35 protein-coding genes (2 of these 35 cut by a window edge) are annotated in these 57,671 nt (G+C 37.9%); 4 read left to right on the top strand and 31 right to left on the bottom strand.

What is annotated here, in order from left to right; genetic code table 11:
• The 5 genes from RYO55_RS00415 to RYO55_RS00395 all read right to left on the bottom strand — a co-directional run.
• Positions 1-4,040, bottom strand: partial view of an ESPR-type extended signal peptide-containing protein gene (locus RYO55_RS00415; RefSeq protein WP_314983645.1) — the 5' portion only. It extends 1,414 nt beyond the left edge of the window; the window shows 4,040 of its 5,454 coding nt (coding positions 1-4,040); its start codon is at positions 4,038-4,040; the stop codon falls past the left edge of the window.
• A gap of 508 nt (positions 4,041-4,548) precedes the next feature.
• Positions 4,549-5,193 carry a hypothetical protein gene (locus RYO55_RS00410; RefSeq protein WP_314983643.1) on the bottom strand — a complete coding sequence of 215 codons (645 nt, stop codon included), beginning with the start codon at positions 5,191-5,193 and terminating at the stop codon, positions 4,549-4,551.
• 87 nt (positions 5,194-5,280) lie between these two features.
• Positions 5,281-13,590 carry a YadA-like family protein gene (locus RYO55_RS00405; RefSeq protein WP_314983641.1) on the bottom strand — a complete coding sequence of 2,770 codons (8,310 nt, stop codon included), beginning with the start codon at positions 13,588-13,590 and terminating at the stop codon, positions 5,281-5,283.
• A 511-nt stretch (positions 13,591-14,101) separates the two neighbouring features.
• On the bottom strand, positions 14,102-16,510 hold the full coding sequence (locus RYO55_RS00400) for an S-layer homology domain-containing protein (protein WP_314983640.1): 2,409 nt from the start codon (positions 16,508-16,510) through the stop codon (positions 14,102-14,104).
• A gap of 265 nt (positions 16,511-16,775) precedes the next feature.
• Positions 16,776-17,819 carry an inverse autotransporter beta domain-containing protein gene (locus RYO55_RS00395; RefSeq protein WP_314983638.1) on the bottom strand — a complete coding sequence of 348 codons (1,044 nt, stop codon included), beginning with the start codon at positions 17,817-17,819 and terminating at the stop codon, positions 16,776-16,778.
• A gap of 431 nt (positions 17,820-18,250) precedes the next feature.
• Between RYO55_RS00395 and RYO55_RS00390 the strand changes: the two genes are divergently transcribed.
• Positions 18,251-19,660, top strand: coding sequence for a YadA-like family protein (locus RYO55_RS00390; RefSeq protein ID WP_314983636.1), 1,410 nt, complete (start codon positions 18,251-18,253; stop codon positions 19,658-19,660).
• Positions 19,661-20,150: 490 nt separating this feature from the next.
• Here RYO55_RS00390 and RYO55_RS00385 read toward each other — a convergent pair whose 3' ends face one another.
• The 23 genes from RYO55_RS00385 to RYO55_RS00275 all read right to left on the bottom strand — a co-directional run bounded on the left by RYO55_RS00385 (position 20,151) and on the right by RYO55_RS00275 (position 47,780).
• On the bottom strand, positions 20,151-20,477 hold the full coding sequence (locus RYO55_RS00385; protein WP_295817711.1) for a Tat pathway signal protein: 327 nt from the start codon (positions 20,475-20,477) through the stop codon (positions 20,151-20,153).
• A gap of 66 nt (positions 20,478-20,543) precedes the next feature.
• Positions 20,544-21,620, bottom strand: a complete 1,077-nt coding sequence (locus tag RYO55_RS00380) for an acyltransferase family protein (RefSeq protein ID WP_314983633.1) — start codon at positions 21,618-21,620, stop codon at positions 20,544-20,546.
• Between the two features lie 209 nt (positions 21,621-21,829).
• Entirely contained in the window at positions 21,830-22,480 is a 651-nt protein-coding gene (locus RYO55_RS00375; protein ID WP_314983631.1) for a hypothetical protein, read from the bottom strand.
• Positions 22,480-24,639 (bottom strand): P-loop NTPase fold protein, encoded by a 2,160-nt coding sequence (locus RYO55_RS00370; protein WP_314983630.1) that lies wholly within the window; start codon positions 24,637-24,639, stop codon positions 22,480-22,482. Before RYO55_RS00370 ends, RYO55_RS00375 begins: the two co-directional genes overlap by 1 nt.
• Positions 24,640-24,898: 259 nt before the next feature.
• Entirely contained in the window at positions 24,899-25,528 is a 630-nt protein-coding gene (locus tag RYO55_RS00365; RefSeq protein ID WP_314983629.1) for a hypothetical protein, read from the bottom strand.
• A gap of 1 nt (position 25,529) precedes the next feature.
• Positions 25,530-26,675 carry an ATP/GTP-binding protein gene (locus tag RYO55_RS00360; protein WP_303929636.1) on the bottom strand — a complete coding sequence of 382 codons (1,146 nt, stop codon included), beginning with the start codon at positions 26,673-26,675 and terminating at the stop codon, positions 25,530-25,532.
• A gap of 198 nt (positions 26,676-26,873) precedes the next feature.
• Entirely contained in the window at positions 26,874-28,355 is a 1,482-nt protein-coding gene (rfaE2, locus tag RYO55_RS00355; protein ID WP_314983627.1) for a D-glycero-beta-D-manno-heptose 1-phosphate adenylyltransferase, read from the bottom strand.
• Positions 28,348-28,908, bottom strand: a complete 561-nt coding sequence (gene gmhA / locus RYO55_RS00350; protein WP_123138272.1) for a D-sedoheptulose 7-phosphate isomerase — start codon at positions 28,906-28,908, stop codon at positions 28,348-28,350. The genes rfaE2 and gmhA overlap by 8 nt, the downstream gene beginning before the upstream one ends.
• 74 nt (positions 28,909-28,982) lie before the next feature.
• On the bottom strand, positions 28,983-30,047 hold the full coding sequence (locus RYO55_RS00345; protein ID WP_314983626.1) for an acyltransferase: 1,065 nt from the start codon (positions 30,045-30,047) through the stop codon (positions 28,983-28,985).
• 55 nt (positions 30,048-30,102) lie between these two features.
• On the bottom strand, positions 30,103-31,173 hold the full coding sequence (locus tag RYO55_RS00340) for a glycosyltransferase family 9 protein (RefSeq protein WP_314983625.1): 1,071 nt from the start codon (positions 31,171-31,173) through the stop codon (positions 30,103-30,105).
• Positions 31,154-32,290 carry a glycosyltransferase family 1 protein gene (locus RYO55_RS00335; protein ID WP_314983624.1) on the bottom strand — a complete coding sequence of 379 codons (1,137 nt, stop codon included), beginning with the start codon at positions 32,288-32,290 and terminating at the stop codon, positions 31,154-31,156. The genes RYO55_RS00340 and RYO55_RS00335 overlap by 20 nt, the downstream gene beginning before the upstream one ends.
• A gap of 3 nt (positions 32,291-32,293) precedes the next feature.
• Positions 32,294-33,694 carry an O-unit flippase-like protein gene (gene wzx, locus RYO55_RS00330; RefSeq protein WP_314983623.1) on the bottom strand — a complete coding sequence of 467 codons (1,401 nt, stop codon included), beginning with the start codon at positions 33,692-33,694 and terminating at the stop codon, positions 32,294-32,296.
• A 3-nt stretch (positions 33,695-33,697) separates the two neighbouring features.
• Positions 33,698-35,026: an O-antigen polymerase gene (locus RYO55_RS00325; protein WP_314983621.1), complete on the bottom strand. Its 1,329-nt coding sequence runs from the start codon at positions 35,024-35,026 to the stop codon at positions 33,698-33,700.
• Between the two features lie 25 nt (positions 35,027-35,051).
• Complete coding sequence (locus RYO55_RS00320) at positions 35,052-36,101, bottom strand: glycosyltransferase family 9 protein (RefSeq protein ID WP_314983620.1); 1,050 nt, start codon at positions 36,099-36,101, stop codon at positions 35,052-35,054.
• Between the two features lie 40 nt (positions 36,102-36,141).
• Positions 36,142-37,581, bottom strand: a complete 1,440-nt coding sequence (wbaP, locus tag RYO55_RS00315) for an undecaprenyl-phosphate galactose phosphotransferase WbaP (RefSeq protein WP_314983619.1) — start codon at positions 37,579-37,581, stop codon at positions 36,142-36,144.
• Between the two features lie 247 nt (positions 37,582-37,828).
• The gene (locus RYO55_RS00310; RefSeq protein WP_314983618.1) at positions 37,829-39,007 is read right to left on the bottom strand and encodes an O-antigen ligase family protein; all 1,179 of its coding nucleotides are present in this window, start codon (positions 39,005-39,007) and stop codon (positions 37,829-37,831) included.
• A 46-nt stretch (positions 39,008-39,053) separates the two neighbouring features.
• Positions 39,054-40,274 carry a glycosyltransferase gene (locus RYO55_RS00305; RefSeq protein WP_314983617.1) on the bottom strand — a complete coding sequence of 407 codons (1,221 nt, stop codon included), beginning with the start codon at positions 40,272-40,274 and terminating at the stop codon, positions 39,054-39,056.
• A gap of 9 nt (positions 40,275-40,283) precedes the next feature.
• Complete coding sequence (locus RYO55_RS00300; protein ID WP_314983616.1) at positions 40,284-41,222, bottom strand: DUF535 family protein; 939 nt, start codon at positions 41,220-41,222, stop codon at positions 40,284-40,286.
• 13 nt (positions 41,223-41,235) lie between these two features.
• Positions 41,236-41,994, bottom strand: coding sequence for a glycosyltransferase family 2 protein (locus RYO55_RS00295; RefSeq protein ID WP_302498587.1), 759 nt, complete (start codon positions 41,992-41,994; stop codon positions 41,236-41,238).
• A gap of 15 nt (positions 41,995-42,009) precedes the next feature.
• Positions 42,010-42,978 carry a glycosyltransferase gene (locus tag RYO55_RS00290; protein WP_308521135.1) on the bottom strand — a complete coding sequence of 323 codons (969 nt, stop codon included), beginning with the start codon at positions 42,976-42,978 and terminating at the stop codon, positions 42,010-42,012.
• Positions 42,979-43,117: 139 nt separating this feature from the next.
• A complete protein-coding gene (locus RYO55_RS00285) occupies positions 43,118-45,148 on the bottom strand; it encodes an LTA synthase family protein (protein WP_314983613.1) in 2,031 nt (676 codons plus the stop codon).
• 430 nt (positions 45,149-45,578) lie between these two features.
• Positions 45,579-46,757, bottom strand: a complete 1,179-nt coding sequence (locus tag RYO55_RS00280) for a transcriptional regulator (protein WP_314983611.1) — start codon at positions 46,755-46,757, stop codon at positions 45,579-45,581.
• A gap of 423 nt (positions 46,758-47,180) precedes the next feature.
• Positions 47,181-47,780, bottom strand: a complete 600-nt coding sequence (locus RYO55_RS00275) for a class I SAM-dependent methyltransferase (RefSeq protein ID WP_295816947.1) — start codon at positions 47,778-47,780, stop codon at positions 47,181-47,183.
• A 306-nt stretch (positions 47,781-48,086) separates the two neighbouring features.
• Between RYO55_RS00275 and RYO55_RS00270 the strand changes: the two genes are divergently transcribed.
• The 3 genes from RYO55_RS00270 (at position 48,087) to RYO55_RS00260 (ending at position 54,004) form a co-directional block, all read left to right on the top strand.
• Complete coding sequence (locus RYO55_RS00270) at positions 48,087-49,442, top strand: hemolysin family protein (protein ID WP_314983608.1); 1,356 nt, start codon at positions 48,087-48,089, stop codon at positions 49,440-49,442.
• Between the two features lie 438 nt (positions 49,443-49,880).
• Entirely contained in the window at positions 49,881-50,945 is a 1,065-nt protein-coding gene (locus tag RYO55_RS00265; protein WP_314983607.1) for an efflux RND transporter periplasmic adaptor subunit, read from the top strand.
• Entirely contained in the window at positions 50,942-54,004 is a 3,063-nt protein-coding gene (locus tag RYO55_RS00260) for an efflux RND transporter permease subunit (protein WP_314983606.1), read from the top strand. Before RYO55_RS00265 ends, RYO55_RS00260 begins: the two co-directional genes overlap by 4 nt.
• A gap of 227 nt (positions 54,005-54,231) precedes the next feature.
• On the opposite strand, the gene RYO55_RS00255 is transcribed toward RYO55_RS00260, so the two are convergent.
• From RYO55_RS00255 to gyrB, 3 genes are all read right to left on the bottom strand, one after another.
• Positions 54,232-54,549 carry a YbjQ family protein gene (locus tag RYO55_RS00255; protein WP_295816959.1) on the bottom strand — a complete coding sequence of 106 codons (318 nt, stop codon included), beginning with the start codon at positions 54,547-54,549 and terminating at the stop codon, positions 54,232-54,234.
• A gap of 183 nt (positions 54,550-54,732) precedes the next feature.
• Positions 54,733-56,214: an amino acid permease gene (locus tag RYO55_RS00250; RefSeq protein WP_314983604.1), complete on the bottom strand. Its 1,482-nt coding sequence runs from the start codon at positions 56,212-56,214 to the stop codon at positions 54,733-54,735.
• A gap of 10 nt (positions 56,215-56,224) precedes the next feature.
• Positions 56,225-57,671: the 3' portion of a DNA topoisomerase (ATP-hydrolyzing) subunit B gene (gyrB, locus tag RYO55_RS00245; RefSeq protein ID WP_012863619.1), read on the bottom strand. The gene runs 455 nt beyond the window's last position; 1,447 of the gene's 1,902 nt are visible here — the last part of the coding sequence; the start codon falls outside the window, past its right edge; it ends in the stop codon at positions 56,225-56,227.

The following is a 57,671-nucleotide window of genomic DNA, read 5'->3' as shown; positions in this document are numbered from 1 at the left end:
TTAGTAATCTTATTATCCAAGGATTTGTGAGATTTTTGCAATTGATCTTCTGTAGCAGCACGACCGCTTGTGATGTTGTTAGGATCCCAATCTTTGTTTTCCAAACCTGTCACATAACCGTCTTTACCATCAACAGATACCTTACCTGCTGCAATCTTACCATCTTTACCGTCAATAGTTACCTTGTCGCCAGCTTTAATGGTACCGTTTTCACCGTCAATTGTTACGTTGCCAGCTTTAATAGTACCTTTGTTGCCGTCGATTGTCACTTTATCACCGGCTTTGATTGTGCCTGTAGTACCGTCCATCGCGATTTGTTTTGTAGCATCAGAGCCCAATGTCACTTGGTCTTTGAGACTTACTTCATAGTTCTTGGAACCATTCGCATTGGTGCTAGGTGTCACAGTAATATTATTACCTGCCGATACCGTTGTAGATGCGGCTGCTGTAGCTTTATCCAATTGAGATTTATTAACCGCATCGTTAGGGTCCGTGCCGTCAGCTACATTCGTAATCTTGTTACCGCCGTTATTTAAGCCGTCTTTTGTAAGACTCACTGCATTACCGCCAGCAGGTGTGATTGTCATACCATCACCATTGATAACAGTATTATTGCCGCCGTTTGTGAAAGTAGCAGACGTCAAGCCTTTCAATTCTTTCGCCAAGCGCAATTTCAATGTATCGGAACCGTCGGAAACAACACCGATGTTGTCTTCAGTCGCTAATTTGCTTTCATCGGAGATACCGCCCTTAACATTCACTTGATTGTTAAGTTTCTTTTTAATCACATTACCTGTATCGCCACCGTACATCATACCATCATTTAGGTTCGCCACTTCTTCGTTCGTGCCGTCCGGTTTTTGATACACAATGCGCGTAGTGGTCGTGCCGGCGGCACCGTCGACGCCCGGCTTGCCGTCACGGGTTACGGAAATATTCGTCGTAACACCGTCTTTACCGTTGATGCCGATCTTGCCGTCCTTGCCATCTTTACCGGTAGCGGTAATCGTTTCGGTCTTAAGGTCTTTGCCGAGTTTCACATCAATGGTGCTGTCACCGTTCGCATCTTGGGAGATACTTGTAATGATGTTGGAATTATCCCCTTTCACGGATACCTTGGACCCCAATTTATTCGTTTTTTCGCCACCTGTATTGGCATCGAATTTCAAGCCGTCATTGATAACTTTATCTAATTTAGATTTAGAGGCAACATCCTTAATCTTAACTGTTTCTTTACTACCTGCATGGTTTTTATCTTCTACAGTTAAGTCAACATCACCGTTAGAATCAACTGTATAAGCCTCATCTGCAGCAGCTGCATTTTTCACCAAACGGTAATCTGTAGCAGCAGCACCTTGGCTCTTAATTACATCGCTGATTTTTCTCAATTGATCTTCTGTAGCAGCGCGACCGCTTACAGGATTAGACGTATTAACATCCCAGTCTTTATTATCAAGACCAGTTACATAGTTGTTAGAATCAGCGTGTTTACCCATTGTTACGCCGCCAGCTTTCACGGTATCTGTAGCCGTCAATGTTTGAACATTAAGATTTTTGTTCAATTTAACGCCGATTGTAGTGTCATCACCAGTCTGCGTAATTTCAGTAGTGATATTGTTATCACCATTGACTGTTACTTTAGAACCAAGTTTATTCGTTTTTTCAGCGTTATTATCAGCATCGAAACGAAGGCCTTTGTTGATAAGATCAGTTTTAGCATTACTGATATTAGTATTTAATTCGTTTTTAGCATCGTGTAATTGACCGCCGTTTACAGCGTCTTTGCTACCTGCACCTACAGTACCATCAGAAACATTGGTAATTTTTTGATCATTCGCATTGAGACCTGTTGGAGATACATAGTTCTTACCACCTACAGTCAAACCGCTGTTGTTGATAGTAGTACCACCAGCTGTCACGCTATCTAAACCGCTTAACGTTTTCGCCAATTTCACATTCAATGTGCCATTGCCGTCGGATTCAACACCGATATTACCGTCGGACAATGCGCCTGTAGCACCGCCTTTAACAGTTACGGTATCGCCTAATTTTCTGTTGCTCACAGCACCGGTATCACCGGCAAAGTTCAAGCCTTTATCAAGAGTTGTATTGATTGTAGTAATACTTGATGTATTATTATCTTGTTGCGCCTTCGATGCAATATCTGTCAATGTAACTTGTTTTTTGTCGCCTTTATCATTTGCTACAGTCAATACCATATTTCCATTGCTATCAGCCTTATATTTACCCTGGCTACCCGCTTCAGGATTTTCTACCAAACGGTAATCTCCCTTTGCTACCTCAGTAAATATATTACTCAAATCAACATTAACTTTGCCCGTATCGTTACGTTCTAGTGTCAACACTTTGCCGTCATTAGAAATACTGCCACTCGTAACATAGTTATTTTTCAATCCACTTACGTTGGCAGTCAATCCGTTTGTGCCGGTTAGATTTGCGGCACCCTCACCATTTGCTTGATAAGTCACTGAACCGCCAGTCACATGCTTATCCTTCGCCGTAATGATACGGTTAATATCGCCAATATTGGCACCATTCGTCGTTACGTCTCCGCCGCTAGCCACATTGACGATTTGTTTATTTCCTGCATCAATGCCAGTTTTTACAATTTTAGGGCCTCCAGTGATCGTCACACCATCCGTGTTCATCACTGTATCACCAGCAGTCACACTAGTTAGGTCTTTCAGTTCTTTAGCCAATTTCACGTTCAATGTATCTGTGCCATTAGATACCACTCCAATATTGTTATCACTCAATTTGGATGTATCGGCTACGCCACCAACGATATTAGTTTGTGCCCCCAGTCTTTGGGTAAACTTATTATCTGTAGCCCCCGTACCTTTTACATCTCCTGCATAAACTGTGCCCTTATTCACTTCCGTAGTCACTGCATACAGTTGACTGCCGTTAATAGCATCTGTAGATGTAGCGGAAATACGGCCGGCCGCTACATTGGTAACCGTCCGTTCCATACCTGTCTTACCTACGCTAACTGTGGAACCAGGAGTTATACCTGCAAAGTTATGTACTACTCCATTAACTGACTCAGAGGCTGTTGCTACCGCTGCAGCAGTTTCAGAACCGGTGCCGAGAGCCACCGCATTTTCATTGGTTGCTTTCGCCCCAGTACCGATAGCGACGCTATTTTTCGCACTGACCGAAGCATTTTTACCTATAGCTGTACCGTTTTCAGCAGTAGAATTAGATCCAGATCCTATAGCAGTTGCATCTACTGCGCTAGCATTCGTCTGTCTGCCAAGTGCCGTTGCCCCTAATTGTTTCGCGTTAGCTAGATAACCTACAGCCACGGACTGTCCAGTAGTAGCTTTTGACCAGGTACCAATAGACACGCTGGCATCATCTTCGGCCACTGCATTTGTCCCCATGGCGATACTCCATCTGCCTTTAGCCTCCGCGCTCCCACCGATTGCATAAGCATAAGTATTAGTAGCTTTTGAATTATTTCCCATCGCTAACGAGGATACCTCAGTAGCATGAGAGAGGCTGCCGATGGCTATAGCATAGGTATTATCCGCTTTTGCACCTGCACCGATAGTGGTAGCATACTCTCCATTAGCTTCGGCTTTTGCCCCAATAGCGGTAGCATTTTTCCCTTGTGCCTTGGCTACACCACCAATAGCTGTCGCGTTTTCCGCAGTAGATTGTGTTCCTCCACCGATAGCGGTTGAATATGAAGCAGAAGAATTACTATGCGCACCTAATGCCAAGGAAACCGGTCCAAGGGCCTGCGCATAACCGCCAATGGCTACATTATTTTGATCTGTGCCACTATTCGTGCCATTTCCCCATGATACCCCTGCGCCAGTCCCCGCAGGATTTACTGCATTAGCAGTATTCAGTGGAGATAATATACCGCCTACCAGTGCCAAAACACATAAAAGTGTACCAACGCATGTTGTGCTTCTTCCATTAATTTTCCCGCGATTATTAGCAATTTCGGACACAACTACATAACAGTTTTTCACCCGATTCCAAATGACTTTATAAATTCGATTCATAATGTTCCTTTCGTACTACATTTTCATTGCGTAATAACTATCTAACCTTATATAAAACTATAATAAAAATAAGAAGTAATAGATATAAAAATCATCTATACTTCTAATACAAACCAACAATATTCAGCATAACAAGTCAAATATTACACTTATTACAGATTGTTATCATATACTCATCTACTCGTATACCATATCAAAAAAAATCTATATTGTAAACAAATTTTTCATGTTTCATTCATTTTTATGGTTTATTTAACAAAATTAATAATTAGGAAATAAAATCTTCATCTTTTCGATACATTTACGCCATTAAATTTACATATTTGCATGTAACAATTTCAATTTATACATAACAAAAGCCGAGGCAATCTATGCCCCGGCTTTTATAAACACCATACATTCTAAATATTATTTAGTTATCAGTGTATTATCACAGAATCTAATGAAACTGTCCCTAATTCAATTACAATATTTAATTAAATTATCGGTTTATTACTTACACCATATCTTACTGAATTGTTGGTGCATAAATCGCTTTGCGAAGATCCACTGTATGAAGTTCGTCCATTGCAGGAGCTGCTTTTTCATCCACAGGTTTCACGCGATTATTGCCGTCTTTCATAGCTTCATTCAAACTGAAGATGACCATTTCGTTCATGTAGAAACGCAATTCATCATCATGTACATTGGCTGTATTACGATCCAAGATGTCGATGATTTGTTGCGCATAGTCCAATTTAGCGTCTTCAGATACAATCGCATGTTCTGTAAAGAACTGTTTGTAATCGTTGTACAAACGATCTAACGCCATGCGCGCATAGCTGTCATTTTTATAACGATGGCTCACGATGTACCAGCTGCGACGAACGTTCATGTAGTACAACACATTGTTACGATACCGCTCTTGACCGGTCATAACACGGGAATCGTCCATAATACGTTTGCCCTTTTGGTCCAATTGGAATTGTGTGAAAGCATTGACTACATCGCGAACTTCTTCGCTAGGTACCTCTAAAGCACCTTCTACTTCAAGAATATTCAACGGTTCAGCTGGTTGTTCCGGCATCATCAATCGATCTTGAGCCGCATCCGCTTGACCTACCGCGCATACACACGCAAGTGCCAATACAGGCATAAATGTTTTGAATTTCATACTTCCTCCTTATGATGAGCCGCCCCGGAAAGGGCGGCTTTCACAATCCTTACATGAGTGGTTAAGAACTCGAATATTCAGATTCGATTATTTTGTAAGACCTGCTTGTTGCATCAACAATGCGATTTGAGCTTTCATTTCTTCATTATCGCGTTGTACTTGATCATATTTAGCAGTTAACTCTAAGTCATGTTGTTTCATGCGTTCATTTTCAGCTTTTAAAGCAGTCACTTCATCCTGCAATACATACGCAGAGCTGATAGGGCCGGCTTTGTAACGTGCAGGAACCGCTTTCTTGGCGTCGGATGTACCAAATTTGTAGGATACGCCCGCATTAATCATGTTGTCATGACCGCCAAGAGATACGCCCATATGGAACATTGTAGATTCATTAGTATAGTGCGCCACGCCTACAGCTGCAGCGGTGCTGCCTTTATAATGGCCTACAGCAGCCAATACTTGAGTTGGTTCCAATGGATCATATTGTAATGGTTTGAGGCCGGAAATAGCCGCACTAGTAGCACCTACATCAGCGATTTTACCATCCACGCTACGCATAGCACTGCTCAATTGATTTACGTTAACCGCATCAGTACCATCTACACCAGGGCCTACATTAGTAATTCTATTACCACCATTATTGAGGCCGTCTTTAGTAAGACTTACAGCATTACCTTGAGCAGGTGTAATTGTCATACCGCCACCGTTCATAACAGTTGTATTACCAGCAGCATCCGTAGTCGTTACGGACTCAAGACCTTTCAAGTCTTTAGCCAACTTAATGTTATAACCATCACCAGCAGCATTTTTCACAACACCGATATTATTATCTGCCAAACGGTTCACATCAGCCCCACCAGTAAGGTTCATAGTATCTCCCAATCCACGAACCACTTTACCGCTATCGCCAGGTTGGTCACCTTGGAATACACGGCCTGTTCTAGCCTTGTTGTTGAAGTCATCATTAACAGCTTTCAATTGATCTTCTGTTGCGGCACGACCAGGAACAGCTACAGGGTTTTCAGGATCCCAAGTTTTGTTATCCAACCCTGTTACGAAGTTGCCTTCTTTACCGTCAGAAGTTTGCTTACCTACAACTACGTCGCCGGCTTTCACAGTATTTGCCGTTACGGAACCGTTGTTGCCGTCAATCTTAACTTGATTATCACCTTTACCAGCTGTAATTGTACCTGCAGCGCCATCCAACTTAACTTCTTTGTCGCCATTGCCGGCTGTAACAGTACCTTCGGAACCGTCAATCTTAACTTGTTTTGCTGGGTCTTGGCCAAGAGTGATCTTATCGTTCAAGGCCATCTTGATAGCGCCGTTATCTACGGAAGTTTTGATATTGCCGTCACCTTTTAGGTCGATTGTCTCGCCAAGAGGTTTCTTCACGGAGTTACCGTCTTCCGCTTTAAGACCGAAGCCTGTGGATTTGATGTCTTCAATAGCTGTATGCAATTGTCCACCGTTTACAGCATCTTTGCTATCTTTTGCAACATTACCGTCTTGAACGTTAGTAACCTTCTTGCCCGCTGCATCGATGCCGTCCTTCGTCATGGATGGGCCATCGGTAATCTTCACGCCGTCTTTTGTAACAGCTGTCAACGGATTGCCTGCTGCATCTTTAATAGTCATGCCTTCGCCGTTCACAACGGTTTTACCGTTTGCACCGTTAGCTCCGTTGTTGAAAGTAATGGAGTTCAAGTCTTTAAGGTCTTTTGCCAAACGAACATTGAGGATATTATTTTTGCTGATAACGCCAATATTGTTTTCAGTCAAATCAGCTTCGTTTGTTACGCCACCCTTAATGTCCAATTGTTCATTAAGTTTTTTCTTGATAACGTCGCCGGAATCACCGCCGTAAGCCATACCGTCATCTTTGGTTGCCACTTGATGTGTCTTACCCTTTTCATCAGTGTATTTAATACGAGTGATTTCGTTACCGTTGAGGTCCGGATCACCTTTTTCAACAGAAATGTCAGCGCTACGGCCGTCTTTACCGTTAAGACCGATGTGACCTACGCCGTCTTTACCGGACATAGATACAGCTTCTTTACCGTCCTTACCGGTAACAGCTACCTTGCCGTCTGTACCGTTCGCAGTGTCAGGACCTGTAATGGACACGCCGTTCTTACCGTCTTTGCCAACTTTCACGGATTCAGCTTTAAGGTTTTTATTCATCTTCACGTCAATAGTAGTATCACCGGTTTGTGCATCTTGCTTGATGAAAGTCTTGATGTTTTCGCCGCTGTAATCTCCGTCAGCTGCAGTACCTTCACCTTTAATAGTCACTTTAGAGCCAAGCTTGTTAGTTTTTTCGCCGCCTTGGTTAGCATCGAATTTCAAACCTTTATTAGTCAATGCGTCCGCACTATCCTTGATTTTGTCATTCAAGTAGTCCACATTAACCGCTTCGCTACCATCGTTGCCTGTAGCATATGCCACATTCGTTACGTGAGTACCGCCTTGTTTGTTGTTATATGCAGGACCTTCGTAAGTTACCTTGGATTTATCAGGATTACCAGTAGGGTCCAAATCATACTTAACAGCACGGTCATTCAATTTATCAAGTTTGGATTTAGAAGCAACGTCTTTGATGGTAATGGTTTCTGTTTTATCTGGATGATTCTTATCTTGTACAGTCAACGCTACATCGCCGTTCGCATCCACAGTGTAGTCTCCATTGGAGCCTGCCGCTTGATTTCTAATCAAACGATAATCAGTGGAGTTAGCACTTTGAGCATCCAACGCTTTTTTCAACTGATCTTCTGTTGCGGCACGACCGGATACAATCTTATCTGCATCCCAATCTTTATTATCAAGACCTGTTACATAGTTGCCTGTTTCGCTGTCACCAGCTGCGTTATTAACAGTTTGACCACCCATAGTAGCACCGCCTGCTTTCACAGTCTTAGCCGCCGTTACGGAATCAAGATTTTTAAGGTCTTTCGCCAATTGAAGTTCCAATTTGTTAGTGCCATCAGCTTTTACGTTGATATTGCCGGCTGCGCTCTTGAACGCTGCAGATTCAGATTCAGTTACGCCTTCACCTTGTACTTTCACCAAGGAGTTCAATTTTTGTTTATTCACGGTACCAGAATTGTTACCAGTGAATTGTAAACCATCCTCCATAGTCGCAACTTGGTGTTCGCCGTTGCCGTCTTTGTAAACGATACGTGTAAGACCGTTTGTACCGTCTACACCTTTTTCGCCTTTAACGCCGGTAGCAGGATCATCGTAACCAGGTTTTACGGACAAGTCGATACCATTAGTACCGTTCACGCCGTTAGTGCCGGCAGGGCCTGTCAAGCCGATGTGGCCTACGCCGTCCTTACCGGACATGGATACAGCATCCTTACCGTCAGCACCTGTGATGCCTACTTTACCATTATTGCCATACTGACCGGCTACGCCTGTAGGACCTGTAATTGTTACGCCGTCCTTACCGTCTTTACCGTTTTTATTAACCTTAATGGTATCAGCGATAAGATTTTTATTCATCTTCACGTCAATAGTCGTGTTGCCTGTTGCCGCATCCTGTTTGATGAAAGTTTTGATATTTTCACCACTGTAGTCAGCGTCAGCTGCAGTGCCTTCACCTTGAATTGTAACAGTAGATCCTAATTTGTTAGTTTGTACGCCGCCTACATTGGCATCGAATTTGAGACCTGTATTAATCAAGTCATTCTTGGTATTCGTAATTTGATCGCCAAGGTCTTGTTTAACTTGATGTAATTGACCGCCGTTTACAGCATCTTTGGAGCCAGCCGCTACGTTACCATCTTTCAAGTTAGTAATTTTTGTACCGTTAGCACCTTCTAATGTTACTGTGTCATGACCTGTATTACCGTCGTATTTTACGGAGCGATCTTTTACTTTATCAAGTTCAGTTTTGGACGCAATATCCTTAATCGTTACCGTTTTAACATCACTGGATTTTTCGTCTTTTACCTTCAAGTCAACTTGATTGTTATCAACTTTATAAGAACCGTCTGCCGCGTTATTCGGATTAGCAATTAAGCGGTAATCTGTAGCACTTGCATTAGACGCTTTCAAAGCATCGCTAACCTTCTTAAGTTGGTCTTCTGTCGCTGCGCGTCCTTCTACATACGTAGGATCTGAAATATCCCAAGTTCTATTATCTAAGCCTGTTACAAAATTACCAGTTTGGTTAGCACCTTTGTTATCTGCTACCGTATGATTACCTACAGTTGCAGTACCTGCTTTCACAGTGTCGGATGCCGTTACAGATTGCAAACCAGTCAAGTTTTTCGCTAATTGCAATTGTAACTTTGCATTGCCATCAGCGCCAACAGCCGCAGAAGTAACGCCGATATTATTACCTGTAGCAAGATCGGAAGCACTTGTTACACCACCTGTGATGTCCACTTGTTTGTTAAGTTTAACATTGGATGTAGCACCCATGTCGCCTTTGAATTTAAGGCCGTCGTTCAAGGTTGCCACTTCTTCGTTAGAACCATCAGGTTTTTGGTACACGATACGAGTTGTAGTTGTACCTGCTGCACCATCAACACCAGGTTGACCGTCACGAGTAACGGAAATATTAGTTGTTACACCGTCTTTACCGTTGATACCGATTTTACCGTCTTTACCGTTTGCACCGGTAGCAGTAATCGTTTCAACTTTGAGATCTTTGCCAAGTTTCACATCAATTGTGCTATCGCCGTTACCGTCTTGAGAGATTTCCGTAATGATATTGGAGTTATCACCTTTAACTGCTACTTTGGAGCCCAATTTATTTGTTTTTTCACCGCCGTTATTAGCGTCGAATTTAAGACCCTTATCAATAAGATCTTGTTTAGTTGTATCAATCTTATTGTTTAAATCATTTTTAGTATTTGTGATTTGGTCACCAAGATCCTGCTTAACTTGATGTAATTGACCGCCGTTTACAGCATCTTTGGAGCCTGCTGCTACATTACCATCTTTCAAGTTGGTAATTTTTGTACCGTTAGGACCTTCCAAAGTTACTGTATCTTTGTCAGTTTCACCGTCGTATTTCACGGAACGATCTTTTACCTTATCAAGTTCTGTTTTAGACGCAATATCCTTGATTGTTACAGTGTTAACTGTACCGGATTTATCGTCCTTCACTTGCAAATCAACTTTATTGTTATCAACTTTATAAGAGCCATCTGCCGCATTGTTCGGATTAGCGATTAAACGGTAGTCCGTAGCACTTGAGTTAGCCGCTTTCACAGCATCGCTAACAATTTTAAGTTGATCTTCTGTTGCCGCACGACCAGATACAAAGGCAGGATCAGTTAATGTCCAAGATTTATTATCCAAACCGGATACAAAATTACCATTTTGAGTAGCTGCCTTGTTGTCTGTTACAGCTTGGTTGCCCATAGTAGCAGTACCAGCTTTTACAGTTTTTGTAGCAGTTACTGTATTAACATTGATGTCTTTACCTAATGCAACCTTAATTGTTGTATCGTCACCAGTTTGTGTAATAGTAGTGTCAATGTTAGTACCATCACCAGCTACAGTTACCTTGGAGCCTAATTTATTTGTTTTTTCGCCGCCATTATCAGCATCGAATTTCAAACCTTTATTGATAAGCTCCGTTTTTGTATCATCAAGTTCTGTTTTGGATGCAATATCCTTGATAGTTACAGTTTTCTTATTCGCAGGATTTTTAGCATCTTGTACAGTCAAGTCAACTTTATTGCCAGATACAGTGTAAGCTTTATCAGCAGCACTGCTGTTTTCAACTAATTGATAGTCAGGAGCGTCTACGTCAACTTTATATGTTTTATATGTACCGTCAGTACCTTCTGTAATCGTTGTGTTTTTACCGGCAACAACTTTAACTGCTTTTTGCGCTTCATCTCGAATAACAGATTTACCACCGTCAGTAATATTGTTCAAGTCAGTTTTTGCCACTTTTGTTGGATCTACGTCCACAGTGTAATTACGTACACCGCTTGCATCAGGTTGACCACCTGAAAGTGTCATTAAACCACTAGTACCCAAGGATACCTTTGTATCCATGCCGTTTACAGTATATGTTTTTTGACCTGTAGTAGCATCCACTGTAGGAGCCCCAACAGTTACATTATTACCTGCCTGTACAATAGTACCTAATGCGGTAATATTCTTTTTACCAGCATTGGTAATATTAGATAAATCTTGATTTGCAGCATTATCGATTTTTTTCTTAGTTGCATCAGTCAACGCCACATCAATTGTTTGGTTATTAACAGATGTCGTAACATAAGAACCATCGCCTTTTACAGTCAGTGTTTGATTGTCTAATAAAACGTCATTGTTACCGCTGTTGCCGGCTACTTTCAAATTAACATTGCGCAATTGAGCCACGTTAACAGCATCAGTATCCGCAGTACCTGCAGCCACATTTGTGATTTGACGAGTTTTTGTACCACCGTCACCTACGGAAACCGCACCCATTGTGGATGTCAACGCAGCGCCTGTCAATCCGCTATATCCGTTTGTACGGCTGTCTGCAGTTTTAACATTATAACCTGCTTTACCGGCCGCAACGGAAGCAACGGAATTCGCACCCAATGCAACGCCGTCATCTACGCTGGATTTAGCTTTATAACCGATCGCTGTGCTGTTCGCATTAGCTGCAGTCGCATCAGCCCCGACAGCTGTAGCAAAGTTACCTGCTGCAGAAGTACGTACACCGGCTGCTGTCGCGTTATTGCCTGTAGCACCTGTGTTATCGTAGTTTGCATCGGCAGATGTGCCTTTAGCACTGAAGAAATTCGTTTGCGCCGCTTCAACAGCTTCTTTTACCGTATGGTATGTGCTGTTCTTGATATTGAAATCAGGCGCTTTATATGTAGAACCATTCACTTCATAGCCCGTATAAGTAGGACCTGCGATGGATTTTGCCAAGTTACTGTTTACAAATTTTAATTGTTTTACATTTGTTGCGTCAGTATCGTTTTCACCGCCCGCCACGTTGATGATACGGCGTTCAGAACCTACGTTACCTACCGCAACTACACCGTTTGCAATATTGTTATTTTGTTGGTTAGTAAAAGCAGAAAAACCATTAACCAAGGCACCTCTTACTTCCGTACCAGTACCCAATGCCAAGGAGTTATTGGATTCTGCAACGGCATTTGTACCGATAGCCATGGAGTTAGTACCTGTAACAGTTGCACCAAGACCGATAGCTGTCGTATTTGTATTGTTTGCTTTTGCTTCTTTACCGATTGCAATGGCACCATCTTTAGAGGCATTCGCCGCACCGCCAAGTGCAAGCGCATCAGCACCCAAGGATTTTGCATTACCACCCAATGCGATGGAGTTGGATAATTTTGCTTGAGAAGAACTACCCATAGCGATAGCATCAGCACCAGCAGCATTAGAACTACTACCCATAGCAAAGCTGCTTACACCACTTGCATTTGCACTTTTACCCATTGCCACGGCATTTTGTGCGGATGATTGCGCGGTATTACCGATGGCAAAGGCATTCTCTGCACTAGCATTAGCACTATAACCCATAGCTACCGCATTGGCGCCACCAGTGCTGGATGAAGAACCGAATGCCATAGAATCATCTGCACCAACTGCAGTACGAGCTTTTGTACCGAAAGCAAGAGAACGAGCCCCTTCTGTTACGGTATTACCATCGCCATTATATTTAGCACTTGGAGTACCATGTTGTTGACCAGGTAATTTTATAGTTTCTGCCGCACCGATTGCGATGGATTGATCCGCTTTTGCTGTAGCGGAGTAACCCATAGCAAAACTACCATTACCCTTTGCCCAAGATGCAGTACCCAATGCTGTAGAGAACTCACCTTCTGCAGCAGATTGACGCATCATAGCCAAGGAGTTAAAGCCGCTCGCCTTTGTAGCTGTACCAAGAGCCATAGCAGATGGTGATAAAGCCTGAGCATAATGACCCAACGCAAAGGAAATACCGCCTGTGGCCTGAGCATAGTTACCGATAGCTAAACCGGAATAATAAGTTGGATTACCAGTTTCCTGAATATTTGTATTTTTACCGATAGCAATGCCGGCAAAGCTATTTTCTGTATAGTTACCTCTATCTGTGCCATTGTACAAATGACTATTATCAAATGGTGTCAAGTTCCCAGGGTTTTGATAGTTATATAAATAACTACCTTCACTATAATCTACCTTACCAGTAGCATAACCAGCTCCATTTACATTATCAATAGTCATTGCAGTATATGTATCAGCATGAACCGTAGTAATATTACCACCCATCAATAATGCGGCCACCGCCATGATTGCACTCATGCGTGCCCAAGTTGTATTAGTTTGTACGGATTTTGCTTTACCGCCACCTGTTTTTACGATTTCAGATACTACTACGTAGCATTTTTTAGTCTTACTCCAAATCACATTATAAATTCGATTCATGATTATCCTTTCTTACCGAAACCTCAGTAAAACACATCACTTGTGTTGCATAATATTGCAAAGATAATAAAAAGAAGAAGTATAAAGATTGATTATCATCTACACTTCTTACACCAAATACTAGTATTCTCAATTACGATACGAATACTATAATTATTCATGATTCTTCATCATATACTCACCCACGGCAATACAATATCAAAAAATTTCTATCTTGTAAACGACTTTTCCATCTTTTCTTCATTTTTGTCGTTTATTTATTTCATATTTAATATTTTTTAATTTTAAGAAATAGAATCTTCATCTTTCCTATCAAATATTACGATAAATCCACATATCGGAATATAACGATTATTGTAATTACGTAATCAATTTCATATTTTTAGACTTTTCAGTTTAATGCTTTCATAGATAAGATAATTTTATATACAGAAAATTTATCACCTACAGGTACACGAAAAAGCCGAGGCCCTAGAGCCTCGGCTTTCACAATATAAATCATATATATATTCTATTTTTTATTAACCCTTACACGTTCAATAGTTGGTTGTCCTTCATGATTCTTGGCAATAGTATCCACACGGAATAACGCCATTTCAGGACCAAATTCAGATACGAGTCGATCATCGACGACAACACCGTTTTGAATAGCTCGGTACACAATTTGAGCAAATTCATAACGGGTCAACATACGGTCTCCTCCGAATGTACCATCAGGATAGCCTTCCACAAGACCCCGTCGAGATAGATCGCTAACCGCCGCATATGCCCAGTGATTATTCGACACATCAGGGAATAATGTGCTGCGGTCCGCCTTCATATTTGTTCCAGCCAAGCCATTCAAAAGAGCAGTCAACTTTTGAATCTGTGCATTTTGTGCCGCTACAGTTTTCTTAAGTTCCAAAACTTCCTTACCGATAGCTACACGAGAACGAGATACATTACTGTGAGCACCTACTTTCACAGACATACCTGCATTTACAACAGTTTCGCCATTACCAACAGTAGATCCTACGCTAAACTGCAAGTCCTCATTCGGTCTGTAAAAAGCCCCCAATGCAGCGGCGTTGCCGTCATGATAGTGGCCATAACCAGCAGCAAAGTCCCATTTTGCATCAGGATCGAAATCCAACGGATGCAAGGCGGCAAGTGCAGCCGCTCCGGCCACAGATTTGTTAACCTTTTTATCGAGGCGAGCTACATTCCGCCCCATATTCGTTACATCCTGCTTGATATTAGTAATGTCGCCCTGAATATTGGTTACATTCTTTTTAATATTGGTCACATCACCTTGTATATTGTTAATGTTTGTCGTGTTATTTGTAATCTGATTCGTTATATCGTCAGATAGGCTTACCTTATAATCTTTAGTCGTTCCGTTCGTCGTAGTTGTCACATTAATATGTTTACCTGCACTGACGGTAGTGGAGCCGTTCGCATTCACTTGATTTTGCAACTTTTTGAGCTGTGCCACATTCACCGCATCCGTATCCTTTGTGCCGGCTGCTACGGATGTAATCTGACGCGTAATATTGTTATTTGCATCACCGACAGATACGGCCGATTTAGTCGCCTTCCACGTAGAATCCGTATTCGTGGACTGTGCCTTTGTACTCGGATCATACCCAACGGATCCAGCCGCCACAGTAGCCTTCGATTCGCTGCCCAATGCAACACCACCCTCCACAGTTACATTCGTATTATGTCCGACAGCGACCGCATTATTAACAGATGTCGTAGTCTTGCTGTCTGTAGAACCGATGAGAACCGCATGATTGGCATCTTTTACCTCATGATTATCCCCCATTACAAGACCGTTCTTAGAATTAGTCACCGTATTTTCAGACCCTATTACGGTCGTATTGGACACCTTATCCGCCGTATTGTGAAAGCCCGTCAACATGGTATTCGTACTCTCATTGCCTTGAGAGCCAGTCAATGTGTTATTTACACCCATAAGTGCGGAGCGAAGTGTATAATCCGCCTTATTACCGCTACCAAATGCCATAGTAGAACCGCCACCGTTAGAATTTTTGACAGCAGAACGTAATTTCTCAGATAATTCCTTAGCGGAATTACCGCCCGAACTTGGCGCTGAAATACTGGTTACAGAATTCGTTATTTCATTCCCAGCACCAAATACGAGAGACCCATTGGAGTTAAAGGTCCGATTGGCCGTGCCTACGATACTATTTGCAACACCAGAGTATTGAGAGCTAGCACTTGCCGATTCAATACTATTTAAAGACCCTGTAATAGTAGCACCAAAATTCTTAGTGGCATCAGCGGCAGTGGTAGGATAACCTGAAGAGGCAATCGAATAAGCCCCTACAATAGAAGAAAACAAACCATTAGAATAACTATTTGCTCCTATAGTTGTGGAAAATAAATGTCCATTATTATTTTTGGTATTAGAACTATCTACATCCACATCACCTAATTTTCCTTTATAATTATGGGTCCCCAACATAATACTGCCAGAACGAGCATAGGTGTTTTGACCAATAGCCATTCCGGTTACCATCTTTTCAGGATTTTTTGGGAACCCGAAAGGTATACCCAAAAAATTTTTATATCCAGCCTGATTAAAATCAAACGCTCTTTCCATTCCGCCTACCATATTTTCGACGAATGAATTCGCACCTATGGCAATGCCGCCACCTTGATCAATATAATTATTAATATGTGCCTTTCCACCAATTACAATATCACCTGTGGACGGCTGTCCGACACCACCCGAATACGCTATAGTAGCCCCTTTGCCAATGGCTACGTTTTCCGCCTTCGGTGCATTACTGCCCGTGCCAATAGCTACACCGTTCCCGCTGCCTGGTGCCACATCCACCGCTCCGGCCACATATAGGCTCGATAACAACACACCATTAATCAACACAGATAATATAAGTTTACGCTTGCTCATTTTATCCTCTCCATTCCCCAATGAATTCCACGCGTAACTAATTCTTCATTATATCTTCATGAATATTGTGCCACTCTTTTTTTATTTTGTAAACAGAATAAATTTTTATGAATTAATGTATAAAAAAGGAACTGTCTTTTCATATCAAATGACAATCATCTGATACTATAAAACAGTTCCTTATGTTGCTTTTATCTAAAAGATAAATATAGATTCTTATGCGGCTTTTATCAAAATAATAAATATATATATATATATCAATCTATCAATCAACGTGCACCGTATGTTGACGACGCACATTTTCCAACATATTAGCACGAACCGATGTTTTTGTATCCGATCGATGGTTACCACCAAACCAAGCCGTATCGACACCGGCTAGACGGAACATAACCTTACCGTAAGGGCTACCGTGCTTATGCTCCGGTTTATTATAGCCCATATCAACAGAAATCCTCGGTGTGAGCTGCAACTCGGTACCGATGCGCAAACCATGCTTATCCGCACTGCGTCGCAACTGCCAACGATAAGCCTCCATATACACACGAGCCCAACGAGCATTCTTGAAGCTAGTCCCGTACTCCGCAGTATATCCGTTAGACACATTTTCCATGCGCGTCGCACCATCAAGGGAACGCTCGCCGGACACACCGCGATACCAGTTCATGCGAAACGCACCAATCCCCGACACGTACTCTAGCCCAACACTCATGCGACCGTGATTGCCTCTGAACCGATGATCATAAAATAAATTGCCACCGTAATAGTGTTCATCATTCGCTGCAATTCGGCGATAGCCGATACCCACATTCGCCGTCGTTCCTGTATCCGCTGCATTCGCCAACCGCTCCTGTGTAAACCACACATGACGAGATGTCTCATCATAATGACCTAACGGCTGCAATGTTTCCACACCGTACAAGGGCTTCCAGTTTTTCTGAAAGCGCAATGACAAGACGGTTCGCTGCATCCACGGTTTCGCCTTCGATCCGTGCATTGCGGAATGAACACCAGTCATGACCACCGCCTGCAACGCAGAGTTGACCGCATCCGTATCGGAATAACGAGTCGTCTTTTTATCCGTTGAGTCCGGCATCTCCAATCCGCCCTGACCGATGACATGATCTGGAGTATGAGACGAATTAACATGGAATGTATCTAAGTCGTCAGATAATACGGTCTTACTTTCACTATGAACTTGTTTTACCGTAGTCCCCTGTATAGGCTGCTCTGCTTTATTTACCTGCTCCCCCGATACGGGCATAACGAACATGCAAAGGGCACTCATCAACACGATTATATATTTCATTACACACTCTTACGTACAAACACACTTCTCATTATGCACTTAATTACGTACTTATTTACGTACTTATTTATGTACTTAATACTTAATTACACACGATTACACACGTCGATGACTCATGATTTCATCATGAACAAAACATGAAATTATTTCTATTTTATATAAATATATAGAGGATTGTCAATGCATATAGAATCCTATTTATACATATAAAATACTAGAATGCAATTTATAGAATAAATAAATATTTAAACTTTATAAATATGTATCAAAGGTTTCTTATTAACTATAAATACCTATAGAATATATTGTATATTTATTGGAATTATGTGAATATTCTATTTACAATATACCTTTTTGGTATTATAGTAGCCATGTAAGTCTTTTTATGAAAGTTTTGTGAAAGTTTGTTTGTACACAAAGGAGTGTATACGATGAGTAAGAAACGTTTTGTATTAGCAAGTGTTGTAATGGTAGCTTTATCCGCCTCAGTTTATGCGGCGCCGGTTAATATCGTTGATAACAACGGTAACATCGGCAAGGAAGGTCAAACTTTCACCGCAGGAACAGGCGGCAACATCACCCTCGGTGAGAACGCCGGTGCGGCGAACGGAAAAGGTAAGGGGCCCAATGCCCAAGGCAATAACATAGCCTTGGGTGCAGCTGCTGGAGCCGGCTCATCAGGCGGTGGCAATATCAACCTTGGGGCGAAGTCCTTTCGAGGCAGTACTGGCGATTTTAACGTAACCGTCGGTTTCGCCGCAGGTAATGCGAGCCAGTTGACGAACTCCATTGTCATGGGGACTCAATCAGGGGAAAACTCCGCAGGTGATAAAAACGTGTGGATTGGGAACTTCCAAGGTGCTAACAGTAAAGCCAGCAATTCTGTAGCCATCGGATCAAATTCGACAGTAAATGGGCAGTTCGACCTTGCCGTGGGGCATTATGTAAATGTAAAAGCCGCAAAAGGTTTGGCCGTAGGCTCTTATAACACACTATCTGAAAAAGCGACCGCATCCGGTGTATTCGGCCAGGGCAAATACAATGAAACAGCTATTGATGCGGCCAATTCTTACAGTATAGGTAATTACAACCACATTTCGGGAGAAAACACCTTTGTTCTCGGCAATAATGTGACTACCTCTCTAAAAAACGGAGTCGTCCTTGGCAATGATTCCGCTGACGGCGATGTAGTCGGTACAGCAAGTCATACCTTTGAAAATGGTACTACCGTCAACTATGCCGGCACCGCCCCTGTATCAACAGTATCCGTAGGGGCTAAGGGCAAGGAACGGACGATCACCAATCTCGCAGCAGGTCGCGTGAGTGCTACCTCTACTGATGCAATCAACGGATCCCAACTCTACGGCGTTCATCAAATGATTGATACCCTTGGTAAAAGTACAAGTCAACAGCTTAATAATTCTATCAGTACCATTGAAAAATCTGTACAACATGTATCTCAAGAGGTACAACGTGTCGAAACGGAATCCAATAAAGGCGATGCTCGTGCCGCTGCGTTAGCCGCATTGCATCCACTACCATATGATCCAGATAATCGCATTCAATACATGGCAGGCTACGGTCATTATAAAAATGCGAATGCAGTAGCTCTAGGTGTAGGCTATTATCACAAAGATAATCTTTTACTCACCACAGGGTTTACGATGAACAATCACGTTATGGCCAATGTAGGCATCACCTATAAACCGGGAAAATCTTTGTCTACTGCTATGTCCCCTGCCTCTTATAACGCACTAGAACAACGCGTACAAGCATTAGAAACACAAAATAAAGATCTCCAAGAAACGGTAAAACGCTTAGTAGATAAACTAGAAAAATAGTAAAGCAAGATTTTATAGTAATCTAATGACTGCTTTCACACAAATACACTAACACACAAAAACACAGAAATACAAAAGCTGTACACACATAGTCGATTTGAACTACCTTTGATGTTAAATTGGTTTTGACATCAAAGCCGTTCAATCTAATCTATGTATGTACAGCTTTTTATGATTATTTATATGTAGTTATTATTAATATGTAGTTTTAGTCATACGCAGTTTTATAACTATTTAATTAGCATTCATTCATTATCAAATATGAGTACATTGTTATAAAGTATTTCATCTCAATTTGACGATACATATCTTTATCTCTATAATATAGGTAGATAGTCAGACGAGTAGTTGCGTCGGGCTCATCTCGAAACTTAATAGAAATTAGGAAATGGCCTTTTCGTTTTATCTAGCTACCAAGCGGTAACGAAGGGCTATTTGCTTTTTCCAAAACCAATAAGAAGGCAGAAACACTTTGTTTCTGCCTTCTTGTTTATCTACGCGCCACGCGCATAGCTGCCATCATGCCTGGAGATTTCCAGACGGATTGGCCATTATCCGATACGAGTTTATTATTATCGTAAAACACGTCTGCATTGTAATAGTTATCATCGCTAGATGTCACTTTATAGCTAAGACCTGCTGTTGTGTACACCGTAAAGTTGAGTATATCCCCCACTCGCTTTACAGAGTCTTGATCTACATACCAGTTATTACCGAGATATGTCGTAGCATACACATCTTGACGAGCTTCTACATCGTTTGTGCTAATGCCAATTAATACAAGCAATCCCGCTAACATATACAAGAATTTACGCATTATAATTACCTCCCGTTTTATGGTAAGAATACTTATATATTATACCAAAAAACACCGATAATCGCATTATAATGGCAGTACTTTCTCAACCCTTGACTGAATTCGCTCGAGGCTCGGCGTGATTGCTTTCATCACAGGTTTTTCTATGAAAGCCAACCGCACATAGTCTACAATCATACCGATGACAAAAATAAGCGCCACTACAAGAATCGCATACAGAGGTAATAGTATTGAATCATAGTACTGATATGTTGCCAATACATTGTCCCACATGTAATGAAGGAATAGCTTATTATCATGCAATAGGTATATGCCAAAGGTAGTAGATGCTACCACATTAATCCAAGGACGATAAGTGATCTTTGCTTTCAAAAAAATAATAAATAAGCCAATACCTAATAGCAATTGAAAGAAGCCATAATCATTTTGCGTAAAGTAGAAAATCTGTTTCATATACGCTGGATTCGTCATGGCTAGTACATCGACAAGGATGTCCCCTAGAAAGGCCCCTACAAAGCCTATGGCGCTAAAAATAATACCTATTTTCTTTGTTATATGTGAGCCGTACAGCTTGATGTACGCTCCCATCGAATAGAATATAACAAAGGAAAAAATATGTTTGAATCCAAAGGTGGTATGCGGTACATTAGGCCACAAATTCAATGCCGTCGGTATTAAGAACCAAATTACCGTAGAAACCACTAGAAGCATAACGTAGTATTTATGCTGTAGCCAACGAAGTACTCGATTAATAATAGGCGTTAGTAAATAGAGGACTAAAAAATTCTGAGCGAACCAACTCATGGCGCCAATGGGCAATAGCGCAAGCATCATGTTTCTTGACGTCACCGTATCGAGTCCTAAACCCATAGCCACGCCCAACATGGCAATGCTGTAAAACCATATTTGCCCTACTAACTTGGCAAACTTGTGCAGCTTGAAGCTACTAGAAACCATAAAATAGCCTGTTATCATAACAAAGGCGACTACACCAGCCTTGCCTCCAAGTGCAAATACTTGGAGAAACACCTTATTAAACGTTAAATCTGACGTAAAGGGGAAACAACCGTGCACGCTAAAATGATGCATAATAATCAGTATCATCGAAATGATACGCAACAATTCAATATTGCTCGCTCTCATTCTCTATACCTCATATTCTTCCTCTCAAACTATATGAATACTACGCCAACTGGTAACTACCATGATGACTTGTATACATCATAAAATACATGAAATATATGAGAATGTTGTGACAAATTTTACACATAAAAAAGACAGCTGATTATATCAACTGTCCTTTTGTTAATTATATTTATTTATGATTCTAATTAGCATTCAAAAAAGTATAGTCAACTAATAGTTTTTGGTAATCTAATACTCTTTTGTCTACTACTTATAAGATCCTCTATTATTAATTTCTTGATAACAGCACATTTCTTTATCGTATCAAAAATTGTAGCAAACATAATGCCTGTACATATACAACTCAATATGAGAAATAATAAGTCCATAAGAATAGAGTGTTCAAAATGACTCCAATAAGCTATTCCTATTATTCCAACAAATAAAATACCATAAAATCCAATAGATTTGAACTTAGAAATACTCAAAAGCATAGTTGAAACAAAGCCTACTGTGCTACAACCTAACAGTACTTTTATAGTAATTATTATAAATTGGCTATAAGCAAAAATAATACTTTCACTAGCACCTTCCTTCAAGACTTCTATTGCCAAATTTGATCCTATACTTACTATAAGAGCCAAAATAGCACCTAAAGAAATAGTTCCCCATATAAACATATATCGGCTCTCAAAATCACTTACTAATAATTCATGTATAATTCGTAACTCTGAATTAGATTTATTAATTAATTCTTCTTTTATATATAAGCGATACTGTGTATATAAATCGGTTATCATAGAATACCAAATAAATGTTAATAGTTTGATTATGCTATTCCTAATTCTACCATTTATATAATAATTATTTAACTTCATTAATTTATCCAATCATTTACAAGCTTCATAGCTTCTTCTTCACTAACATTATGGTGATTTGAGCTCTCATAATTTAAAGAAAAAGAAGCCAGTTTAATCTGATCTTCTAATGTAAATTTATCCAATAGTCGTTTATCAAACGCTTGAATTTTCTCATATATTGTATCTTTAGAAACATATGTTAAATACTTATCTGATGGAAAATCCCATTCCCTGTCACCATTACTACTCGTCCACCTACTTGCAATAGCACATATGAATTTAAGTATATTAATATCCTCTTTCAATATATTGTCTAAATAATTTTGTGCTTTGTCTTTATCAATACACTCCCATAAATAAAAAGCTATATGGAACCCATTTATATCAATAATTGATTCAGATTGAGTAATCTCATTAATTTTTGAAACATAAACTGACTCTATATCATTTAAATGCTGTAAAGTAATAAGTTGTTTCTCTATAGATTCCTCTTTTCCTGCGAACCTTCCATGAGATAATTCTATTCTTTTGATAAAAGAAGCCAATGTTCCTAGTTGTTCTTTATTTATATTTTCTAGTACACTTTTAATCAAATTATATCGTTCATTTTCATCATTGATCTTACTCATAATATCATAAACAAGGAATTCTGCTTTAGTATATGCTGATAACATAAGAAATTGACTATTTTGAGAGAATTTATATAATACATTTAAAATGACAGATGATAGTAAACCTAAACGCTCTTTAGGAATGGTACCAACTAATGACCTTAATTCATCTATAAAATATTCAATATTGCCAGTATCATTAATTTTACTAACTACAACATTCAAATCATTTAACTCTAATTCATTTATACACTTGTTAATAATATATCTTGAAATCGGAATCTCTTTCAAATCAAACATAAAATATGAATCAAATCGTTCTTCTTGTGCTACTCTCATCGTCTCCCTAATATTTGATGATGTATAGCTAACACTACGTTCATTAATATCATTTGCAAACACAGGAAATAATGTTGTGAGAAACTTTATCCCTATATCCGTATTTATACCTATTTTTTTAAGTTCCTCATATATTGATGTACGATAATCACTTTTATCCCTAGATAAAGCTGAAAAACTATGAGAATATGTACTACAAAGCAAATCTTTATTTCTACCAATCCACTGATATAATTGAGGTTCTAAAACCTCAATAGTAGTAAGAGCCACCATATCTTCAAAAGCAGTTTCTTCATATAATATTTTATATCTAAATTGAAATGTATTTATAACTCGATTTACATCTCTTAATGTTTCAATATAAGGTTCTATACAATTTGTAAACACTTCACTCCAATAAGATTGATCAATTTTTGGGTTATCAGAAATAGTTTTAACTGTATTTTCAAGATTTATTAAAAATATCTCACGTAATCTTGGCTTCAAAAGTGCAGGTATTTCAAATGGGATCTGTACAATTTTTTCTAAATATTCTGCACCATCAATATCATGTACACTTTCTAAAGCTCTACATACAACATCTCTATCCATAGATAAGACATATATTATATTTGGAAAATTACCAACCTGCTTAACTAATTGAAAAATATCTCTAATCTGTGTATTGGTTAAGCGATCAATATCATCTATAATCACAACAATTTTTTGATTAGTATCACCTAAAACTGTCTCTAAATTTTCTTTAGTCGTATCTATATCTACATCTTTTGATAATTCAGCACCTTGAGCTTTAGCTATCGTCTTTAATATAGTTGCTAGGCCAGATCCAACCATAGGAACCAAAGCTAAAGCATCTAGAGCATCTGAATAATCAGTTAATGCTTTTCCTATCTTTTTTCTTGTTTCTTCATATTTGTCCATATTAAGTTTATTTTTTAATACTCTAAAAAATAGACTTATTAGATTGTCTTTATCTGAATAATTCCAAGGAGAAAAATTTACAATAATAGGGCTGTCATCATCATTGTCAGATAAATAATTTATTTCATTGACAACCATATTCAGAATAGATGTCTTACCAGTTCCCCATTTACCAAATACACCTAACACTAATCCATCTTTTCCATCATATTTATATATCGCTTCCCCTAATTGTTTGGAGAATGTTACTCTCCCCAGTAAATCCTGTTCCGAAGATTCAATTGCTTTATCCGAATTGTAATTCATATTTTCCCCCTACTAAAAATTACAAATTCCACATCATACAATTATAATGGCTTACACAATATCGTCATATAATCCCAGTTTATAATTGATTACCTATTATACATATTATATCACTTATAATTGAAGTCACCCGTAAAGTGGGTGATTTTATAATTCGCGACTACGTCATGAACCAGTCTGAAAACAATAATGAAAAAGAGGATAGTTATTCTAATATAAACAACTATCCTCTTAATTCATTAAAAATACGTTATTTCAATTATTGATTAAGCATTTGTATATAAACTAGGAGTTCTGTTAAATTACTCTGTCTTAATTCTAAATAATCACTTTGCAATGTATAATTCACTCCTGGTTTAGGTTTTCGATAATACACTTTATCACTATTAACCAATTTTACTGCAGTATCAAAATTACCATTATGTGCTCTTAAAAAAGTATTTACAAAGTCACCTTTTCTATACCCAATCGATACTAAATCAGCCTTTGTATAGCTCTCTTGACCTATTAAACAGGCAATCCAGTATTCTATATCTGGATTAGATAGAAAAATGGTATTTTGATTATTCAATTTATGAAGATAAGTAATAAGACCATTTAACAAATGATACCCATTGGAAGTTTTTCTTGTTTGCGGATCTGGCTGTGCTTTATCTAAATCTGCAACAACCAAAAATACCTTATATAATTTTTCATTGCTTTCAATGTAATTTTTAAATTTGCCATATCCAGCACCATCAATTGAAACAATCTCAATATTAGGGATATGACCTAATAAATCCTCTATATATGTACTTTCAGTTGGACCTTCACAAACGATTAATATTTTTAAACTCGTCTTAATATTTTTAGCCAATCGTTTTCTTACAACCTTTTTAGAGCTAGCCATATTAAATTACCTCAAATGAACCTTGTAAAAATTCCAGTGCTAAACGCTTTTTATTAGTTCTCAATTGAAAATCTGCTAAAGAATTAACAACCGTAGATAATGAATGATCTTTTGAAACAATATATATTTGTTGTGGTGCAAATAAAGATAAATCAAATAACTCTAAATTATGAGATGTTACAATTAATTGACCTTTTCTATTCTTAGAGGAATTAATAATTTCATTAAATAGTAAGATAAGGGATTTTGTGCTAATAGAAGCGTCAAGTTCATCTACTAAAATTGTCTTACCTAGATGTACCTCTAACAAATTAATTAATAAGAAAACGATTCTCTTAATTCCCTTGGACTCAAATGCTAAAAGAAATCTTACAGGCTGCTGGTTATCATCTAGTCGTACAATCTTGACATCATAATTAATCGTATCTGAATCATCAGAAATACGCTCTTCAAACTCGATATCTTTAATAGTAGGATCAACCTGTCTCAAAATCTGTATCGCTAACTCTTTATTATTTTGAATTAACTCTCTACGTTTATTAGAAAATGTTATATTAAACCATTTAACATCAGAATTCAAAAACATATCTGTTACTACAGAAATATTATTAACAGTAGTAACGAACTCATTATATATATCAGTTATAAAATCTTTTAATTTCGATAAAAGTGTTGAAGTGGATTCTCGAGAGTAAATATCTTGTATCTTCTCATCTAGTGATAAACTATATAATCTATTATCAGAAAATTTAAAAATAATATCTTGATTCTTAATAAGCTCTTCATATATTATTTGTTCATTTTTATTGACCTTAATTTTATACTCGAAACTATTACCTTCATCAGACTCAACTATTATTTCAAAAAAAATAGTATCAGATAAACGATTAAAAACTCTTTCATTTTTAATTGGCATCCCTGTAGAAATTATTTGTTGTAAACCTAATAAAGCATATAGAATATTAGTTTTACCCACAGCATTATTACCAAAAATAACACTAGATTTAGTAGGTCTATTTACACTAGATAAGATATAATTTTGCTCATATTTTGTTGATATAATTTTTTGTCCCTTAAAAGCAGAAAATGTAAGTTCTTGAAGTTGATCAATTGATGCAAATCCAGCAACTGCAAAATTAATTAACATATCACAACCTCCTTTTCCCCATTATATCACCGAAAATAATCTTAATCAAAAAAATGGTTTATCTTCTCGAATTAAGTAAATGAGGGTTTCTATATAATAATTAAATAATTTAATTGTAGATTTGGATACGGTTCAATTTCATGTTGCAATTTAAGACATCTTTTACATGCATAACATCTCATATTTAACTAGGAATTATCATAATTTATTGTCTTTTACTAAATTAGCAATTTTATTTACCACATTAGTGGTTGAGTATCCATCTTTAAAAGATAGAATTTGTACTGAGTCTACAAATTCACGTCCAATTACTTCGTCTACTTTATAGTCTCCACCCTTAACAAGTATGTTAGGTCGAATAGTTTTTAATAATTGGAATGGAGTATCTTCATCAAAAAGTACAACACCATCTACACAACCCAAAGCACTCAATAAATAAGCCCTATCTTCTCCCTCTACTAAAGGACGAGTTTCCCCTTTAAGGCGCCTTACGGAAGCATCAGAGTTTAAGCCTATAATAAGTCGATCACCTAGTTGAGCTGCTTCTTGCAAGTACGTAATATGCCCTCTATGAAGAATATCAAAGCATCCATTAGTAAAAACAACTGTATCTCCTTGATCTTGCCATTGTTGAACTAAAGTCTTCATTTCTTCCCAAGAATAGAGTGACTTTTCTATAGATTTTCCTTCTTGAAGAGACATCCACAAGTCAATTAATTCTTGTCGATGGATAGGATAAGTACCCACTTTAGATACTACGATACCAGCTGCTCCATTAGCTACATGAAGAGCTGTCCGCATAGAAAGATTAGCCGCGATAGAGCAAATCATCGTAGCCACAACTGTATCACCAGCACCAGATACATCAAAAACATCTTGTTGAGTAGCTGGATTATGCCAAATTCGGCCATCTCTAGCAATAACAGAAATCCCTTTTTCAGATCTAGTAGCAATAATATATTGAATATTATTAGTATCTAGAGCCTCTTTAGCTGCAGTCACTATATTATCATCATCATTTCTAATAAAGTAACCAACTCGTTCAGATAACTCCTTCACATTAGGAGTAATAAAGGTAGCCCCATCATACTTATTCCACTGAGCTCCCTTAGGATCAACAATAGTCGGTATCATATATTGATTAGCCAAGTTGAAAATTTGTCTTAAAAGAGTGTCTGTACAAACCCCTTTTCCATAATCAGAGATAACAATTCCATCTAATCCTTTTTGGCAGAGAATAGTCAGCCAACGAATGAGTGCCTCCTCTTCTTGCGTGTCAACATCTCGAACTGTCTCAAAGTCTAGCCGCATCATTTGTTGACGAGCACCTAAAATTCGCATCTTAGTTATGGTAGATCTTTCGTTAGAAATCACTACACCACTTTTATCAATACCATTAGAATCTAATAAGTCTTGTAAAAGGTTTCCATGGGTATCTTGTCCCGCTACTCCACCGACATATACATGGATATCCAAATTGGCAAGATTCGCAGCAACATTTGCGGCCCCACCAAGGACTTCTTTCATCTGTTTTACTCGATTCACAGGGACTGGAGCTTCTGGAGATATACGACTTACGTCACCAAAAACATAACGATCTACCATTAGATCGCCAATGACAGCTATACGAAGATTAGGCAGACTATCATGTAAGAACTTATTAATAGTTTTCTTAATCATAATCTTCCTCAACAATTTCACAGATAATATGCCCTACCATTATATGCATTTCTTGAATTCGGGCCGTAGTCTTAGACGGAACAGCTATCACGGCATCACAAAGAGCACCAAGTTTACCGCCACCTTCACCAGTAAATGCAACTGTTTTTAGACCTTTCTGTCTTGCTAGTTCTGTGGCCTTAACCACGTTCTTAGAATTTCCTGATGTAGAAATGCCTATTAATACATCTCCAGCCTGTCCCAAACCAGCTACTTGACGAGAAAAGACATCATCATAAGAATAGTCATTTGCTACCGCTGTCAAAATAGAAGTATCTGTTGTAAGAGCAATAGCAGGTAAAGACTCTCGTTCTTTTACAAACCGTCCTACCAATTCAGCTGCCAAATGTTGAGCATCAGCAGCTGATCCCCCATTACCACAGAAAAGAATTTTATGTCCTTTATCAAGAGCATTCTTACATATATCCGCAACTACTCGAATCTCTTCAATATAATTACGCATCTTCGTATGAGTATCTAAATGATCATCAAATCTTTGTGTAATAATATCCATAAGTAATGCCTCCTATTTATATAATGAACTAATATTAATGCTAAAAAGCATATTAATTCCCTAAACAATAAATCCTATATAATCTCTTTACTTTTAAGCCACGTGTTTAACCGTCCCGCCAGCGATTTTACTAATGGATCCATTGGCCGTTCTACAAGGTAAATACGTATCTTATCAATAAGTACACAGGTTATAAAAACAAGTAATACTATCGCTATTAACCATAAAGGGAAAAACCATTGAGTATAAACATAAGAGTCATCTAGTAGGCTAAGGAATATCCAATTTTGCAAACGCCCTATATGGAGAAGATATACACTAAATACAGATGTAGAGAAAAAGGTAATTATCTTTCCACAAAATGGTCGTATATCCTTAAAACCTAAAAAGAAAAATAACGCTGTCAATAATTCAGTAAATTTATAGGTTGGCCATACTAGAGCAAATATATCTATGCTTTTACCAAAAGACTGATTTACATAAGCTATGCCCCAAATTGATCCCGTTACTAGTATCATCAATATAAAACCATACAATAAATACTTAAGATGACCCTGTATAGAGTAAATTTTAATATATGAACCAAGCGTATATAAGAATATAAATAACAATATATGGTTATAAGTATCCATCCAAAAATTTCGTGTTATGGTTGGTATAATACTAAATACAAGTAAACCTAGAACTATAAAAGCTCGATGCTTGTTACGTGACATCTCCTTCAATAATGGATTTAAGAAAGGCACCAATAGCATAAGAATTAAATAGGATGAAATAAACCAATATTCATTATAGGTAATTGGCAATAACATCATTATAATACTTTTTACACTTACATCGGTAACTCCTATTTTAAAGGCTATAAGACCACATATAATAGAGTAAAAAAGTGTTTGTAGCCATAATTTAATAACACGACGACTATCAAACTCTTTCATACATAACAGATAGCCACCAATTATTACAAAGGCGCAATTTCCTATAGCCCCACCCAGCCTTGCAAAAGCAAGAGTCAGCCAATTTCCTGTAATAGGCATAGAACTATTAATAGATATAACACCATGATCTGACATATGAAATGCTATGATCAATAACATACAGACTATACGAAATAGTTCAATCCCCAAATTCCTATTCATATATTTCCCCATATAACTAATATAATCTAATAATTATATAATTAAACTACACAGATTATAATCTCTTATTATTCTCATAATCTAATACCTGATACACAGTATCCATCACTTGTTGTGGAGTAATTTCTGTTAAACAACGACGATGTTTGCAATGAATATAGTTATCCGTTCCATAACAGTACTTGCAATCCACATCATGTTCTACAAAGTAACTGCATGTTGAAAATACACCATGATTTTCAGGGTTTGTAGGACCAAATATTGATATAGTCGGTACCGATAAGGCCCCCGCTATATGTTGCATTCCCGTATCAATACCTATAGAACAGGTACATCGTTTAATAGCTGCTATGCTTTGTTTAATACTACATTTTCCCACTAAATTTATAACATGTGGTAACTTTAAAAACTCGGTTAGCTCTTCTAATAAGGGTATCTCTTGAGGTCCTCCAATTAGTACAATTTGATTTCCATCTTTCAACAATAGTTCTAGAAGATTATGCATTCGAGTAATCCCCCAAGCCCTAGGAAAAACACGACCCGTTCGTAACCAACGATTAGTAAGGGATGGATCTGCATTACCAATACATAAACCAATAATAGGTCTTGATTGGTCTAAACCATCAAAATAATGACATATGGATTTATCACTATCAATATCTACATATAACTGTGGTCTTAATTCATCACTAACCTCTAAACCTAAAGTCCTAACATTAGCTTCTACAAAATGTATATCATAGTCAAATTTATTAGTGCCCGAAGCTTGAAAACCTATATGTTGTTTTACCCCACATAATTTCATAAAAAGCTGTGATTTTTTGACAGGAGTAATAGCTGCACTAATACCAAGATCAAATTTCTGTTTACGTAAATAATCTATAGTTTTTAAAGTATTAATTATAGATTTATAAATATCAATAACTATGATTTCGTCTACCAAAATATGCGATGATTCAATAATATCACGACCAGCATTCATCTTACACAATACTGTAAGCTTGGCATTAGGAAATAAATAACGTACCCCTTTCAATAAAGCTAATGAACATACTGTATCGCCTAATCCATGCATGACTTCCACTAAGATATGTAATTGATTAGAACTAGTTTTTACTATATGCACAATAGAGCTCCTCTAATCGCTTTGCCTCTAATCGAATGTTATAGCCTTTAGTATTGATACTATCATTAATATTAGAACGATCATATACTTCAGTCTGCTGACTGTTAATCTTATTATATATTCGTTCAGTCTCAGTCGCCCAAGAAGTCATATCATCATCGGTAATACCTATACGTTTTGCTAAAGAATCATCTATAACTGCCTCATCAGTAACAAATTTACTCATTAGCAATGGTAAATTTGTTGCCTGTGATTCAACCGCAACTACTGCCAATCCTTCATACCAGGATGGTAAATAAAATATATCAAACAAGCTATATAATCTATATACATCATTTCGCAAACCTAAATAGGTAACGGAATCTGCTATACCTAATGTTTCAATTTGATTCAAAATCGTTTCACGTAATGGGCCATCGCCTACGAGAACAAGATGTGCTGTAGGTATTCGCTTTAATACATAACTAAAAAGTCGTACTAAATACTCATGATTTTTTTGATACATAAAACGTCCCACATGCCCAATGATAAACTTGCCCTCTAAGTTTAATTCTTCACGTAAAGTTTCTCGGTATTCTTCATTGTATTGGAAACGCTCAATGTCTACAGCATTATTAATAATATGTACTCCTGTTTCAGCGCCATATAACCAACGCGCCACAAGACGACCACAAGCAAAATGATAATTAGACACAAATGTTGAGAATGGGCGTAATACAAGTTTCATAATATTACGTTTTGTTTCACTTTTAACAGTTGTACTATGACCATGTAAAATGCGAACCTTAGCACCTGCTAGCCATGCAGGACCTAGTGAAAACACTCCCAATGTCGTCATATGGCAATGAACAATGTTATACTTATGTTTTTTTACTATATTATAAACACCTTGCATAAAACCAAATATATTTTTAGAGTACGATGGTACTTTATAAACTTTACCACCCATAGGCTCAACTATATCTGTAATATCTATGATATTGTCATCATGTACAATAAAGTCAAATTGTACCTTTGAACGATCTATATGTTTATAATAATTCATCACAACGGATTCTACTCCGCCACCAGCTACGATACCAATGACTTGCAAAACCCGTATTGGTTCTGTGTTCATAATTTACCTCTTAACTTTACTAAGAGCACTTTCAATACCTTTCACAATAGATTCTATCCAACTCATCTCCATTTCCTTATGCGCCTTATAGAGCCAGTACCAACTGTTATACATCAATTGAGATAAAATTATACCACCAAGTAACCCTAAAACACTAAGATCGAAAAATTCCATAAATACAAGAGATAGCACAAGACCTATTGCAGAAGATAGAATGAAGCTTTTTACATAGATAATACGATTAGTACATGAGAAATAAGATGTATAACAATTCCGATAGTAAATAACAAATTGCATAATACTTGCGCCCCAAAGAACTGTATCAGAAATAACAAAATTGGACTTAATCATATTTAATATTGGCAGTCCAACAAGCCATAAAACAAATATACCAATCCAATAGATTACAATAAATAACGTCACCGAAAAAGAAAATAATTCTCTTAAACGAGACTGATCCTTATTGATATATGCATTTTGAAAGGCCGGTTGGTATGTATTATATAGTGTACTAGCAACAACAGCTACTGCAGTAGTCAGTTGAATAGCAATGGAATACATACCAGTTTGTGCCAAACTTAAATAGAATGATGAAATAATAATAGTTGCTTGAGTTGATATATAATTAGATATAGATACAATCCCATCTCGCCACGCATTATACCAAATAGTTCGGAATATATCTGCTGTAGATGTAGCAACAAGATTTGTAGTAGATCTCAATTTCTCACCAATATGCTCATATTTATAAAAATATCTATGCCCAAAGAGTTTAAATCCAAGACCATATATAAGATAGCCTATACTCGCCCCAATAATACCAAAGCCCAATAAAAGTAAAATAATCGTAAAGACCATTTGCAATAAACGAGCATAAACAATACTTTTATTAGCCAATGTAATAGCACCTACACCTCGAAGAAATGAGATATAGTAGCTATAATAAAGATTTAAAAAAATTCCAAACCCATACGCTGCCCATGCGATATAGGCTTCCCAGCGAGAACTCGAACCAACTAAGCTACCTATATAATACATGCCTAAAGTGTACATTAACACTAAAGCACTACCACCTAAGATAGCATAAATCGATTGACAAGCTTTAAGGACAGCTTTTAATAGGGAAAAGTTAACTTCTTTTGATTCAGAAAAAGCAACATGCTTTGCTTTAAGTTCTTGAGCACCACTCCAACAATACGTTATATTACGAGCAAAAGTAATGGAAAAACCAAAATCAAATAGTAAAGCAATGGATCCTATACTAATAAATACATACCATAGTCCCACCATATCAGGTGTAAAGAAATAGATATAAAGTGGCAATAATAAAAGATTTACTGCCATCGTGAGAGCCATACTTCCATAAGACCATAGAACATCTCTTTTTTTGATGGAAATATTCATAATCTACCTCTTTGGTTGCTTTATCTTTACCCGATAACCTACATAAATAAATAGACCTATTAAACCAACAATAACAAATTGAGAAAATGCTAATAATGCACGGATACGATCATCATAGCCTGCCCATACAAGCGATACAAGTTCAGTAAGAAAAATAGCTGTCCAAACATGAGTCCAAATATTGCCATTAGAGCGACGTTGTAAGTATTCATAGGCTAATGAAAATAATGCAGTCACTATAATACTCATAATGATAACACCCAAAATACCAAAGTCTTCATACCAACGCCCAAATAAAGATAATGTATTGCCAAATTTATCAAATTCATGATAAGCCATTCGTGCTGATTCTGGTAACAAGCCAAAATTAATCAATTTATCATATACATCTGCAAAACTAGATTGTCCGAAATAAGTAGTACGTGCTGGCTCCCATATATGAATATTCAACGCATAAATACCACCAGCTAATAATTCAGTGACCCGTTGTAATGTTACATTATTACCATCATGACGACCTACTAATATACCATAAAGAATATATAAAAATGGGCTAATTATTGTAATAGGAATGAGTTTAAATAAAAATCTTTTAATTTGATCAAAATATTGCTCTTTTACCATAAGAAATAGATACGTTAAAATCATAAAGATAAATATTTCTATAGCTGGTTGACGTGCGCCCATAGCAATAGAACTACCAATACAGAAAAAAATAACTATTGTAAGAAGACCCGTTCCTTTAAAAATAGGCTTATTTAAAATAACACCATTATATATAGCTACATAAGCCGACACATATGTTATAGCCCATGCAATCTTATAAAATTGAGAGTTAATAAATACAAATCGTGTATCATTTGGATGTAATTGAGGATATAAAATAATATCTCTATATTGAGTCATACGACTAGCATCACTATCACCAGTCGTATTAATGAATACACAGAATAAAGAAAACAAAATAAAAAATATCATATACATAGATATGTATTTATATCGCACAGGAAGTTTTACTATCCCCACTAAAGGATAGCAATTACTATCAAAATTATACTCAATAGATGTTGGGTCTCCCCAATTAAGTTTAGCCCATCTCTGCACACTATAACCAGTGCCTAAAATAGCTCCTCCACCAAGAGCTATTACTATAAAGGTATAGAAGTAAAGGTCTGTTCCCATTTCATATCTATACCAGTACCCCAAAGCAATAACAATCGTTAAAGATACCAATGTAATCATTGTAGGGGATATTATAGGCAATTTAAACTTCTTATATCCTAATATTACAAATATTACATACGATACTAGTAATAATAAATAACAATCCATTAATTCTTCCTATCTCTCTATTTTTCTATCTCTCAAAAATATGTAATATATAATCTAATACAGCCGCTACTGAGATTCCTTGCATACATTTATTATTAGTACATGTATAGGATTGATCATAGCCTAAACACGGTGAACATCCTATGGCATGATGAATAATCTCACTATATGGACCGAATGGCTTTACAATAATTGGATCTGTACACCCAAAAAGTGTTAACGTAGCAGTTCCTTGTATAGCGGCTGCATGAATAAGCCCTGTATCTACACCAACAACAAGATCTGCTTCTCGTACCACTTGAAAACTCTCTTTAATAGAATGTTTTCCTATAAAACTAACAATACGTGAATCTAATTCATCATGATAAGGTTCAATCATACCTTGTTCCATTGAACCACCAATAAGGACAACCTCATAACCTCGTTGAACAAGTTTATTGCCGAGTTCAACCCAATTCTTAGTTGGCCATGACTTAAGACTTAATGCATAAGGATTATGTAATTTTTCATTCGCTACATGACCTGAGCCTATACAAAATACGATAGATGGATGGTTAATTACGATTGGTTTTAATGCAGGATTCTTATCAAGAGAATAAGATTCACGGTGCATAACTATTCGTTCAAAGCCTAATTGTTCAAGAATATCATTTTCCAAATTATATATATAGTAACTCTCAGGACGAATAATCTCTTTATCATAAGTAGCCCCATTATAGGGATTATGAGCACCTATCGTAGTTTTACAACAAAATTTAATAATTTTGCTTGGCCATGACGACATGTATTTAGAGTTCAAATGCTCGAGCACAATACCATAATCATAACTATGATAACCTGCTTTCAACAAAAACATTAAAGAATGAAATGGTTCATTCTTGGTATAGTAGTAACAATGACGAATATCCCCTTGTAATTCCACCATCGTTTTATTCAAATTAATGCGTCTCTTTTCGCTGCATGTGAATATATCAATAACAGCTGTTGGATCTTGCGATTTAATACTCTGAATGAGTGGCATGGCAATAACAAAATCACCGATGCCATGCGCAATATAAATAAGATATGTATTCATATGACTTCCTATGAGGTACATGGTTATGGTAAAAGCTTAATTAATAAGCACCTTTAGACTTCACCACAGCCAATACTGTTTTTAATAAGTACACTATATCAATCCATACAGACCAATTATGCACATACCAAGAATCCATGAAAACTCGTTCTTCATAGGTGGTATCACTGCGACCACTTACCTGCCAAACGCCAGTAATTCCTGGTGGTACAAGGTAAAAGTCATTTATATAATCGCCATATTTTACAATTTCATCTCGAACAATAGGTCTTGGCCCTACGAGGCTCATGTCTCCAATGAGAACATTCCATAACTGTGGCAATTCATCAAGACTTGTTTTTCGAAGGAATTTTCCGATTCTTGTAACGCGAGGATCATCCTTTAATTTAAAATCTCGTTCCCATTCTTCACGAGCAGCTGGATTATCTTTTAGATATTGCTCCAAAGCCTCTTGTGCATTTGGTACCATAGATCGGAATTTATAACAAGAAAATGATTTCCCACCTTGACCAACACGTTTATGTCCAAATACGATAGGTCCTGGAGAGTCCAAGTAAATCAATATAGCAATGATAGCGAGAATCGGTAAAATCAAAATACCGCCACATACGGTAGCTACAATATCAAAAATACGTTTAAAAATACGGTTAGACTTGCGCGCTAGGTTATTTTGTACACGCAATATGACGGCTTGTTCTTCCATCATGCCACGAGCACTGATATTACTAGTAGGTAAACCAAATAATTCAGGTACAAATGCTACTCGTTTTACCAATAATTGTAATCGATTAATCAAGGATACTAATCTTTTAGACTCAAGTCCGGGAGCACAAATAAGTACAGTTTGAACTCCTGTATCTTTAATAACGCTTTCTACATCTTTAAAGGCGCCAAGGCATGGATATTCTTTAGCGATAGATGATGATTTAGGATTATCATCTACATAACCAATAATCTTATAGGTAGTAATCGGCATACGCTCTAAAGATCTCTGTACAAGTTCCGCTGTCTTTCCCGCCCCAACAAGAAGAATTGGAATTGTTAGATATCCTGTTTTTGAAAGTATTTTTCCTACAATAAAACGCTCGCTAAAAATAAATACGAGCATACATATATAAGCAAAAGCAACAAATAAACGAGACACATCATTAATTACATGGCCTGTATACATGAGGACAATCGATACGACAACTCCTATGGTAATGCTACGAAATAAATTTTTCATCGTATCCCAATAAGGTGTTACCACAGAATAGGCATTATTAAGCAGCAAAATAGTTAAAAATACGATAGGCACAACACCATATACGTAAATTTCTTCTACCTTAAAATTTGAACTTACCGGTAAAATTGATAAGTTTAAACGCAAATAATAGGCTGCTAATGTCCCCAAAACAATAGCAATATAATCTGCTATAAGCACTATGAGCTTACTAATAAATAACTTTTTATTATTGTTATTACAGATAGAACTATTCATACTAATACCCCAAATTATAAAAAAAGATTGTTTTCTCAATATATTTTCAAGAAAACAACCTCTCTATCATACGAATACAATGTACCAATATTTACATATATTGTATCATATTTAAATATGTAAAACTATAAAAAACATAGATTTCACCTATCTTTTATGTAGTTATTTATTATCTAAGTCTATTTGAATCCTACTTAATTGTCTATTAAATGGTAGTTAAATGCTTTTCAATACCGCTATATGATTATCAATTATCTCGCAATTGAAGCATCGTAGCTAATATAAAATACATAATACGTATTCCAGACGAATTATCTAAAGTATACTCCACTTGACCAAATACAAATACATAACAAATAACAGCAATCATAGCACAGAGGCTATAAGGATCTCGATTCTTAAACCAAACCACAAAATTATCAACAACAATAGATCCATAAAAGATGAGAACCCCTAATAAACCTAAAAGGCCTACTTCACCAAGAAGTTGAATAAAATTATTGTGTGCATGATATAAATGTTGATTTTCCGTTGGTAATCGATAGGATGCTTCATATATAGTACGCCATTGACCTATACCTACACCTGTCACAGGATGGTCTTTAAACATATTAATAGACGATGTCCACACATCAAAGCGGCCTAGGTTGGAACCATCTGTAGTCGTATTCGTAATGGACTCAAACCTAGCTACATATTGTGGTTGTGTACTAAATCCCCATACAACTCCACCTAATGCAGCAAGAACAACGACTACATAAATGAATCGTTTTAATATATATGGTAAGGATACGATAGGCACCATAATCATACTAAAAAGCCAAGATCCTCTACTTTGATTGCCATACATACCAAAGCCAACACAGCCTAGTGCCCATAAAGCAGATACTTTCACATAGTTAGGAAAGGCTGAATCTAATAAAATGACGCAGAAAATAGGCACTAGCATAACCATGAGGCCCGATATGGTCAACACACTACTACCAAATCCCCATCCTCTATCGGTCATTCCTGAAACATGTTGATAAAAGGCTACTAAATTATCGATACCAAAATCCACAAAAAATACGGCAAGCATCGTAAATAATGTTTTCTTATCACGAATACATAGGGCGATAACAAAAAACACAGGAATCCGCCACAACCAAACATTGATAAATTCAGGTAATCCTACAGCTATATTGTTCGTTAATACTGCAGAAGGTAATAACAATAACAACATTAGAGCAAATGTTTTACTATATTTTTTAACATAGGATGGAATATATAGGTCATGCCTATGTTTCCAAATATAGAAAATACTTAACAAAATAGCAATAACATAAAATACTTGACCAGCTGCCATGGATAGCCTTGTAAAGCATGCCATCAACGTAATCATAATGGCAATCCATGATTCTAGTCTTACACTTGATAATACACCCATGTTCATTCTCCCTTACATATAAACTACAAACCTTACATAGTACCCCTTATACATGTATGATGGATTTAATTAATGCACGGTGACTGTAGTCCTCATTTGCATCTATTAACCCCTGATTATATTGCTCTTTATGATGCTGTAAATTCTCTACAAACTCTTGAATCCCCTGTCTGATGGAATGTACATCATCTAAATTTAAAAACTCCCCAATAGAATACTGTTCTAATACCTCTGGATTGATCTCTGGAGATATAAGAACAGGCTTGTGAAAGCCAATAGCAGTGAACAACATAGCCGCCCAGTGATAGCGATATCGCTCCGCTCCATACGGCAATAATAAAGCACCTACACTCAATAAGGCTGTATCCCAGTCTTTTCCAATCAGACTGGCATGGATGAACTTAATATTATTATACTGGCTATATTTTTTGATGATAGACTCAAATAAAGCCCCATCTTCAGGCTTTACCGTTGCCCCTTGAACGACGAGTTGTACCGAATCATCATAATTCAGTGATACAAAGGCATCTATAAAGCGCTCAATATTTTTCTCTTTTCTAAACTGACCAAAGAAACCTAATTTTATCGGTTTATTTGCTGATATAGAGGTTTCCAAATTAGCACCTATACAAGTTGTAGAATTCGGAACTTTTTGGTCTTCTATATTAACATTATCTTGCGTATCACTATTCTTTTGTTCTCCGCTCAATTCACTAGATGGCAAGAACACAGGAGGCAAGATTTTACGAACTCTCGGTAAATCAGGGCGCAACATATCATCGCGCAAAGAGATAACATCGAGGTACACGTTTCTATACGCATTAGCACGATGAGCTTGCTTAATAAAGCGATCCATCTCTCCCTTGCCAATGCCATGGAAGATAACATGTACTGCTGCCTTACTGTCCTTTAACGGCGTGTCTAACAAAGCTTTAATATAGCGATATGTCCCCGTCGGAATGATTAAAGCATCTATATTATATTCTTTAATTTTTTCTGCTGCTGATATGAACCAACTACGGCGACGGCGTTCTCGTAAAATGGATAAAAACGGCTTCTTCCACTTAGACGCTCCCGCATAGGTCACTACCTCTCCACCTTCCAAGTACACTATATCTACTCCATAATCTACTTTAAAAGGAAAGTTTTCCGGCACGAATAGTACTGGCTCATGACCTTGACGCTTTAATTCGTTGATGAGGATGCGATCAAACTCCACCTCATGACCAGCAGGCATGACAATACTTTCTAAAATTGCTACGCGCATAGCACACCTCTAGGCCTTTACGTACGGTTTTATGTTTTCTTGAATCATAGTTTCATACTCATCTAAAAGAGCATAGCGATTGCGATATTGGCTACGTTTTTGTGATTTAATCTCTTCCATAGGTTTGCGTTCTTCTTCAAGTGGAATAGTAAAATAATTTGGATCAGATTCCAATACGGTACCACCGATATCCTCCCACAAGGTATCTAATATAGCCACCTTTGATTTATTACCGCGCACCATATGTGAATTTGCATAGAAGCCTTCATCAGATACAGCAAGTATGGATTCTACTTGCGCAGCATGAGCGATTTCACGAATCAAGAAGGTAATAAAGTTCTTCGGACGGTAACCATACATCTTTTTCGTAATCTTCTTAGCTCGCTCAAGACCATCTTTATAACCTTGAATAGTACCGATAACAAGAGTTCTCTCTCCGTTATGGCCTTTAGCAAAGCGAATATTTGCATGGTATACGCCCTTATCTTCGAGCAAGAGCATAACCGTCAAGAAGCCTTCCTTACGTTGTCCCGGCTCGTAATATAGATGAGCCGACATATCGAGCTCATCGGAACTCCAAAGAGTAATACCTCGTTTTTTATCGAAATAATCAAACTCCGCTTCGTCTACATACATGAGCTGAACCGCTTCATCCGTAAACACCTCTTGTAATATGGTGAAATGCTGACGAAGAGCTTCCAAACGCCATTGTGGCGTAGAGTTCTTAATCAAAAACATACGGCTCATCAATTCATAGAGACTGGGATGTTTTTGCAACAGCTTTGGATCTGGAGTATAAGATTTAAAGAAGTTTTCAAATTCCGTAACCGTTGAGTCATGACGACAAGAGCGCATTGTATGTAAGAAGGTTCGTCTCGTTTCACGCCATGTGCGCTTGCCATATATAGTACGGCCTATATGCCAATGTTTTCCAAAATTGCCTAACATAATGTTCCCTCTATTACAATTTTCCCTTGGATTTTAGTAAATAGTAAAACTTTACATATTTAGTCATCGTGTAAAAGTAGTGATTAACGGACAAAATAAAACCCATCTTCCCATCGAGAATACCGCCTTGTAAGAAGTACACCTTGATGAAAGCCCAGGTAGGGCGCAGAATTATATCCTTGATAAAAGAACAGCTTTTACCATTATCACGATATTTTTCAGCAGATAATGTGGTATAATTATTGAATTTATTGAAATATTGATGCCAATTATCGTAAGTATAATGGTACATCGGATGTTGTAATTTTTCTGTTGGATACGGCGTAATAATCGCAGGATGCACGTAGCCTTCTACATAGCTACCCTCTTTAGGCATGAGGCGAAGCACATAGTCTGGACGCAATACACCATGTGTAGCGTGGTTATGATGGAATTTATTGCGCCGTTGAATCCAATACGCTTTATTAGGTTCGTTTACAACGATAGCTTGAATTTCTTTCGCTAGAGGCTCAGAAATGCGCTCATCCGCATCAAGGAATAAGATCCAATCGGATTTCGCTTGTTCAATGCCAAAGGTTTGTTGCGCACCCCAATCACCATTCATAGCGTGTTGTACAACACGAGCACCCATTTCTTCAGCGATTTTTACAGTATTATCGGTACTGAAATCATCGATAACCAAAACTTCATCGGCAAACTGCACAGACTCAATACAGTCATGAATATTGTGTTCTTCATTTCTCGCTAAGATTATTACAGATACAGTTGCCATAGTTTCACCTTTCACTTACGAACGTACTTGTTTTGCTAAGTACGATAAACGAGCCCCCATTTTATGAATCCAATCGGCACGGCCAAAGGACCATAAAAAGAGCTTATATTTAGAATTTAATAGCTTGTAGGATGCATCATTACGATAAGTTTCAATCATTTTTTTGCACTTATCATAATACACTTGATTACCCGTTGGCTTTGCATAGTAAGCCGTTAAACAGGATAATACGGCTTTCATCAATAAACTATTGCAATCATCAACATATGGTAATTGATGATCTATAGCGTATTGTAAGCGTTCCTCATAGCCGAGCACAAAATCCCATCGAGATTTCGGATCAAAAGAGGTTTGAGTCGTTGAATTAAGATTAAGACGATAGTAATAATAACAATGATTGATGTGACCTACCCGTTTAGTATTGGTGATAAATCGATATGATACAGCTGTGTCCTCAAATTTTCGACCTACAGGAAAACGCACATCATCGATGGCACTACGCTTGTATAATTGACTCCATACAGCAACGAAACAATCGTACATAGCCATTTTTAGCGCTTCATCGCGATTGAAAATTTCTAAAGAACCATCATTACAACCTTCGATAATTTCGCCACCTTTATCTCTAAAAGCAGTGCATTCCAAGATATCTAGGTCATTCTCTTTCAAAATGCGCAACATGTCTTCATACATGTTAGGAGCAATATAGTCATCGGAGTCTACAAAGGCAATATAGTCGCCATTAGCTGCTTCTATTCCCGTATTACGAGCTGCACTGACACCAGCATTTTCTTTATGAATCACCTTGATGCGTTCATCATAGGCTGCATACTGATCGCAAATATCACCACTAGCATCTGTAGAACCATCATTTACTAAAATGATTTCCAAATTCATATATGTTTGGTTTTGAATGGACTCAATACATTCTGCAACATAAGATTCCACATTATAGACGGGTACAATGACCGAAATTAACTCCATTCCATGCTCCTCTTAAACATGCACTAGCCATATAACTAATGATTACATAAGCTTAGTTTTATATACAAACAGCTCAAACTAAGTTATCACTTACTTAATTGAATGAATCGATTCTTTACGCAAATAAACTAAAAAAATGTTATTGAATAGTATTTCCGTGCTTAATACGCCACGCCGCAAGTTCCCGCATGTTTTTAATCATATCCCCATAGGATTGAGGCATGCTCGCACTTTGTTCTAATACTTTTCCATTTTTATCCAGATACAGTCTATGGTTAAAGACAAATTCCTCTTGTATAAATAAGCTTGGTACCATCGCTTCATAGGTTTGACCAGGTCGGCCTATTAATTCCGCCAAGGTTGGAATGATTTGAATGCTCATGCCGAACGCATTAGGCGCAAGCCAATCTTTATGAATGCCGCGACCATAAAAAATAATAGGAATAGTAGATGCCACATTAGGGCCTACTTCACGAGCAAAGTTAAAGCGTTCGCTATGGTCACCTGTAATGACGAAGAGTGCAGAAGGATCTGCTATTTCTTCACGAGCAATAAAATCACCCATTACGTGGTCTGCGTACCAAATATGGCCCATTTCGTTCAATTGCTTATCATTTTCTTCGATAGAATCTGGCAAATGCCCTTTTACCTTATTCACATCGTAGCCTTCCTTACCCACATTGATGCTATACGGTGGATGATTAGAAGTGGTCATGATAACATTGAGAATTTTTTCCCCTCTATGTTGATCCATGTAGGCAGAAATAGCTTTAAATAAATCTTTATCGCCTACACCCCAAGCGTTCCCGTCTTCGCTTGTCATTTCTGAAGCATCGTGAAATTCATCGAAGCCTTGAGATAAAGCAAAGTTCTTAACGTTTTGCCAAGTACTAAAGCCACCATACCAAAATACAGTCTTATAGCCTAGCTTTTTCATAACAGGACCAATACCTAAACCATAAGGCTCTTTGAAACTTTCACCTTCATAGTTAGGATATAACCCTGTGTCAGGCATACCCGTCAACAAACCATTGATGGCCGGCATCGTGCCTGTACCTTGCGCGAGGGCTAGCTGCGTGCTCATCGCTTGAGGGCTGGCAGCATATTTACGACCTTGTTCAACAAGGTACGCACCAGGCTCGTTATATTCAGCGAGGAACGGCCACAAGCCATAGGATTCTCCAAGAACGAGGTTTATGGACTGTGGTTGCTCCGCTAATCGCTGTGTTGTAATGGTTCTGGTGAAAGAACCGTCAAAATTAGTGCCATTAAACTTACCGCCAACGGCAGTGATTTTTTCGTTTAGCTCTTGAGGCGTTAAGTTGATAACCTCAAGCTCAGCCGTCCGTTTAGCAATGCTTTTAACACGATAGAGAGCCTGCACATCGTCGAGGATATTTTCATTCAACAAATTAGAACTTAGGCGCGCTGCACTTTCCCAGTTGATGGAGTTCGTATAGCTGAAAGCACCGCCAAATCTAAAGGATAGACCTAGTACGCCGATAACAATAGTCAGCCCAATGCCCGTCATCCATTGTGTTTTCTTTGTCTTAGGATACCAAGTAGTACAAAGTCGTTGACTATCTGCAGAATCACTATTTCTTAGATTATCCGCATCATTACCATTCCTTAGATCATCAGCATAGTCACTATATTTCTTCGTGCCCCACGCTAGGAAACGAACGAGAAACCAGCAAAGAGCTGCGCTCAATACAACGGCCCCAATGATGTACATGAGGGCATTATATTCGTTGATCGCTGTATTTACAATGGCGCCGATATCATCGTTTTTACCGTTGATGAGCATCGCATTATAAGAGGAGTTAAAGATTTTATAGAACGGAATGCGTCCCAAAAATAAAAAGGTCAATAATACTGTGGCAATGGAGTAAATCACTTGTTTAATGCGCAATGACGGCCATTTAGGTACAAAGGTATGCACCAAAGTGCCCCCTAAAAAGCCCAGTAAACACAAAGAACCGACGGTCTTGAGACTCAATCTAAAGCCTAACCACAAGGATGTGAGGATATTCTCCATCGTCACAGAAGCTAGTTGTGATTGAAATACTGCAAGAAACACGATTCTAAATGCAGTCAACAAAGCAGAGAAAAAGATAAATACCTTAATCTCTGTCTTTATGCCTTCAAATAATCGCTGCCATCGGTTCATTATTAACCCCTAACTGTTGTATCCTATAACTCTAATTATTAACCTAACACTAAACTTAACTATTAGCCTAACACTAAACTTAATGATTAGTCTAACGGCTAACCTAACTAGTATGTTAGAAAAATAACTATATTGTTACAAACGTAACAAAACTACATAACTATACTGCCTAAATGATTAATAAAACAACATAAACTACTTATATATGCTACATATATGCTACGTAATATATTACGTAACATTCTACTAATTACGTAACATTCTACTAATTACATAACTATCAATTATCTTGGATATTTCTTACATTTAGGACCTTTACATCGTTTGCATTTACCGCATCCACGGTCGATAGTCCCAGCACTTGCTGATTTCTTCGCACTAGCACTCTCCTTGGCCATCTTTTCAGAGGCCTTACTATTCCATACGGAAACTATCGTTCCTGCTTTTTTGCGGATTCATCTTTTTTGTATTTTTTATCCTTTTTCTTGTCTTTCTTCTTATCTTTTTTCTTGAAAGTATCCGCTAAGAAGACTGTCTTTAACTTATCGTTTAAGAATTTAAGCTTCTTTTCAGCCTTATCTTTCTTTTTCTTTAACTTTTCTTCAGCTTCATAAATCTTATCTTCTTTATGCTTCTTGTGTTTTTTATCTTTCTTATCTTCTTTAGACTTCTTATCTTTCTTAGATTTCTTCTCTTCTTTGGACTTTTTGTCTTCTTTAGATTTTTTATCCTCTTTGAATTTCTTGTCCTCTTTGGATTTTTTATCGTCCTTAGATTTCTTGTCCTCAGAACCGTTGATACGCGCCCATTCATCGTCAACGCGTTTTAATTGCTTTTTAAGAAGCTTTTCCATCTTCTTATTTGTTTTATCAGATTCTAAACCGGCTTTACCAAATAACAAAGCATTCACCGCCGTGTATGGATCGATAGACGACATATCCTCATCATCCACTTTAGCTTCCTCTGATTTCTTATCTTTCGAAAATTCATCAAGACTATCTACATTTAACTCATCATTTTCATCTAAATGATGAATTGCTAAGCTTTCAACGCCTTCTAATGGTTTTACATCAAGGTGCTCAATCGCAGTATCTTCAAAATCTGTCATTTCCTTACCGGAGCTTTCACCAAAACCAGTAAAGAGACCACCTATAGATTTTAATTCATTCAATTTAATATGATTCATACCCACCGTAGAATCATGATGCACAGGAACGTCAGATAATTGTATCTGTTCCATAGCATATGCATCATCACTGTGACTAACACCCTTGCCAACTCCAGATGTATTAGAAATGACAATATCTTCCTTATCGTCACCTAGCACATCGCCAAATAAATCTTCTTCTAAAGATTCGTAAGAATGCAATAGAGCCATCCGTTTTTGAACATCTTCAATTTGATTCCACAAATCAACGAGAGAAGATGTATAATACACCCGTTCCTTTACTTCTAAATAAGCTTGGTAAACGATAGCCAATTCGGACTCATTAAGGCCTTCCTCTGCACCAATTTCTTCAATCATTTGTTGAATCTGTTGATCTCGGTCATATCGTTTAATTAAAGCTTTACGAATGCGTTCAATCAACATTGTATCGATGAGTTCCATATGCACCTCCTGTATTCAATACACTCAGTCCTATCCGCTACATTAGCGTATACGAATCAATGTATAGAACCATAAAAATGAATTGATTTTATAATCTCTAATATATTATTATAGCAGAATTTATCTGCTTTTTCCTTAATAATATGTGTAAAAGTTCCTTAAAAATAGAATAAAACCTCAATTTGAATACGTTCCAAATAGTATGCATTTCATACTACTAAAGCACTATTCAAACCGAGGTTATTTAATCAAGTTTATATACATTATATTCATATATAAACTTACTATATTAAAGTCTTATATTTATTTGTTACATCAATCCAATATTTATTGCATCAGTCTAATATTTATTGCATCCATCGGATTTTTAACTATTACATCAAAATATATCTAATTGTTATATAAAGATCTTAAATTACTGCACTAAAACAAGTTAACGGAATAGACGAGAATTCGTTCTTTTGCATCGCTTGCTTCAAAGAGATCACTACAATCAATAGGTTCCTCTTGTTCCAAGCGCACATGGTTATTTAAAAAGTTCTCCACCTCTTCATTAACATAGTAGAAAAATAACTTAATCTCCCGAGGGTTATGATATAGCGAATCAAAGATATTTCCTAATACCCGCTTAATCGTATGGAGTGCAAAGGGATTAAAGAAAAAACATCGATCAGCCTGCTCAGGTAACTCGTAGAGAGCCGCATCGCCGTGTACAAAAGATACGCGATGGCGCGCTGCTGGACTTTCACCATTAATCAAAGCCTTTTCATATAGCCGTTCATCGTATTCAATGCCTATAGAATGACAGCCCGTTTGGTAAGCCATGAAAATACTAACTCTACCCTTGCCACTGCCATAGTCAATGAGGGTATGTTTCTTGCGAATATGACCACTATTTGCCAAACGCTCCAACACGCAATAATCCGTCGGCTCGTACGGATGATGCTCCGTATCGGAACGACTATCATCGCGGCCAGAAGTTTTAATTTGTAATAAACTTTCCCACTCTTGCTCTGTTGCCATCTATATAATCCTATCATGAGATCCAAATTATATAACCTAAAATTTAATACTAATCTTAATTTCTATACATACTATACCCTTATTAGGGTACTAGTTACAAATTAAAATCAATCATATTATAGTAGACAACAAAGGAAATACATATTTTTGTAGCATTTAATGCGTACAAAAGGAAAAATGAAAGCAGCAACCCTCCTTTTTCTGTGCTAAAAACACTTATTAATGCCGATATGGTATACTAGGAGTAATATTTCTATTATTCTCATGTGCAGAATTATATGTCATTAAAAAGGAGTATCTACTTACATGGACAGTGATCTGACCTTAGATTTTATAATTATCATCGTATTAATCATCGCGAATGGTTTATTCTCTATGACGGAGTTAGCCATCGTAAACGCTAAAAAACGTAAGCTTGAAGAATTAGCTGAAGCAGGCAATGAACGCGCGAAAAAGGCCTTTGAATTGGCAGAGAACCCAAATGATATGTTCTCCACGATTCAAATTGGCATTACCCTCGTTGGTATTTTAACTGGTTTATATTCTGGTGCCACCTTCTCTAGTCCTTTAGAAGAAATATTAACTGCTAATATTCCAAGCATTGAACCGTACGCAGCCTCAGTGAGCTCCTTCCTCATCGTTGCGATCATCACTTATTTATCCCTCGTTATAGGGGAGCTCGTGCCAAAACGATTGGCCTTAAATAGCCCTGAGGGCATCGCTGTGGTGGTAGCAAAACCGATTTATTGGCTCTCTGTAGCCCTAAAACCAATCGTTAGCTTCCTCGGTATTTCCACAGAATTCCTCTTAAAAATATTAGGCGTTACTGTAAAAGAAGAAGCCCCTGTTACAGAATCTGAAATTAATAAAATGCTTACCGAAGGCGTTGCCATGGGTGCTTACGAAGAGGAAGAACCTATCCTCGTAGAAAATATCTTCCATCTCGCAGATATGAACGCAGGTGATATAATGACGCCTCGTACACAGCTCAAATGGATTGATCTTAACGGTATGGAAGACGAAATCATGGAGGTTCTCAAGAATGCCAACCATTACCGCATTCCTGTAGGTACCGATTCCTTGGATGAATTAAAGGGTCTCGTTACCGTATCCGATGTATTAGTTCAAATTATGCAACGTCCTAGTGAAAGTTCTATTCACGATATCATCAAAGCTTGTTTGAAAGAACCTGTTCTCGTTCCTGAATCCATTTCACTCATGAAATTATTGAACGTTCTACGTACAGAAGGCGTTCATGAAGCAATTATCCTCGACGAATATGGTGGTTTTACTGGTCTTGTCACCTTGCATGATATCATGGAGGAAATCGTAGGCCTTATGCCTTCCGGTGAGGAAGAAATCAAGGAAGAAGAAAACAAAATCATCGAACGTGATGGTGCATGGCTCGTAGATGGCCTTCTCAACGTAGATGAATTTAAAGAATTCTTTCACATCGATCAAGAATTACCAGGTGAAGAAGACGATTTGTACAAAACTATGGGCGGTCTCTTAAACGTCCTCTTCGGTCGCATTCCAAAAGAATTAGACAAGGCAAAATGGGATGGCTATACCTTTGAAGTCATCGATATGGATCATACTCGTATTGATAAAATTCTTGTAACCTATGAAGAACCTATTGTAGAACAAGAAGAAGAAAAATAAAGTTCAAACTATACATAAACAAAAGCTGACAAAAGCTAAAGAAGTGAGTTCTCTTCCTATGAACTGTACCCCAAAAATTGGACATATTTTTGGATACAGTTCAATCAATAGAGGACTCACTTTTTTAATACATTTTTGTATCCATAAAATAAGTAATACATATACTATCAAAATATATAGATTACTTTAAAAAATTATCACCAATTATATACATTAAGTATATAATTCTTTTATTTTCTGCATAAAGGCTAGAACTTTCAACATAAATATAGTATTATTAAATTGTATAAAATATATAATTAATTCTAATATAGAAATAATAGCTAATTTAGAAATAATTGCTATCCTAAAATAAGTTCAATAAAATATAAAGTCCTATGATCATTTTGTATAGTGTATTTCATAGGACTTATATGTGGTAGTAAAAGGAGAGATTCTATGAATCAACGAATTATAGCAACCATAGGCGCCCTATTAATAGGGACCGCCATCATAAGTGGTTGTGGATCAGAAAAGCCCCCTGAAGATACAAGTCTCAAGGTGCGCACCATCACTATAGGTGAAGAGTCTGGAACTACTGATGCTGGCTATGCAGGCACCATTCATAATAAAACAGAAACAAATTTAGCCTTTCAAATTGGAGGGCGTATCATCAATAAATTTGTAAATGTTGGTGATGTAGTGCAAGCAGGCCAAGTCATTGCTCAAATCAATAGTTCAGATACATCAGCTCAGTTGCAAAATGCTGAAGGTGCTGTAAAAGCTGCTCAATCGGCCTACGAATTGGCAGAAACCAATGCTAAACGATACCGCGAACTCTATGCACAACAAGCGATTAGTAAATTGCAATTAGACCAGGCTGAAAACCAATTGAATGCCACATCTGCTCAATTACAACAAGCACAGGCAAGCCTTAATTTGAGCAGCAATCAAAATAGCTATACTAATTTAACGGCCCCTGATACAGGTATTATTACAGCTTTCAATATTGAAGCAGGACAAGTCGTAGCAGCCGGTCAAAGCGTTGGTACCTTAGCGGCCGGTCACGACCCAGAAGCAGTCATTGCCCTTCCTGAACAAGAATTGAGTAAAATTCATGTAGGAAGCCCTGCTACTATTACCTTCTGGGCTCTACCTAATGTAACCGTGCAAGGTGTAGTACGTGAAATTTCACCAGTTCCTGACCCTGTAGCCAGAACGTATACCGTAAAAATTACCTTACAAAATGCGCCTAAAGAGGTACAACTAGGCATGACGGTCAATGCTAATCTATCTACCACAGATAGTACCAATATTTCTATCCCATTGACAGCTCTTGTGAAAGACTCTAACGGTAATAATGCGGTCTATATCATCCGCGATAAGAAGGCTCATCTCGTGCCTATCAAGACTGGTGAATTCGGTAAGAACTCCGTCATCGTCACATCTGGTTTAGCTAAGGGTGACATTGTCATCACCGCAGGTACCCAACAATTACAAGAAGGGACGGCGGTTAGTCAATGAAACAATTTAACTTAGCCGAATGGGCTCTTAAACACAAGTCCATTATCTACTACTTCATGGCTGTGCTCCTCACCTTCGGTATTTTCTCATTTACCCATATGGGACGCATGGAAGATCCTGATTTTACGATGCGCACCATGGTGGTCGGTGTTGCTTGGCCGGGGGCTTCTCCACAAGAAATGTCGAATCAGGTAACGGACAAACTCGAAGAAAAACTACGCGACCTTCCTGGTGTAGATTATACAAAATCTTTCACAGATGGTAGCAAATCCGTTATTTATATCAATCTAAGAGAGGATTTGCCATCCGATAAGATTCGTCCCGCTTGGGAAGAAGCGCGGAATATGATCAACGACGAATGGAAATCATTGCCTGCAGGCGTTCAAGGACCGACCATCAACGACAGGTTCGACGATGTATATGGCATTATCTATGCCATTAGTGGTGATGAATTTTCTTATGAAGAAAAGCGTCAACAAGCAGAAGACTTAAAGCGTCAGCTTTTATCTGTTCCTAATGTTAAAAAAATCAGCCTCATTGGGGTTCAACAACAAACCCTCAATGTAACCATAAACAAGGATAAACTCGCATCCTATAAAGTCAGTACACAACAGCTGTTAACAGCGCTTAAACAGCAAAGTATGATGGTTCCAGCTGGTGTGATTACAACAGATACAAACAATGTATATCTTCGCGTCAACGGTCTATTCGATAGCCCTCAAGCGGTGCGAGATATGCCAATCCGCATCAATAACCAAACGTTGCGCCTCGGTGACATGGCCGATGTAACCATGACCTACCAAGACCCTAGTAGTCCTCAGTTCTACTACGAAGGCAAGCCGGCTATAGGTATTGCTATCTCCATGGATGCAGGTGGAAATAATATCGAATTCGGCGAAGCTATCGACAAAAAGCTATCTGAATTACAGAAAACGATTCCTGCAGGCCTTGAACTCAATCAAGTATCGAATCAGCCCCATATCGTTAAGGAATCTATTGGCGATTTCTCTCAATCCTTATTTGAAGCCATCGCCATCGTATTGCTCGTAAGCTTTGCATCCCTTGGTTTACGAACAGGTGTTGTGGTAGCCCTTACCATTCCAGTCGTTGTGTCTACGACGTTCATCTTGATGTATGAAAGCGGCATCTATTTACATAAGGTTAGCTTAGGTGCCTTAATTCTAGCTTTAGGCCTCCTCGTAGACGATGCCATCATCGTTGTAGAAATGATGAGTGTTAAGCTCGAAGAAGGGTGGGGCCACTTTAAATCGGCTACCTTTGCTTATCAATCTACAGCATTTCCTATGCTATCTGGTACGCTCATTACCTGTGCAGGCTTCTTGCCATTAGCATTGGCACAAGGTATGGTAGCAGAGTTTACAAAATCTTTATCCATTGTTGTATTTATGGCACTCATCCTATCTTGGTTCGCCTCTGTTCTCGTCAGCCCTGTATTGGGTTATAAAATCATTGAAAACAAGGCTCCAAAGCCGGAATCGGAATGGACTAAACGAGACCGTATCATGCACAAGCTCAATGTGACCTTCTATGATAAGTTTGAAAAACTATTACATTGGGCACTAGGACATCATAAGGTAGTCTTATTGGCTACTCTAGGTGCCTTCGCTTTATCCTTGCTTTCACTACCGTTAATTAAACAGGAATTTTTCCCATCATCAACGCGTAATGAAATTATTGTATCCATGCAATTCCCTCAAAGTTCGTCCATCGAGTATACTGCTAACCAAGCAAAAATCATTGATGAACATTTGCAAGGTGACGAACGTATTTCAACCTTTACCTCGTACATTGGACAAGGTTCTCCGCGTTTCGTTCTCACCTTGGAACCTGAATTGCAACGAAATAACTTCTTGCAGTACGTTATCGTTACAAAATCCTTAGAGGATCGAGATAAACTGTATAATGAATTAACGTCTTATTTAAATGAAGAATTTCCTTCAGCCCTCGTAAATGCTCAATTTATACAAATTGGGCCTCCATCTAAGTACCCTGTTATGCTCCGCGTAGCAGGTCCTGATCAAAAAGTGGTAAAAGAAATTGCCAACCAAGTAAAAGCAAAAATGCAAGACGATAAAGACTTACAAAATATCGCCTTTGACTGGCCAGATACAGAACCTGTAGCCAATATTCACATCGATCCAAACAAGGCACGTTTACTCGGCATCGATAGCTACGCTGTATCCTTACACTTACAAAGTCTATTATCTGGTACTAAGTCTGGTGAATACTACGAAGGGAACCAAACCATTCCTGTTACCTTCCGTTTAGGTGACAACGAGCAACATAACTTAAGTGCTCTTTCATCCTTGCCAATCCAAACAGGCAATGGTTCCTACGTACCTCTTAGCCAAATTGCAACTATTACCATGGCTCAAGAGGATGGTATTATCTGGCATCGCAACATGATGCCAACTATTAGTGTTCATGCGAATGTAAAAGCCGGTGTCTTAGGCAATGCGAAAACAAAAGAGGTCTATAAATCATTACAAGACATTCGAGATTCCTTGCCTACAGGCTATTCTATTGACCTAGACGGCGCCGCTGAAAAAAGCGAAACAGCCGTTCAAAAGCTATTAACACCAATTCCAATTATGCTCTTTGTAATCATGACAATCCTCATGTTCCAATTAAAGCGTATCGCCCTCATGTTAATGGCTCTACTCACTGCTCCATTGGGGCTAATCGGTGTTGTATTAGCACTTAATATTACGAGAACACCGTTAGGCTTTATGGCTATTCTAGGAATCATCGCCCTCTCGGGTATGATCATCCGTAACTCCATTATCTTGTTAGACCAAATCGAAATCCACAAGGCAGAAGGCCAAGAACCTCGTGAAGCGATTATCAACTCTGCTACACTTCGTTTCCGCCCTATCATGCTCACCGCTATCGCAGCGATTTTAGGCATGATCCCTCTTATGGGATCTGTATTCTGGAGCCCACTGGCTATCGCCTTTAGCGGCGGCTTACTCGTGGCAACGGTACTCACACTCATCGTATTGCCAGTCATGTACGCAAGCTGGTATAAGGTAAAATAACTAATATTAACCTAATGAAATATTTAATATTTACCTAACAAAATAACTATACTTACGTAACGTCATAAAATCTAACATTAACTAGTAACTTCATTTCCTTAGTAAAAAATCCCCTAATCTTTGTAAAAGTTTTACGCTTTACCATCGATTAGGGGATTTTTTTTTATTTTATTTTGTTTGTCTTATTTGATTTGTCTTATTTGATTTATCGTATTTTTTATTTGATATTAAAGTACTACAGCAGTACCTGTACATGTAATCATGAGCATACCGCCATTTTGACCCAATGTATTATATTCAAAGGATACGCCAATAACACCATTAGCACCAAGATCTTTAGCCCGTTTAGCCATTTCATCAAGAGCTGCTTGGCGAGCTTTCATCAAAGAATCTTCATAACTAGCACTACGACCACCAACAATGTCGCGAATGCCAGACATAAAGTCTTTTACAAAATTACGACCTTCTACTACTTCACCAAATACAACACCTTTGTACTCTTGTACAGGTCTGTTTTCTACATGCATAGTTGTTGTAATAATCATAGTTGTATCCTTTCTAATTGACTACAATATATTTTGATTTATTATAACAAGACTTTTAGATAAAAACAAATATAAATTATAGCTTTCACATAAAATAATTACATATTGTACATCAAAAAAATACATATTATAACTAAAAAAGACCTGTTCACTACTTTCATAATGAACAAGTCTAATTTTATGTTATCTATCGAAGTCACGATCAAGGTTAACTTCTTTCAACGGCACAACTTTAGTTTTGTTGATGTATTTGTAACCAAGGTACACTGCGAAGAAGATTGGCAAGCCAATATAGGCAACGGATACGCCGTACCAGTCGATGGTATCACCTATGAAAGCGGAGTAGTTTTGACCACAGATAATGATGACGCAAAGAATGAACGCCAAGATTGGGCCCACTGGGAATAACCACGCTTTGTATGGCAATTCACTAAGATCTCTTCCTTGAGCAATGAAAGCGCGGCGGAAACGATAATGAGATACTGCGATACCAACCCATGCGATGAAACCGCATAAACCAGAGATATTAACAATCCATGTATAAGCTGTACCTTCGCCAATAAAGCTTGTAAGGAATGCAAATAAACCGATTGCTGTCGTTAAGATTAACGCAGGCACTGGAACGCCGCGTTTATTTAACTTAGCAAAAATTTGAGGTGCTTGACCTTCCTTAGCGAGTGCATACAGCATACGCGTAGAAGAGTATAAACCAGAGTTACCAGCACTCAATACAGCCGTTAAGATAATAGCATTGATAAAGCTAGCAGCAAAGGCAAAACCAAAGCGGTCAAATACGAGTGTAAATGGAGAAATAGATACGTTCTCTACACTAGAGTTCAACAAATTTGGATCTGTGTACGGAATCAAGAAACCGATAACCGTGAAAGCACCGATATAGAACAATAGAATACGCCAGAAGATTGTATTAATCGCTTTTGGCACGTTCTTTTCAGGGTCTTCCGCTTCACCAGCGGCTACGCCGATAAGTTCAGTACCTTGGAAGGAGAATCCTGCCACCATAAAGATAGCGAGAATAGATTCCCAACCACCTACAAATGGAGCTTCTCCTACGGTCCAGTTCGCAAATCCTGGAGATGTGCCACCTATGCCAAAGATAAGCATAAAGCCACAGAATAGGAATACGAATACGGTAATCACCTTGATGCTAGAGAACACATATTCACTTTCACCAAAGGAACGAGTAGATAAATAGTTCAAACCGAATAAAATGAGCAAAAACAGAGCAGACCATACAATGGCAGGCACATCAGGAAACCAATATTTCATGATGAGCGCCCCTGCTAATACTTCAGCAGCCAAGGTAATAGCCCAATTAAACCAGTAGTTCCAACCTAAGGCAAACCCAAAGGCAGGATCTACATAGCGTTTTGCATAAGTTCCGAAGGAACCTGGAATTGGTAAATATGTGGCCATTTCCCCAAGAGATGTCATAAGGAAATAAACCATGATACCAATGAGGCCGTAAGCTACAAGAGCACCACCAGGGCCAGCTGTACTTACGACTTCACCACCAGCAACGAATAAACCTGTACCGATAGCACCACCCAAAGCGATCATATTCATATGACGCGCCTTTAGGGAACGTTTTAGGTGTTGATCTTTGTTAGACGTAAACTCTACGTTATTATTATTATTATCAGACATGGGTCACCTCTTACAAATCTAGATTACGCACGTATTTTGCGTTATCTTCAATAAATTTACGACGAGGCTCTACCTTATCACCCATGAGGACCGTAAAGATTTTGTCGGCTTCGATAGAATCTTCTAAGCTAACTTGTAAAATCGTACGATTTTCAGGGTTCATCGTAGTTTCCCATAATTGTTCAGGATTCATTTCACCTAAACCTTTGTAACGTTGGATTGTAGTACCATCGCGGCCTACTTCATCAAGTTTAGCAGTCAACTCTGCATCAGAATATACATACCAATGAGATTTACCCTTCTTGATTTGATACAAAGGTGGTTGAGCAATATAGATATGACCTTCCTCTACCAATGGTTTCATATAGCGGTAGAAGAATGTTAACAACAATGTACGGATGTGAGCGCCGTCAACGTCCGCATCTGTCATGATGATAATCTTGTTATAACGGGATTTTGTAATATCGAATTCATCGCCAATACCTGTACCAAAAGCGGTAATCATGGAGCGAATTTCGTTATTAGCCAAAATCTTATCGAGGCGTGCTTTTTCTACGTTAAGGATTTTACCACGCAATGGTAAAATTGCTTGGTAACGACGATCGCGACCTTGTTTTGCAGAACCGCCTGCAGAATCACCTTCGACTAAATAAATTTCAGTCATAGATGTATCTTTTTCGGAGCAGTCCGCCAATTTACCAGGAAGGCTAGATACTTCCAACGCATTTTTACGGCGTGTTAGGTCGCGGGCTTTACGAGCGGCCTCTCGAGCACGGCTTGCCATCGTTGCTTTTTCGATGATTTTCTTCGCATCTTGAGGATGTTCTTCAAAGAATGTTTTAAGACCTTCTGTAACGATAACATCTGTAATACCTTTAACTTCGCTATTGCCAAGTTTAGTTTTTGTTTGACCCTCAAATTGAGGTTCCAACACTTTTACAGATACGACAGCTGTCAAACCTTCACGCACGTCTTCACCGGAAAGATTGGACTCATTTTCCTTGATCAAACCAGATTTACGGCCATAATCATTGAGGGTGCGAGTCAAAGCAGCACGAAAACCAGATAGATGTGTACCACCATCAATAGTATTGATGTTATTTACAAAGGACAACAAGTTTTCGCTATAGCTATCGTTATATTGCAATGCCACATCTACCACAACGTCATCTTTTGTATTTTCAATGTTGATAACAGTTGGATTAATTGCTTCTTTATTTTCGTTCAAGAAGGTAATGAAAGAAATCAAACCACCTTCATAGTGGAAACTTTCAACACGAGGTTCCTCTAGGCGCAAATCGCTCAATGTAATGCGAAGGCCTTTGTTAAGAAATGCCAATTCTTGTAAACGCATTTTCAATGTATCAAAGCTGAATACGGTAGTTTCAAAGATTTCTGCATCTGGCTTGAAAATAACTGTAGTACCAGTTCCTGAAGCCTTGCCGATTTCGTGCAAC

The organism is uncultured Veillonella sp., from assembly GCF_963551295.1.
Taxonomy (GTDB): Bacteria; Bacillota; Negativicutes; order Veillonellales; family Veillonellaceae; genus Veillonella.
This window is presented reverse-complemented; position numbering and strand designations above follow the sequence as displayed.

What these genes read in the sequence shown, in the direction of transcription:
- RYO55_RS00345 (WP_314983626.1), bottom strand. Translation starts at nt 30,047, where the DNA reads ATGAATAGGAATTTGGGGATTGAACTATTTCGTATAGTCTGTATGTTA.
- RYO55_RS00395 (WP_314983638.1), bottom strand. Translation starts at nt 17,819, where the DNA reads ATGAAATATATAATCGTGTTGATGAGTGCCCTTTGCATGTTCGTTATG.
- RYO55_RS00320 (WP_314983620.1), bottom strand. Translation starts at nt 36,101, where the DNA reads ATGAATACATATCTTATTTATATTGCGCATGGCATCGGTGATTTTGTT.
- RYO55_RS00370 (WP_314983630.1), bottom strand. Translation starts at nt 24,639, where the DNA reads ATGAATTACAATTCGGATAAAGCAATTGAATCTTCGGAACAGGATTTA.
- RYO55_RS00405 (WP_314983641.1), bottom strand. Translation starts at nt 13,590, where the DNA reads ATGAATCGAATTTATAATGTGATTTGGAGTAAGACTAAAAAATGCTAC.
- RYO55_RS00285 (WP_314983613.1), bottom strand. Translation starts at nt 45,148, where the DNA reads ATGAACCGATGGCAGCGATTATTTGAAGGCATAAAGACAGAGATTAAG.
- RYO55_RS00265 (WP_314983607.1), top strand. Translation starts at nt 49,881, where the DNA reads ATGAATCAACGAATTATAGCAACCATAGGCGCCCTATTAATAGGGACC.
- RYO55_RS00365 (WP_314983629.1), bottom strand. Translation starts at nt 25,528, where the DNA reads ATGGCTAGCTCTAAAAAGGTTGTAAGAAAACGATTGGCTAAAAATATT.
- RYO55_RS00390 (WP_314983636.1), top strand. Translation starts at nt 18,251, where the DNA reads ATGAGTAAGAAACGTTTTGTATTAGCAAGTGTTGTAATGGTAGCTTTA.
- RYO55_RS00260 (WP_314983606.1), top strand. Translation starts at nt 50,942, where the DNA reads ATGAAACAATTTAACTTAGCCGAATGGGCTCTTAAACACAAGTCCATT.
- RYO55_RS00270 (WP_314983608.1), top strand. Translation starts at nt 48,087, where the DNA reads ATGGACAGTGATCTGACCTTAGATTTTATAATTATCATCGTATTAATC.
- RYO55_RS00380 (WP_314983633.1), bottom strand. Translation starts at nt 21,620, where the DNA reads ATGAGAGCGAGCAATATTGAATTGTTGCGTATCATTTCGATGATACTG.
- RYO55_RS00305 (WP_314983617.1), bottom strand. Translation starts at nt 40,274, where the DNA reads ATGCGCGTAGCAATTTTAGAAAGTATTGTCATGCCTGCTGGTCATGAG.
- RYO55_RS00290 (WP_308521135.1), bottom strand. Translation starts at nt 42,978, where the DNA reads ATGGAGTTAATTTCGGTCATTGTACCCGTCTATAATGTGGAATCTTAT.
- RYO55_RS00375 (WP_314983631.1), bottom strand. Translation starts at nt 22,480, where the DNA reads ATGAAGTTAAATAATTATTATATAAATGGTAGAATTAGGAATAGCATA.
- RYO55_RS00280 (WP_314983611.1), bottom strand. Translation starts at nt 46,757, where the DNA reads ATGGAACTCATCGATACAATGTTGATTGAACGCATTCGTAAAGCTTTA.
- RYO55_RS00250 (WP_314983604.1), bottom strand. Translation starts at nt 56,214, where the DNA reads ATGTCTGATAATAATAATAATAACGTAGAGTTTACGTCTAACAAAGAT.
- RYO55_RS00255 (WP_295816959.1), bottom strand. Translation starts at nt 54,549, where the DNA reads ATGATTATTACAACAACTATGCATGTAGAAAACAGACCTGTACAAGAG.
- wbaP (WP_314983619.1), bottom strand. Translation starts at nt 37,581, where the DNA reads ATGAATAGTTCTATCTGTAATAACAATAATAAAAAGTTATTTATTAGT.
- RYO55_RS00300 (WP_314983616.1), bottom strand. Translation starts at nt 41,222, where the DNA reads ATGTTAGGCAATTTTGGAAAACATTGGCATATAGGCCGTACTATATAT.
- RYO55_RS00325 (WP_314983621.1), bottom strand. Translation starts at nt 35,026, where the DNA reads ATGGATTGTTATTTATTATTACTAGTATCGTATGTAATATTTGTAATA.
- wzx (WP_314983623.1), bottom strand. Translation starts at nt 33,694, where the DNA reads ATGAATATTTCCATCAAAAAAAGAGATGTTCTATGGTCTTATGGAAGT.
- RYO55_RS00335 (WP_314983624.1), bottom strand. Translation starts at nt 32,290, where the DNA reads ATGAACACAGAACCAATACGGGTTTTGCAAGTCATTGGTATCGTAGCT.
- gmhA (WP_123138272.1), bottom strand. Translation starts at nt 28,908, where the DNA reads ATGGATATTATTACACAAAGATTTGATGATCATTTAGATACTCATACG.
- RYO55_RS00360 (WP_303929636.1), bottom strand. Translation starts at nt 26,675, where the DNA reads ATGTTAATTAATTTTGCAGTTGCTGGATTTGCATCAATTGATCAACTT.
- RYO55_RS00295 (WP_302498587.1), bottom strand. Translation starts at nt 41,994, where the DNA reads ATGGCAACTGTATCTGTAATAATCTTAGCGAGAAATGAAGAACACAAT.
- rfaE2 (WP_314983627.1), bottom strand. Translation starts at nt 28,355, where the DNA reads ATGATTAAGAAAACTATTAATAAGTTCTTACATGATAGTCTGCCTAAT.
- RYO55_RS00410 (WP_314983643.1), bottom strand. Translation starts at nt 5,193, where the DNA reads ATGAAATTCAAAACATTTATGCCTGTATTGGCACTTGCGTGTGTATGC.
- RYO55_RS00310 (WP_314983618.1), bottom strand. Translation starts at nt 39,007, where the DNA reads ATGGGTGTATTATCAAGTGTAAGACTAGAATCATGGATTGCCATTATG.
- RYO55_RS00400 (WP_314983640.1), bottom strand. Translation starts at nt 16,510, where the DNA reads ATGAGCAAGCGTAAACTTATATTATCTGTGTTGATTAATGGTGTGTTG.
- RYO55_RS00385 (WP_295817711.1), bottom strand. Translation starts at nt 20,477, where the DNA reads ATGCGTAAATTCTTGTATATGTTAGCGGGATTGCTTGTATTAATTGGC.
- RYO55_RS00275 (WP_295816947.1), bottom strand. Translation starts at nt 47,780, where the DNA reads ATGGCAACAGAGCAAGAGTGGGAAAGTTTATTACAAATTAAAACTTCT.